The 57,671-nt window shown below is 43.5% G+C and carries 44 protein-coding genes and 1 pseudogene (2 of these 45 cut by a window edge); 24 read left to right on the top strand and 21 right to left on the bottom strand.

Features of this window, described 5'->3' with window-relative positions; translation table 11 throughout:
• Window positions 1-778: the 3' portion of a DUF2911 domain-containing protein gene (locus FRZ54_RS03975; protein WP_147030352.1), read on the top strand. The gene continues 68 nt to the left of window position 1, outside the view; the window shows 778 of its 846 coding nt (coding positions 69-846); the start codon falls outside the window, past its left edge; the stop codon is at window positions 776-778.
• Window positions 779-835: 57 nt separating this feature from the next.
• Here FRZ54_RS03975 and FRZ54_RS03970 read toward each other — a convergent pair whose 3' ends face one another.
• From FRZ54_RS03970 to FRZ54_RS03955, 4 genes are all read right to left on the bottom strand, one after another.
• Window positions 836-2,527, bottom strand: coding sequence for a sodium:solute symporter (locus FRZ54_RS03970; RefSeq protein ID WP_147030351.1), 1,692 nt, complete (start codon window positions 2,525-2,527; stop codon window positions 836-838).
• A gap of 194 nt (window positions 2,528-2,721) precedes the next feature.
• Window positions 2,722-2,916, bottom strand: coding sequence for a hypothetical protein (locus FRZ54_RS03965; protein WP_147030350.1), 195 nt, complete (start codon window positions 2,914-2,916; stop codon window positions 2,722-2,724).
• Window positions 2,917-2,997: 81 nt separating this feature from the next.
• Window positions 2,998-5,388 (bottom strand): ABC transporter permease, encoded by a 2,391-nt coding sequence (locus FRZ54_RS03960; RefSeq protein ID WP_147030349.1) that lies wholly within the window; start codon window positions 5,386-5,388, stop codon window positions 2,998-3,000.
• 209 nt (window positions 5,389-5,597) lie between these two features.
• Window positions 5,598-8,063 carry a PIG-L family deacetylase gene (locus tag FRZ54_RS03955; RefSeq protein ID WP_147030348.1) on the bottom strand — a complete coding sequence of 822 codons (2,466 nt, stop codon included), beginning with the start codon at window positions 8,061-8,063 and terminating at the stop codon, window positions 5,598-5,600.
• A 198-nt stretch (window positions 8,064-8,261) separates the two neighbouring features.
• On the opposite strand from FRZ54_RS03955, the gene FRZ54_RS03950 reads away from it, so the two are divergent.
• From FRZ54_RS03950 to FRZ54_RS03930, 5 genes are all read left to right on the top strand, one after another.
• Entirely contained in the window at window positions 8,262-8,912 is a 651-nt protein-coding gene (locus FRZ54_RS03950; RefSeq protein WP_147030347.1) for a TetR/AcrR family transcriptional regulator, read from the top strand.
• Window positions 8,893-10,263, top strand: a complete 1,371-nt coding sequence (locus FRZ54_RS03945; RefSeq protein WP_228462616.1) for a TolC family protein — start codon at window positions 8,893-8,895, stop codon at window positions 10,261-10,263. Before FRZ54_RS03950 ends, FRZ54_RS03945 begins: the two co-directional genes overlap by 20 nt.
• A 12-nt stretch (window positions 10,264-10,275) precedes the next feature.
• Window positions 10,276-11,328 carry an HlyD family secretion protein gene (locus tag FRZ54_RS03940; RefSeq protein WP_147030346.1) on the top strand — a complete coding sequence of 351 codons (1,053 nt, stop codon included), beginning with the start codon at window positions 10,276-10,278 and terminating at the stop codon, window positions 11,326-11,328.
• Between the two features lie 5 nt (window positions 11,329-11,333).
• Complete coding sequence (locus tag FRZ54_RS03935; RefSeq protein WP_147030345.1) at window positions 11,334-12,884, top strand: DHA2 family efflux MFS transporter permease subunit; 1,551 nt, start codon at window positions 11,334-11,336, stop codon at window positions 12,882-12,884.
• A gap of 316 nt (window positions 12,885-13,200) precedes the next feature.
• Window positions 13,201-14,196, top strand: a complete 996-nt coding sequence (locus tag FRZ54_RS03930) for a YihY/virulence factor BrkB family protein (RefSeq protein WP_147030344.1) — start codon at window positions 13,201-13,203, stop codon at window positions 14,194-14,196.
• Here FRZ54_RS03930 and FRZ54_RS03925 read toward each other — a convergent pair whose 3' ends face one another.
• Window positions 14,197-15,522, bottom strand: coding sequence for a D-alanyl-D-alanine carboxypeptidase/D-alanyl-D-alanine-endopeptidase (locus FRZ54_RS03925; protein WP_147030343.1), 1,326 nt, complete (start codon window positions 15,520-15,522; stop codon window positions 14,197-14,199). It lies immediately after the preceding gene.
• A gap of 55 nt (window positions 15,523-15,577) precedes the next feature.
• On the opposite strand from FRZ54_RS03925, the gene FRZ54_RS03920 reads away from it, so the two are divergent.
• Window positions 15,578-16,828, top strand: coding sequence for an aspartyl protease family protein (locus tag FRZ54_RS03920; RefSeq protein ID WP_228462615.1), 1,251 nt, complete (start codon window positions 15,578-15,580; stop codon window positions 16,826-16,828).
• A 57-nt stretch (window positions 16,829-16,885) separates the two neighbouring features.
• On the opposite strand, the gene FRZ54_RS03915 is transcribed toward FRZ54_RS03920, so the two are convergent.
• Window positions 16,886-17,158, bottom strand: coding sequence for a hypothetical protein (locus FRZ54_RS03915; RefSeq protein WP_147030341.1), 273 nt, complete (start codon window positions 17,156-17,158; stop codon window positions 16,886-16,888).
• 210 nt (window positions 17,159-17,368) lie between these two features.
• Between FRZ54_RS03915 and FRZ54_RS24325 the strand changes: the two genes are divergently transcribed.
• Together FRZ54_RS24325 and FRZ54_RS03905 are read left to right on the top strand one after the other, a co-directional pair.
• Entirely contained in the window at window positions 17,369-18,280 is a 912-nt protein-coding gene (locus tag FRZ54_RS24325) for a hypothetical protein (RefSeq protein WP_187359738.1), read from the top strand.
• Between the two features lie 167 nt (window positions 18,281-18,447).
• Window positions 18,448-21,369 (top strand): outer membrane beta-barrel protein, encoded by a 2,922-nt coding sequence (locus FRZ54_RS03905; RefSeq protein ID WP_147030340.1) that lies wholly within the window; start codon window positions 18,448-18,450, stop codon window positions 21,367-21,369.
• Window positions 21,370-21,423: 54 nt separating this feature from the next.
• On the opposite strand, the gene FRZ54_RS03900 is transcribed toward FRZ54_RS03905, so the two are convergent.
• Window positions 21,424-21,801 (bottom strand): response regulator, encoded by a 378-nt coding sequence (locus FRZ54_RS03900; RefSeq protein ID WP_147030339.1) that lies wholly within the window; start codon window positions 21,799-21,801, stop codon window positions 21,424-21,426.
• 252 nt (window positions 21,802-22,053) lie between these two features.
• Here FRZ54_RS03900 and FRZ54_RS03895 point away from each other — a divergent pair, with 252 nt between their 5' ends.
• The 3 genes from FRZ54_RS03895 (at window position 22,054) to FRZ54_RS03885 (ending at window position 26,269) form a co-directional block, all read left to right on the top strand.
• Window positions 22,054-23,952, top strand: coding sequence for a PAS domain-containing sensor histidine kinase (locus FRZ54_RS03895; protein WP_147030338.1), 1,899 nt, complete (start codon window positions 22,054-22,056; stop codon window positions 23,950-23,952).
• A gap of 135 nt (window positions 23,953-24,087) precedes the next feature.
• Window positions 24,088-24,918, top strand: a complete 831-nt coding sequence (locus FRZ54_RS03890; RefSeq protein WP_147030337.1) for a GH25 family lysozyme — start codon at window positions 24,088-24,090, stop codon at window positions 24,916-24,918.
• A 118-nt stretch (window positions 24,919-25,036) separates the two neighbouring features.
• Entirely contained in the window at window positions 25,037-26,269 is a 1,233-nt protein-coding gene (locus FRZ54_RS03885; RefSeq protein ID WP_147030336.1) for a metallophosphoesterase family protein, read from the top strand.
• A gap of 90 nt (window positions 26,270-26,359) precedes the next feature.
• On the opposite strand, the pseudogene FRZ54_RS03880 reads toward FRZ54_RS03885, so the two are convergent.
• Window positions 26,360-26,848: pseudogene (locus FRZ54_RS03880) on the bottom strand (magnesium chelatase subunit ChlI family protein); the annotation flags it as partial.
• Between the two features lie 4 nt (window positions 26,849-26,852).
• Between FRZ54_RS03880 and FRZ54_RS03875 the strand changes: the two are divergent.
• Entirely contained in the window at window positions 26,853-27,320 is a 468-nt protein-coding gene (locus FRZ54_RS03875; RefSeq protein ID WP_228462614.1) for a helix-turn-helix transcriptional regulator, read from the top strand.
• Between the two features lie 62 nt (window positions 27,321-27,382).
• Here the strand turns inward: FRZ54_RS03875 and FRZ54_RS03870 are convergent, their stop codons facing one another.
• The 3 genes from FRZ54_RS03870 to FRZ54_RS03860 are packed head-to-tail and all read right to left on the bottom strand — an operon-like array spanning window position 27,383 to window position 35,074.
• The gene (locus FRZ54_RS03870; RefSeq protein ID WP_147030334.1) at window positions 27,383-28,081 is read right to left on the bottom strand and encodes a hypothetical protein; all 699 of its coding nucleotides are present in this window, start codon (window positions 28,079-28,081) and stop codon (window positions 27,383-27,385) included.
• 28 nt (window positions 28,082-28,109) lie between these two features.
• Window positions 28,110-31,532, bottom strand: a complete 3,423-nt coding sequence (locus FRZ54_RS03865; protein WP_187359737.1) for a DUF6443 domain-containing protein — start codon at window positions 31,530-31,532, stop codon at window positions 28,110-28,112.
• A gap of 47 nt (window positions 31,533-31,579) precedes the next feature.
• Window positions 31,580-35,074, bottom strand: coding sequence for a DUF5977 domain-containing protein (locus FRZ54_RS03860; RefSeq protein ID WP_147030332.1), 3,495 nt, complete (start codon window positions 35,072-35,074; stop codon window positions 31,580-31,582).
• A gap of 543 nt (window positions 35,075-35,617) precedes the next feature.
• Between FRZ54_RS03860 and FRZ54_RS03855 the strand changes: the two genes are divergently transcribed.
• A complete protein-coding gene (locus FRZ54_RS03855; protein WP_147030331.1) occupies window positions 35,618-35,833 on the top strand; it encodes a hypothetical protein in 216 nt (71 codons plus the stop codon).
• A gap of 20 nt (window positions 35,834-35,853) precedes the next feature.
• On the opposite strand, the gene FRZ54_RS03850 is transcribed toward FRZ54_RS03855, so the two are convergent.
• Together FRZ54_RS03850 and FRZ54_RS03845 are read right to left on the bottom strand one after the other, a co-directional pair.
• Window positions 35,854-36,321 carry a hypothetical protein gene (locus FRZ54_RS03850; protein WP_147030330.1) on the bottom strand — a complete coding sequence of 156 codons (468 nt, stop codon included), beginning with the start codon at window positions 36,319-36,321 and terminating at the stop codon, window positions 35,854-35,856.
• Between the two features lie 24 nt (window positions 36,322-36,345).
• A complete protein-coding gene (locus FRZ54_RS03845) occupies window positions 36,346-36,819 on the bottom strand; it encodes an SHOCT domain-containing protein (RefSeq protein ID WP_228462613.1) in 474 nt (157 codons plus the stop codon).
• A gap of 146 nt (window positions 36,820-36,965) precedes the next feature.
• Here FRZ54_RS03845 and FRZ54_RS03840 point away from each other — a divergent pair, with 146 nt between their 5' ends.
• The gene (locus FRZ54_RS03840) at window positions 36,966-37,211 is read left to right on the top strand and encodes a helix-turn-helix domain-containing protein (protein ID WP_147030328.1); all 246 of its coding nucleotides are present in this window, start codon (window positions 36,966-36,968) and stop codon (window positions 37,209-37,211) included.
• Between the two features lie 17 nt (window positions 37,212-37,228).
• Here FRZ54_RS03840 and FRZ54_RS03835 read toward each other — a convergent pair whose 3' ends face one another.
• Both FRZ54_RS03835 and FRZ54_RS03830 read right to left on the bottom strand, forming a co-directional pair.
• Complete coding sequence (locus FRZ54_RS03835) at window positions 37,229-40,129, bottom strand: type IV secretion system DNA-binding domain-containing protein (protein ID WP_187359736.1); 2,901 nt, start codon at window positions 40,127-40,129, stop codon at window positions 37,229-37,231.
• 25 nt (window positions 40,130-40,154) lie between these two features.
• Window positions 40,155-40,616 carry a hypothetical protein gene (locus FRZ54_RS03830; protein WP_147030326.1) on the bottom strand — a complete coding sequence of 154 codons (462 nt, stop codon included), beginning with the start codon at window positions 40,614-40,616 and terminating at the stop codon, window positions 40,155-40,157.
• A gap of 512 nt (window positions 40,617-41,128) precedes the next feature.
• Between FRZ54_RS03830 and FRZ54_RS03825 the strand changes: the two genes are divergently transcribed.
• The 3 genes from FRZ54_RS03825 (at window position 41,129) to FRZ54_RS03815 (ending at window position 43,240) form a co-directional block, all read left to right on the top strand.
• Window positions 41,129-41,782, top strand: coding sequence for a DNA/RNA non-specific endonuclease (locus FRZ54_RS03825; RefSeq protein ID WP_147030325.1), 654 nt, complete (start codon window positions 41,129-41,131; stop codon window positions 41,780-41,782).
• A gap of 1 nt (window position 41,783) precedes the next feature.
• A complete protein-coding gene (locus FRZ54_RS03820) occupies window positions 41,784-42,026 on the top strand; it encodes a hypothetical protein (RefSeq protein ID WP_147030324.1) in 243 nt (80 codons plus the stop codon).
• A gap of 410 nt (window positions 42,027-42,436) precedes the next feature.
• The gene (locus FRZ54_RS03815) at window positions 42,437-43,240 is read left to right on the top strand and encodes a hypothetical protein (protein WP_147030323.1); all 804 of its coding nucleotides are present in this window, start codon (window positions 42,437-42,439) and stop codon (window positions 43,238-43,240) included.
• Window positions 43,241-43,601: 361 nt separating this feature from the next.
• On the opposite strand, the gene FRZ54_RS03810 is transcribed toward FRZ54_RS03815, so the two are convergent.
• The gene (locus FRZ54_RS03810; RefSeq protein WP_147030322.1) at window positions 43,602-44,507 is read right to left on the bottom strand and encodes an ArdC family protein; all 906 of its coding nucleotides are present in this window, start codon (window positions 44,505-44,507) and stop codon (window positions 43,602-43,604) included.
• Window positions 44,508-45,204: 697 nt separating this feature from the next.
• Between FRZ54_RS03810 and FRZ54_RS03805 the strand changes: the two genes are divergently transcribed.
• Genes FRZ54_RS03805 through FRZ54_RS03795 form a run of 3 tightly spaced genes read left to right on the top strand, consistent with a single transcriptional unit; the run spans window position 45,205 to window position 48,843 of the window.
• Complete coding sequence (locus FRZ54_RS03805) at window positions 45,205-46,581, top strand: ImmA/IrrE family metallo-endopeptidase (RefSeq protein WP_147030321.1); 1,377 nt, start codon at window positions 45,205-45,207, stop codon at window positions 46,579-46,581.
• The gene (locus FRZ54_RS03800) at window positions 46,563-48,206 is read left to right on the top strand and encodes an adenylosuccinate synthetase (RefSeq protein WP_147030320.1); all 1,644 of its coding nucleotides are present in this window, start codon (window positions 46,563-46,565) and stop codon (window positions 48,204-48,206) included. The genes FRZ54_RS03805 and FRZ54_RS03800 overlap by 19 nt, the downstream gene beginning before the upstream one ends.
• Window positions 48,207-48,210: 4 nt before the next feature.
• Complete coding sequence (locus FRZ54_RS03795) at window positions 48,211-48,843, top strand: DUF7002 family protein (protein ID WP_228462612.1); 633 nt, start codon at window positions 48,211-48,213, stop codon at window positions 48,841-48,843.
• A 336-nt stretch (window positions 48,844-49,179) separates the two neighbouring features.
• Here the strand turns inward: FRZ54_RS03795 and FRZ54_RS03790 are convergent, their stop codons facing one another.
• The 4 genes from FRZ54_RS03790 to FRZ54_RS03775 form a co-directional block, all read right to left on the bottom strand.
• Entirely contained in the window at window positions 49,180-49,515 is a 336-nt protein-coding gene (locus FRZ54_RS03790; protein ID WP_147030318.1) for a hypothetical protein, read from the bottom strand.
• 83 nt (window positions 49,516-49,598) lie between these two features.
• A complete protein-coding gene (locus tag FRZ54_RS03785; RefSeq protein WP_147030317.1) occupies window positions 49,599-49,871 on the bottom strand; it encodes a DUF3892 domain-containing protein in 273 nt (90 codons plus the stop codon).
• A gap of 262 nt (window positions 49,872-50,133) precedes the next feature.
• Window positions 50,134-50,520 carry a hypothetical protein gene (locus FRZ54_RS03780; RefSeq protein WP_147030316.1) on the bottom strand — a complete coding sequence of 129 codons (387 nt, stop codon included), beginning with the start codon at window positions 50,518-50,520 and terminating at the stop codon, window positions 50,134-50,136.
• Between the two features lie 720 nt (window positions 50,521-51,240).
• Window positions 51,241-52,419 carry a type IV secretory system conjugative DNA transfer family protein gene (locus FRZ54_RS03775; RefSeq protein ID WP_147030315.1) on the bottom strand — a complete coding sequence of 393 codons (1,179 nt, stop codon included), beginning with the start codon at window positions 52,417-52,419 and terminating at the stop codon, window positions 51,241-51,243.
• Between the two features lie 309 nt (window positions 52,420-52,728).
• On the opposite strand from FRZ54_RS03775, the gene FRZ54_RS03770 reads away from it, so the two are divergent.
• Both FRZ54_RS03770 and FRZ54_RS03765 read left to right on the top strand, forming a co-directional pair.
• Complete coding sequence (locus FRZ54_RS03770) at window positions 52,729-54,405, top strand: recombinase family protein (RefSeq protein ID WP_147030314.1); 1,677 nt, start codon at window positions 52,729-52,731, stop codon at window positions 54,403-54,405.
• 33 nt (window positions 54,406-54,438) lie between these two features.
• On the top strand, window positions 54,439-54,807 hold the full coding sequence (locus tag FRZ54_RS03765) for a helix-turn-helix domain-containing protein (protein WP_147030313.1): 369 nt from the start codon (window positions 54,439-54,441) through the stop codon (window positions 54,805-54,807).
• 4 nt (window positions 54,808-54,811) lie between these two features.
• Here the strand turns inward: FRZ54_RS03765 and FRZ54_RS03760 are convergent, their stop codons facing one another.
• Window positions 54,812-56,668 (bottom strand): ATP-binding protein, encoded by a 1,857-nt coding sequence (locus FRZ54_RS03760; protein ID WP_147030312.1) that lies wholly within the window; start codon window positions 56,666-56,668, stop codon window positions 54,812-54,814.
• Between the two features lie 395 nt (window positions 56,669-57,063).
• Here FRZ54_RS03760 and FRZ54_RS03755 point away from each other — a divergent pair, with 395 nt between their 5' ends.
• Window positions 57,064-57,671: the 5' portion of a hypothetical protein gene (locus FRZ54_RS03755; protein WP_147030311.1), read on the top strand. It continues 85 nt past the right edge of the window; the window shows 608 of its 693 coding nt (coding positions 1-608); it begins with the start codon at window positions 57,064-57,066; its stop codon lies off the right edge, out of view.

Below are 57,671 nucleotides of genomic sequence, written 5' to 3'. Positions count from 1 at the left end.
AGCGCTTAAAACCCCGCAATTAAGTTCGACCCAAACTATTGAACAGGATCTTGGATTAGGAAAAATTACCCTTATCTATTCGCGTCCGAATGTAAAAGGACGGAAGATATTCGGTGGAATGGAGCCCTATGGCGTTGTATGGCGCACCGGTGCAAACGCAGCTACTATTATTAAATTCAGCGACGATGTGATCATCAATGGCAACAAAATACCGGCCGGTGAGTATGGTCTGTTCTCTATTCCTGATCAAAATGAATGGACTGTCATCCTGAACAAAACGGCACACCAGTGGGGCGCCTACACCTATAAGCAAACAGATGATATTCTGCGCTTTAAGGTAAAAACCATGAAATATGCCGACCCGCTTGAAACACTGACGTTCCAGTTTAACAATGTCGACAGGACAAAGTGCGATCTCGAAATGCGCTGGGAAAATATTTCTTTTTCATTTCCTATCAGTACAGAGGTCGACTCGAAGATCATGGCGAACATCGATGACGTGATGAACAACGATAAGAAGCCATATTTTGATGCCGCCCTTTATTATTATGAGAACGGCAAAGACCTGACCAAAGCGCTGGAATGGATCAGCACCGCCGAAAAGGAACACCCTCAATCTGCTTTTTATAAAGTTTGGAAAGCACGCATCCAACTAAAAATGGGCGACAAGGCCGGGGCATTGAAAACTGCCCAGGAGGGTGTAAAGCTGGCAAAAGCTGATAATGATCCCGAATATGTGCGGCTGAACCAGGCTGTTGCCGACCAGGCAAGTAAATAATTTTGATATTACTGAAAAGAAAAGCTCCGGGGTTTCAAAAATTCCGGGGCTTTTCTTCTATGCCTGTAGCTTCTTCGGCATTATCACATTTATGACGAATGCTATAATAATCACCAGGAAACAGCCTATTGCGTTCAGCCACAGGTAGGCAATGGCATTGCTAAGGCCCAGGATGATTATGATAACTTCCGATACGACGGCCGCAATAAACACCGACGTTCCCCGTATTTTTTTCAGGTAAAAAGCCACTACAAATACGCCTAATATCGTCCCGTAAATGTAGGAGCCGAGTTGGTTCACGGCTTCCAGCAAATTACCCATTTTTCCTGCATATAGAGCCATCCCAATGCAAACCACTCCCCAAAAAACGGTTGCCAATCGCGAAGCATCCAGGTAGGCCTTATCAGGCGCTCCGGGGTTGATGATACGTTTGTAAATATCAACAACCGTTGTCGATGCAAGCGAGTTAAGTGCACTTGCCGTAGAGCCCATGGACGCCAGGAATACGATCGCAATAAGCAAACCTATAAGTCCCCTCGGTAAATAATGGGTCACAAAATTGAGGAATACGTAATTGGTATCTGTGTCGGCCTTCCCATTGTTCTTTTTTATCAGGGCTATCGCCTTATTTCTTATAGTTTTTTGTTGTGCATCGGCTTCTTTCAGCGCCATACCTGCTGCGCTTATTTTAGCCTCATCCTTATTCCCTGACGCCGTGGAAAAACTCTCCGCAGAGGCTTTTTTTTGTTCAAAAGCGGCCGAATATTGTTTTTCCAATCCGTTATATTCAGCGCCGTATTTGCTGGCCTTAACCTGTTTAACCTCGTATTGATTAAAGAACATGGGCGGCTGATGGAACTGATAAAACGCAAAAACCAGCACACCGATCAGTAATATCAAAAATTGCATAGGTATTTTGATGAGGCCGTTCATGATCAAACCCAACCTGCTTTGCCCTATTGAGCTTCCTGTTAAATAACGGCCGACCTGGCTTTGGTCGGTACCGAAATAAGAGAGTTGTAAAAAGAATCCGCCTATTATCCCGCTCCAAACGGTATACCGGTTATTGAGGTCGAATTTCCAGTCGATGACATTCATCCGGCCAAGTTTGCCTGCCAGGTGTAACGCCTTTGTAAAGCCTACGCCGTGCGGTAACAGGGTAACTACCAGCGCCCCCGCCGCGAACATCCCCAAAAATATGATGCTCATTTGCAATAGTTGTGTATATGATACGGCCTTGGTACCGCCGTAAACGGTATAAAATATCACCAGTCCGCCTATAAAAAGCGTGGTATAAACCGTATTGATATTCAGTATGGTCGACAGGATTATAGATGGCGCGTAAATGGTTATACCTGTCGACAGCCCCCGTTGTATAAGAAAAAGAAAAGCAGTAAGCGCGCGGGTTTTCAGGTCGAAGCGCTGTTCAAGGAATTCATAGGCCGTGTAAACTTTCAGCCGGCTGAAGATAGGTACAAAGGTGATACAAAGGACGATCATAGCCAGTGGCAGGCCGAAATAGAACTGCACAAAACGCATTCCGTCTGAATATGCCTGACCTGGTGCCGATAAAAAGGTGATTGCGCTGGCCTGTGTGGCCATTACTGATAATCCTACCGTATACCAGGGCATCGACCGGCTACCCATCAGGTACTGGTCAATGTTTTGATTTTTGCCGCTTTTCCAAATACCGTAAACCACGATACCCAATATCGTAACCCCCAGTACTATCCAGTCGGTTAAACTCATTTAATTCAGGCAAAAAGGTTGAAATGACTGACGGTGAATATCAGCAGTTTTTTGGCAATTTAACGGAAATTTGGAATAATGTCTATTTAAATGACACAGTGATGAGCCAAAATACCAAAATCAAAAAAACCAGCCATACGATAACAATACCGTAAAACTGGTTCCATGTTTTTATGAATGAGGGAAGATCAGGATCAGCGTTGCTCACGGCCGCGTACAAATACCTGCAGGAACAAAGCAGCAAACAACAGGAACAGAACTCCGAATGTGATGATCCATCCAATGCCGTTATCAATAACTACGCCTGTGAACAGGCCGCAAACCACTGCTACCAGGTAGTACAGCGAATCAATATTTTTTTCTTTCTCTGCGGGTTGATGATGTGCCATGATATGTTTATTACAACTGTGCAAAAGTAATTGTTTCTGTAATGCGTAGCAAGAGGTTATTTTTTAAAATTAAGCTTGCTCTCATTCCATCCTCAGCGTCTTTATCGGGTTGGCAAAAGCCGCCTTTACCGACTGAAAGCTTACCGTAATAAACACGATCAGTATAACAGCTGCGCCCGCAGCAACGAACATCCACCATTCGATATTGATGTGATAGTTAAAACCTTGCAGCCATTCACTCATGGCATACCAGGTAAAAGGGAACGCGATAACAATAGCAATAAGCGAGAGCCATAAAAAGTTTTTGGACAACACAAAAGTTAAATTTGATACTGATGCCCCTAAAACTTTCCGAATAGTCACTTCCTTCATGCGTTGCTGGATGGAATACGATGATAAGCCAAACAGCCCAAGACAGGCAAGCACGATAGCAATAGCCGAAAATACATCCATCACTTTTCCCAAACGCAGTTCAGAACCATATAGCTTGTCGTAGTCATCATCCAGGAAACGGTAAGTAAAGGGTATCGATGGCACCAGGCTTCCCCATTTGGATCGTATACCGGCGATGGTCTTTTTCAGATCAGCGCCATTTATCTTTACCAGCAAACTCCTGCCGTAGTTGTCAGGGAAAAGCACCAGCGGTTTGATCGCATAGTGCATCGACTGAAAATTGAAGTCCTTAACTACCCCTCTTACATACCCGGGTCGTGTTGCATCCAGGAACATCTTTTTGCCGACTGCCTGTTGCGGCGTCCATCCAAGTGCTTTTGCGGCGGATTCATTAAGTATAAAATGGAAGATATTGTCTTCACTCTTTTCATGGGATACATCTTTAACGTCTTGCCGCGTAAGGTCGGAGCCTGCAACAATATCCATCCCCATTGTTTTTATATAATCTTCATCAATACGTTCGGCATTCACAGCCAGCTGCGAATTTTCAGGCATAGCTGCTGAACGCATATTGAACCCGGACAATATATTTACCGGCGTCCAAAAGCAGTGGGATATGCTTACTACGGACGGATCGGTTTTGAATTCCTGCTTGATAATATCAAGCTTATCTGCAACACTCTGATTCATTGGCAAAACCAGAACGTGGTCGCGATCGAATCCTAATTTTTTATGCTGAATGTAGTACAACTGATTCTGCATAATGAAGGTAGAAACAATTAGGAAAACCGAAATAACGAACTGGAACACAATGAGCGAATTACGCATCAGCTGGCCGGAGGCGGAATTTTTGAACTTGCCTTTAAGTCCTTTTATCGGGTCGAAACCGGAAATGATCAATGCGGGGTAACTTCCTGCCAGTAACGTTACAAGTGCAACAATAAGTAAACTACCCCCAATAAATTGCACAGAAAAAAAGGTGCTGCTTTCCAGCTGCCGCTGGGTAAGATTGTTAAAATAAGGCAGCGCTAAAATCGAAAATATATAGCTAAGTACCACCGCAAATGAACATAAAAGAGCCGATTCGCCTATAAACTGCCAGAAAAGCTGTTTTTTGCCGGCTCCAATTACCTTACGGACGCTTACTTCCTTAGCGCGTTCAATTGACCGCGCTGTGCTCAGGTTAATATAGGTAAAGCAGGCAATAACCAATATAAGCACGCCTACAATGCCTATGATATAAATATAGGTGATACTGTTGTTCGGTTCGAAACTATCATATTCAGAGTGCAGGTGTATCCATTTAAATGGTTCGAGATAGAAATTGATGGTGGCGCCTTTACCATCCATTTCCTTTTTCATAAAGGCCGGCAGTTTGGCCTGGAGGTTTTTTATGGCCGCTTCGTTTTTGAGCAACAAATAGGTGGTATAGTTGGCATCCCAATAGGTCTCTTCCTGGTCGGCGTGCAGCGACGAAAATGAGACCAGGAAATCATACTTGATCTGCGAGTTTGACGGGCAGTCGGCTATCAGGCCCGTCACCTTATACACACCCGTATCGCTGCCCACTTTAACCAATTTGCCGATCGGATCCTCATCGCCAAAATATCGTTTTGCCGCTGTTTGCGTAAATACTATCTCATTCGGCTCAGAAATTGCCGTTTTAGCATCACCCTTTAACAGTTTAAAGCTGAACATTTTAAAGAAAGAAGGATCAGCATATATGATACTTTTTTCGTTGAAAAACTTATCCTTATACAGTATGGGCTGGTTATATAAAGTCATTCTAACTGCATTCTCCACTTCGGGAAAAACCCTTTTGAAAGTAGGGGCCACCTTCGTGCTTGTAAAATTACCGGCCTTCGATTCGAAGGCTCCATCAAATTTATACTCCATTATTACGCGCGCAATGCGGTCGCCTTTTTGCTGAAACTGGTCATAACTTAATTCGTGCCGGATATACAATCCTATCAGCAGGCAGCTGCTAAGGCCTATAGATAGGCCGAAAATATTGATGAAGGAAGAGAATTTGTTTTTCCACAACCCGCGAAAGGCTACTTTGAAATAGTTTTTTAACATGGCTGTTATTTTGAGTTTTTAAGATCGCACTGTAACCGTTTCGTTCCTGCGCAGCATTGAAGCGTCGGCGCATTGATATCGTATACGAAGACGTTCGCAAGCTATACTTCGTTGCAAGGCACGATAGAATTCAATGCGATTATCGTATTATGGGGAGTGAACAGGGTTTTTGGATTCCTTTTTGTTAAAAGGTCCAAAAACCCTGCAGTTTAAGGATTGATCCTGGGTTTACTTAGCATATTGATGAACAGCCGGTACGCACCCGGTACACCCGCAGGCAGTTGCCTGAAAAATGCAAGCGAGGTGTAAATAAACCGCCCCTTGCCGTATTGCGTGGTTATCAACGCGCCGTCCTTAGGCCCTTCACCCGGGTCAGCCATTCGCAAAACCTTTTGATATTGCGGGTCGGCATCCTTCGTAAAATATAGACCGCGTTCCTGTATCCATCCGTCAAAATCCGACCGGCTGATCTTGTTTGGATAGTTTAAAACCGCGTTATTGGGATCGAGGATAGTTATTTTCGCATTCTCATCGGTAACACGCTCATTTACCACTTTGAACGGATATGGCCCAATTTCTTTGGTCACAAGTCCGCTGCTGTTATTATATTGCACAAGCAGGTTGCCGCCATTTTTAACATATTCCAATAGCTTAGGCTGATCGATGGCCAGCCGTTTATCCACATTATAAGCACGAACGCCAACTACTATGGCATCATAAACAGAAAGGTCGCCGTTAAGTATTTCGTTCTCATTAAGCTCACTCACATCGTAGCCCACCTGCTTCAAAGCATCCGGCACCAGATCGCCGGCGCCGTTAATGTAGCCTATCTTTTTTCCGGCGATCTTAAGATCCAGTTGCAATAGTTTGGCTTGTGCGGGAGGGAATAGGGTAATATTAGGAATATGGCTATAATTAATAGAAAGGATGCTGTTATTGTAAACTTTTCTATCGTTGCCCACACTTACTTCAGCTTCGAGCACACCTGTTTGTGATCTGTTTGCCGATGGGGTTATTGTAAAATTCTGCTCCCATTCATCGCCCTTGTTTTTATTGGTGAAGCCAACGCTTTCCGGGCTTATTTTCCATCCCACCGGGGCGCTTAGTTTTATCATTCCCGATGCTGCATTTTTAAAGCTTTTCAGCTTCAATTCTACCGTTTGCGGTTGTTGAGAATTAAAAATGTATGCCCTGTTTTCAATATTGGCGGTTACCGGTGGTGTAATTTCGACAGGCTGATATATTTCGCCTTTTGCCGGATCAACATATTTGTAAACCAATTGGCGGTCGTACTCGAAAACCTTTCCTTCAATTGTAAAAGTGTATTTAATAGCAGGCAGGTCGGGGTTTTCCGGGCTCCCAACCATCTGGTCGTCGTCAATGGTATATGAACCAACCCCATGTGTTTGTCGCAGCCAGTAAGGTTGGGTGATCTTCGCTGCCAGCACTTTGCTGTTAAAGGTTTGCACTTCATTCACCGGGATAGATTTCCCTCCGCCTCCGAAATTCATTCCGTCAACTACATTCACTTTTGAACGGTCATTATAGCGGCACAATACCTGCGACCGCACATCAATGCTATCGCCCAGGCTATAAGCCTGTTCATTAGCATAACTCTCAAACCAAAGCCCTGCAGATGCCGCTATCAGGTCAGCCAGGCCTCTCGTCTTCTGTTCGCGCCAATAAGTGTCGCCAAGCTTTTCCACCTCGCTGTAAACCTTTACCATATCCGCAACCGATCTGTCAGGATGGTCAGGGTCAAAATTCTTTTGTATAGCCTCAACATCTTTTCCTATAGCTTCGCCGCCTTTTACACGGCTCCATGTAGTGTTCACACCGTCCATCAGGTCATCTTTCGGAGCATCGCCCAAAATGGTTTTGAAATATTCAAAAGCATCGCCACGCTGCCTGGCCGAGCCAAAGCCCTGCGTTTTATGGTTTGAGCGGCTCTCCGCTGCAAGTTCGCCATAACCTTTACCAAGCAAAGGATTGTACACGCCTACATTTATTTTAAACTGGTCGGGAGAGATGGTATTGGTATTGCCGAAGTTGAAAGTGTTCCATAGCAAACGTTTGGCCTGCCATACCTGTACATATTTTAGCTGTTCGGGATAGCGTTTGGGGTCGGCGGCCGCCGCGAAAGCTTCCTGTGCCAGTATAGCAGATGCGGTGTGGTTGCCATGCCCGCCTTCTCCCGTCGTGGGAAAGCGGCAGATAATCACGTCCGGTCTAAACTTGCGTATCACCCAAACCACATCCCCTAACACCTTTTCCTTGTTCCAGAAATCAAGCGTTTCCTGCGGACCTTTAGAAAAACCAAAGTCTATTGCACGCGTAAAAAACTGCTCCGCCCCGTCCACTTTGCGCGCTGCCAATAGTTCCTGCGTGCGCACAAGGCCCAGCAATTCACCCTGTTCATTGCCGATCAGGTTCTGACCGCCGTCGCCGCGTGTCATCGATAAATAGCCGGCGCGGTAGTGCTTTTCCTGCGCCAGGTAACCCAGTAATCTCGTGTTCTCATCGTCGGGGTGTGCGGCAACATACAACACGCTTCCGAGCACGTCCAGCTTTTTAAGGTTTTGCTCAATGGTAACCATATCCGCGGGCGGGTTGGTTTGTGCTGTCGCTTCGAAAATGATAAACAGGCTTATAAAAAGCAGCACGATACGCTTCATAGTCAGTAAAATAGGCCGAAAGATAGGCAGATGAATTTAGTACTTCAAATCTAAAACAAAACTGTTACATCGGTAATTATACTGAAAACCAATCATTTGATTGAATTGCGGCTGGTGATAATCAAATGATTACATTAATATAACAAAAGTATTATTGACATAATCAATCGATTGATTAATTTTGTCGCCATTAAAGCAATGGATAAAGACAAGATAGATAAGAAGGATCATATCCTCGACGTAGCTGAAAGGGTATTTTCAGAGCTTGGATTTGATGGCGCGTCTACCCGTACCATATCGGGCGAGGCAGGCGTAAACATGGCGATGCTGAATTACTATTTCGGCTCGAAAGAAGGTTTATTCCTGGCGGTGTTCAACCGTAAGATCATTTCATTCCAGGACCTGCTCAAAAATATCGGCAGCGACGATAGTATCAGCGCCTGGAATAAGATCGAAAGATATATCGAGCTGTATACACAGCGCGTGGTTACCAATAATTGCTTTCAAAAACTACTTTACCAGGAATTGGCCAGGCAACGCAAAGGCGAGCTATCCGACCAGATCACCGAGATATTGATGAAGAACGTAGGCGAAGTGCGCAAAATATTAAATGAAGGCATTGCGACCGGGGAGTTCAAAAAAGAAATTGATATAGACATGGTTATTGCAACCATCTACGGCACCAAAAATTTTATCGTCAATTCACCTGCCCTTACGTCCAAAGTGCTTGGGTACGATATACAAAAGGAAAAGGTGATAGAGGAAAGATTAAGGCCGCGTATTGAAGCTTATTTAAAGACACTGTTAAAATCCTACTTGTTGAACGAACATGACAACTCACATAAATAAACCCCTTAACACGCGATCATTCAAAACAATGATCGACTACGCCATCCGCCTGGCAATTGCAGCCATATTAGCGGCGATGGTGGCCCTGCCGGCCGTTGCACAGGATAAAACCCTGACGCTTGACGAAGCTATAAAACTTGGCATACAGAACAGCAAGGTACTTAAACTGTCGCAGTCAAAGATCGACGAGGCAATTTCGCAATACAACCAGGCAAAGGACCAGGTATTGCCGACAGGCAAAGCAAGCTTTGGCTACAGCCGCGCCGAAATACCTGCCAATCATTTACAACTCGGGCCCGATAACGCTTTCAACCTGCCAAAGGATGCTAATGCTTATCTCGGCACCGTGTCGTTGAATGAGGCGATCTTCGCCGGAGGCAAGTACAAATACGCCCAGCAATCTACTGAATTGCTTACGCAGGTGGCTCGTCTGGATGCTGACAAGGACAAGGACGAGATCACTTACGATGTGATCAACTCCTACTACAATCTTTACAAGGTGTTGCAAAGCCTTAAAGTGGTTCAGCAAAACCTGACCTCCATCGATCAGCAGATACACCAATCGCAGCGCTTTTTTGACCAGGGGCTGGTGACCAAGAACGATGTATTGCGTTTCCAGCTACAGCGCGCAAACATCCAGTCGACACAGATCGATCTTGAAAGCAACCGAAAGGTGATCAATTACGACCTGAACATTATGCTGGGCCTGCCCGAAAGTACAATAATCAATATTGACCAGATCAAGGAAGCCGATCACCAGGTGGGAGCGCTTAGCGCTTATGTAGATTCAGCCATGGCAAACCGCCAGGAAGTACGGCAACTGCAACTTAGGTCGAAAGTGGCCGAAACAAACATTAAAAGCATAAAAGCTAACCAGCTTCCTACGCTTGCAGCTTCCTTTAGCGGCTATTATGTTGATATTAATGCCAATCCTATCCCAAAATCAGGCAGCTACATAACGCCGGTGACTTTAGGGTTGACACTTTCGTGGAACTTCTCCTCTCTATGGACCAACAAGAATAAAATTGCGGAGGCGAAGATACAGAGCGATGAAGTTGTGATCAACCAGGGCATTACCGCCGATAACATCCGCAACGATGTGAACAGAAGTTATCAAAATTACACCCGTTCACTCGATAAAATAAAACTGCTGCAAACGTCTATAGACCAGGCGGGTGAAAATGACAAAATATTGGAATCTAAATATAAAAGCAATATAGCATCGGCAACGGACCGGGTGGATGCCGAAACGCTGCTATACCAGGCTCAAATAAACCTGGAACTGGCTAAAGCCGATGCAGGGCTTGCTTACTATACTCTATTAAAATCAACCGGAAAACTTAGCAAATAACAACGACACAAAATGGCACAAGAACAAGAAACCCCAGCAAAAAAACCCAATAGGGTATTGCCTATAATATTAGGAGTAATACTGATAGGCGGTATCATATTCGGGATAAAAGAATACATATATTATAGTAAACATATTGATACTGACGATGCCCAGGTTGACGGCGACATCAGCCCCGTGGTGGCACGCGTAGGCGGCTATGTAGACAGCATCTTTTTTGAAGAGAATGGCCATGTTGAAAAGGGCCAGGTACTGGTAAAATTGGATGACCGCGATTACAAAGTGAAACTGGAGCAGGCATTGGCTGCAAAACAAAGTGCAAGTGCAGGCGTAAATGTTGGCCAGTCACAGATCAGCTCGACAGCAGCCAACTCATCGAGTGCCCGCGCGCAGGTAGAATCAGCCGCTGCAAAACTGGAAAAAGCCAACAAGGACTATGCGCGTTACGCCAATCTTGTAAAAGACGGCTCAGTTACCCAGCAACAATTTGACCAGGTGAAATCGGACCGCGATGTAGCTGAAGCTACATACAGGGCTGCACAGGATCAATACAAAGCAGCCCTTGAACAGGTTGGCACAACACAGAGCCAATTGAAGGTAACCAATGTTGGGGTAACCCAGCGCCAGGCCGATGTGGATTATGCAAAACTGCAGCTATCCTACGCAACCATTACTGCCCCTGCAAGCGGCATTGCATCAAAAAAGAACATACAGGTTGGCCAGCTGGTACAGCCGGGTCAAACTTTATTCTCCATTGTAAACGACAACAGCGTATACATCACTGCCAACTTTAAGGAAACCCAGCTGACCAACATGAAGGACGGCCAAAACGTGGATATCGAAGTGGATGCTTATCCCGATATGAAGCTGCATGGTAAGGTTTATAATTTTTCGGGTGCAACAGGCGCCAAATTTTCGCTGCTGCCTCCCGATAATGCTACCGGCAACTACGTAAAAGTGGTTCAGCGCGTGCCTGTAAAAATAAAGCTTAATGCAAGCAAGGATACATTGGCAATGCTCCGTCCGGGCATGAGCGTAAATGTTTCTGTTATCTATAAAGACTAATTGTAATGGCTGAAAAGGGTTTTAGAAAATGGATTATTACCGTAACGGTAATAACAGCCGCTTTGCTTGAGTTGATCGATACAACGATAGTAAACGTTGCGCTGCCAAAGATCCAGGGGAACCTGGGCGCGACCCTGGAGGACGTTGCCTGGGTGGTGACCGGCTATGCGGTAGCTAACGTGATCATACTCCCGATGTCGGGATGGTTGGGGGCATATTTCGGTAGGAAGAATTATTTTATAGCTTCCATCGTAATTTTTACGATAGCCTCGTTCCTGTGTGGTAATTCAACCTCATTAAACGAACTGGTAATTTTCCGTATCCTCCAGGGATTTGCCGGTGGAGGTCTTATATCAACCGGGCAGGCAATTTTGCTGGAGACCTGGCCACGTGAGCAAATAGGTACTGCAACTGCCTTGTTCGGACTGGGCGCTGTCGTGGGGCCAACGGTTGGCCCTACAATTGGCGGGTATATTACCGACCATACTACCTGGAAATGGATATTTTATGTGAATATACCTGTAGGCGCCATAGCAGCTTTCTTTGCGCTCACCTTTGTACGCGAAACGCCGAGAGATGCCAAAGGAAAGCCGATAGATTGGTGGGGCATAGCGTTATTGGCAATAGCCGTTGGTAGCTTGCAAACAATATTGGAAAAAGGAGAATCGGAAGACTGGTTTGCGAAACCGTACATCCTGGTATTAACTATCGCTGCCGTATTAGGGACATTATTGTTTATCTGGCGCGAATTAAGCACCGATCACCCGATTGTGAATTTCAGCATCATGCGGCATCGGAGTTTCGCTGTGGGTATGTTTACATCCTTTATATTGGGCTTTGGGCTTTACGGTTCGGTGTTCGTCTTCCCTGTATTTTGCCAGAACCTGCTTGGCTTTACAGCGCAGCAAACCGGCGAGCTTTTGTTCCCGGGCGGTCTGTGTACCATTGTGATGATGCCTTTTATTGGGAAAATGCTCAATAAAGGCGTACCTGCTCAATTTATGGCAACAATAGGTATGGCGCTGTTCTTTGTATTTACATTTATGCTGAGTCATTCTACTTTGGACACAGGCGAAGTCCAGGTGCTGATCCCGCTGCTGATAAGGGGTGTGGGTATGGCCCTGCTGTTTGTACCCCTGACTACCCTGGCAATAGCCGATCTGAAAGGGCCGGAAGTAGGACAGGGTACCGGCTTAAATAATATGATGAGACAGCTTGGCGGTTCGTTTGGTATTGCAGCATTAACCACCCTGATCCACGTACGCCAGGGCTTGCACAGAAGCAACCTGCTGAGCAATGTTAACATTTATAACAATGCGTTTGTGCAACGGATGCATATGTTGGAACAAGGATTTATGGCTAAAGGGAAGGGCGCCCTTGAAGCCACTCAAATGGCCTACCGCGCTATAGAAGGCGCCGTAGTACGGCAAACCTTGTTACTTACCTACAATGATGCTTATTTAATATCCGGCCTGGTTATGCTTTTTTCCATCCCGCTGCTTTATCTGCAGCCGTTCAAAAAGTCTAATGCCAAAATGCCGGTGGACGCACACTAAAAGAATAAAGCCGTTCTGTTTACACAGGACGGCTTTCCCCAAAAAAAAATTTAACAATTAAAAGTTAGTTTTATCATCTTCGAAAGCCATTCTCTGCAAAAAGTCTGTACCCCCGAAGTTGTTTCTCTTAAAGCCTAAAATTAGGTTTTTTTTGAACAAATTCCCAAATTTTTAGGTGAAAATATTGATATTCCATCGATCAAAAGCATTAAGCCAGGCATGTCAGTTTTTTAACATACTTTAAATCAAATATTTATATTTAGTGGTCTGGAGCGTTTTGAAACAAAAGCGATAAAAAACACTTTATTAGCTTGATATGAAAGTATTAAGTAAAGTCTATTTTAAACACCTGTGGAAAGTGATCGTTGCTACTTTTATGGGTTTCATTAACGATAACGGGCTTAAGCTAAGTGCTTCGCTGGCTTATTACACGGTTTTTTCAATTGCCCCGCTTATAATACTGGTTATTTCGATAACCAGCCTCGTACTTGGCCATTATAATTTCAACGATACCGTTTACGCCCAGATACAACATTTTATGGGTAAGGACGCAGCTCTTCAGCTGCAGGAAATTGTAAAGCATCTTGCTCTTTCCGGAAAGACCGGAGTTGCGCTTATTGCTGGGATTGTTATCCTGCTGATTGGAGCCAGTAGCATGTTCGTTGAAATACAAGACTCTTTGAATATCATCTGGCGGGTAAAAGCAAAACCCAAAAAGGGCTGGCTCAAGTTTCTAAAAAATCGTTTCCTGTCTTTTTCATTGATCATAAGCCTCGGGTTCTTGTTGCTTGTATCCCTTATCATTAATATCGCCATTAATGCTTTAAGTGAACGGCTTACCCATTTTCTTCCTGCCATTACAGTTACACTTTTCGATCTTATAAATCTCGCGATCACCTTAGTTGTGATAGCCGTATTATTTGGTATCATTTTCAAATTCCTGCCCGATGCAAAAATTAAGTGGCGCGATGTACGATCGGGGGCAATATTTACCGCGCTCCTGTTTATGCTCGGTCAATATCTTATCGGCTTGTATTTGAAATACACCGCACAAGGTTCGGCATACGGCGCTGCGGGCTCGCTTATTATTATCCTGGTTTGGATCTATTACACATCGGCCATATTGTATATCGGCGCAGAATTTACACAGGTATATGCTGAGGCCATAGGCAGCAGTATTGAACCTGCCGAATACGCCGTACATATTGAGCAAACCGAAGTAGAGCTCGAGGTCGAAGAATTGCCGCCACAAAACCCCGACTTGCAGGGCAATCTTCAAAAACCGGCACCACAGGGCAACAAAAAAACCTGATCAGTAATTTTCGTGGATATAGGTCATTACCCTAACCATCTCTTCGCGTATATCGCGGCTTGGCCGTGTAAAATTATTGTTCATGAAAGAAAAGGCAAGGCGCTTTCCTTTTCGCGTTATCAAATAACCGCTTTGGTTATGGTTGTTTGACAGCGAACCTGTTTTGGCCCAAACAAAGGGAACGCCGTTATCGGTTTGATACGCTTTTCTTATTGTACCCGCCACTCCTCCGGCCGGCATCAGGCTATGCAGCAAACTATCGTTCTTCATCTGGTCAGATATTTTACAAAGCAAGGCAACAATACTTCTTGGTGTAAATAAATTGAATCTCGATAAGCCGGAACCATCAACCCATTGCGGTACATCTGGCAGGTCGTTAAGATAATGTTCTTTCGAATACCGTATCACGGAATCTGCATTCAGCGCATTGAACTTCACCGACGAGCACACCAGCAATAACTGCTCGGCAATAAAATTGTCGCTTGGCTGCAGCATGTGCCTGTAAACCGTATCCGCGTTGGCATCGCAGATAGTTTTTGCATTTTCCGGCATTGGAACATGAACTTCATATACCGGCTTTTTCAAAGTGTCCTGCAGCAACGAAATGGTCAAATCGGTACTTGTTTTCCACGGTATCTCCTGGTGAAAGTCAGCGGGTACCGGCATCGCCGGGTAAACGAATGTGTTGCTCAAAAAATCGCGCCGCACCTTGAAAGATGCTGGTTTATAGTTGCTATCACATTTAAGGTAAATACTTAGCCCGGCGGGACTTATCTGTAGCCTGCCTGTTTTATCCGATGACAAAACCGCAACATTGTCCTCTATTGGGAACTCCGTTATTTCTGCCTGGTAATAATCGTTATAGTCGTCCCATGCCCACCCGGAGCCATAAAAATCGTTTTTATAAAAGCCCGACGAGAAGAAGAGTTTCTTATTCGAGTTTTTAAGAAAATTGTACCCGTTTATAGCCCTGAGCCCCGTTTGAAGGAAGGATGGATCGCCGGTACCCCAAAAGATTAGCGAGTCTCCCCTCTCCGAATATCTGAATGCGGGGATAGAATCGCCAAGTATTCGCAGGCAGGTGTAAAATGTAAAAAGCTTTGTGTTGGATGCAGGTGTAAAATATTTATCATCATTCAACTCATAGATCATCTTTTTGGTATCCATGTCATACAAGGCAAAACCGGTAAAGTGGTCATTACTTATCGCTGACTGCTTAAACAGTTTTTCTATTTTTCGTTTCCTGATGGTTCCCCGATAAGCACATGAACACACAAGTAACGAAAAACATGCTATTAACACTATTCTGGCTGTCGTTGGGCGCATTATTTCTATAACTAAAGTTTTTGTTATAAATTTATATTATCCAATTATAAGCAAATTGTTATTCAAAATACTTCATAGGGCTTCTATCCTGCCTGCTTTAACGTTGATAACATGGATATGCTTTACTGGTGTGCCAGCAGAGGCGCAATATTTCGATCTGAATAACGGCGTCAAGTCCTCTACCTTACATTTCAGGCTTATCAGGAACCTCGTTGTTATCAAGCTAAAGATAAATGACAAGGGGCCATTTAATTTTATATTGGACACCGGGGTTGGGATGATGGTAATAACCGACCCGAAAATGGTAGACTCGATAAATCTGCAAAGTAAGCGAACGATAAGAATAGCCGGCTTGGGTGAGGGTGATGACTTTGAGGCCTATGTCACTCCCCCTCTAAAGATAGATATACCCGATTTGACCAGCTATGATGTAGCAGCCACCATGCTAAGGACCGAACATTTTAACTTATCGGGCTTTGTAGGTATCCCAATACACGGGTTGTTGGGGTATGAGTTTTTCAACAACCTGGCGGTAAAAATGAATTTTGTTGACAGCACGCTTACTGTTTACAGACCGAAAGATGTCCGCCTGTTCCGAAGGGGTGAAAAAATACCCATTACTGTAGAAGCGCGTAAACCCTATATGCAGGCAGTTGTCCTTTTACCAAATGGCTTAATGCAGCAGTGCAAACTGATCATCGACCTTGGAGCAGGGCACCCTGTCTCGCTCGAAAACATGATCAAGAAACATGGCCTTCCTCAAAAATTCATCGCAGCAAATTTAGGTGTCGGGCTTGCCGGTCCTATTTTTGGCTTTCTTAGCAGGATAGATGAAATCGACGTCGGAAAATATAAAATAAAAAAGGTTATCACTTCTTTCCCGAACGACTACGATTCCACCACGTTAAAATATATGTCCGTATCAAGGGACGGAAACCTGGGAATTGGCTTGCTTAAGCGTTTTAATGTCATATTTGATTACCCGGACAATGCCATGTACCTGAAACCTAATGCAGCATTTCACAACCCCTTTGAACATGATATGAGCGGAATAGAATATTACGCGGGAGGCGAAGATTTTAAACACATTATCGTAAGCAGGGTTGAACCAGGCTCGTCGGCTGATGAAGTTGGATTAGTTAAGGACGATGAAATTACGGCGATAAATTTTAAACCTGTGGCGGAAATGTCTCTGGAGGAAATAGATAATATTTTCAGATCAAAAGACGGTCGAAACCTGCTCATCGAAGTCTTCCACGACCATAAATATGACAGGGTAATACTTACCCTGAAACGAAGGATCTGAAGCTTTGCAGATTTGCTTCCGTTTGCCTAATAAGCAAATAACGTGTTAGTATCCCTTTTACTTTAATTGACTGATGTTTTCGAAGAAGGCGGCCTGCAGATCGAGCAGGGAATTAACATTCATTTTTTGTCCATAGACATCGAAACACATAAATTTTGATCTTTCAGGGTGTTTTTTATCCCATCTCTCCAGGAAATTGAACGTTTCAAAAAAGTAATGCTTTACCGTAATGCCCCTGCGGGGCGTGGTTTGCGATGAGTTGAGCCTGAAGCCGATGGCGTCTATCCAATTGTGAATACGCCCGTGCAACGAATTAGCTATATTTTTCATGAGGTAGATGATTTATTAAAGGTAACGAAAATATTACCCCATTGTTTTTACTGCAGATAATCATTTTATAAACAAAGGTTAATGCAGCTTATTTGAAGCAGGCCGAGCTAAGGAATAAAATAGTAAGAAAATATATTTCCCAATATGCAACTGTAACCTATTCGATTTCTTAACGTAGAAAGCGTAATTAATTTATTTAACGTACCCTATATGAGACAAATTAGACACATACTACCGCTGATACTTTTAGCATGTTTGATAAGTATTAACGGTTGTAAAAAAGACAAAACACCCGGCCCTGTAGGTGCTACAGGGGCTACGGGTTCTACTGGTAACACCGGTGCTACCGGCGCTACCGGTCCACAGGGGCCGCAAGGTCCGCAGGGGCCCGCAGGAGGTCCGACAGGCCCAACCGGCGCTACCGGTGCAACGGGTGCTACAGGAAATGATGGAACCAACGGGACCAATGGTACGAACGGAGCAACAGGCGCTACCGGTGCCAATGGTGCAACGGGGGCTACAGGTGCTACCGGTGCCAACGGAGCAACGGGAGCTACAGGTGCCAATGGAGCAACGGGGGCTACAGGTGCTAACGGAGCGACGGGTGCTACAGGTGCCAACGGAGCTACCGGAGCAACGGGTGCTAATGGAGCAACGGGTGCTACCGGCGCAACTGGGGCTAATGGAGCTACTGGCGCCACCGGTGCAACAGGCTCTGCAGGTGCAACCGGAGCAACGGGAGCAACAGGTGCCGACGGTAACGCACAGGTAAATACTTACCTGAAAAGCAACATTTCGGTTATCGTTACGGGTACTGATATTGCAGTGCCGGCAATCGACCAATCGGTACTTGACCAGGGCACAGTGCTTGTATATTTCAGGCCTAACGGCACTACCGGCATTTGGTACCCGCTTCCTTACTCCGACGCAGGTACGCAGATCAGCATACTTTCTATTGCTGTAGGTAAGATTACGGTTAAAGCAAGCCCGTCACAGGTAAATCTTGACTTCAAGATCGTGGTCATACCGGGAACATCTCTTACTCAGTTGAACGTAAGTCACCCACATCTTAACTTTAAGAATTATAGCCAGGTAGCCTCGGCCCTGAACCTGAGAAACTAAGATCAATCATTAGCTTTTATAAGTCAAGCCCCCCGGTAATGCCGGGGGGCTTTTATATTTTGTAACAATACTATGATTTAGAAGATTTTGCATGTAACAATGCTATGATTATTAATTAATTGAAGGTTTTATGTCGAAACTTTGTAACGGAAAATTGTAGTACCCTTATGTATTTTGACATTAATAAAGTATCGAAACAAATTCTACTTGCCCTTTTTTTTGCTTTTATACTTTCCTTATCATCCTATGCCCAAAGCGGGCGCGAAGTAGATGGAACAGTTATCGATTCCACGAGGCTGGGCATACCAGGGGCAACCATAAAATTAATATCCGACAGAGGTGATAGCACTGTAGCGGTTGCCGACGGTAACGGGAAATTTGTTTTTCCATCGGTTAACGGAACTAAGTTTACAATCACATTATCCTCCCTCGGGTATCAAAACCTGATAAGGCACTACGCGCTCGACAACGACACCAAACCTGCAGTGCTCGATCCTATTATTCTAAAGTCGGACTCTCACACGCTGGCCGGAGTAACCATAGTTGGGGTTAACCCTATAGTTTTAAAAGAAGACACCGTAGAATATAAAGCCAGCGCCTATAAAGTACGCGACAACGCCCCGGTGGAAGACCTTGTTAAAAAACTACCCGGCGTAGATGTGGACGTAAACGGAAACGTCTCGTCTCAGGGCAAACAAATAACCAAAGTTCGTATCAACGGCAAAGATTTTATGGGTGGCGATGTACAAAGCGCAACTAAAAACCTTCCTGCAGATATAGTTGAAAATATACAGATAATTGATGACTATGGCGACCAGGCTAATCTAACCGGTATTAAGACAGGAGAGCCTGATAAGATAATGAATATCACCATTCGCAAGGACAGGAACTACGGTTATTCCCTGCAAGCAACCGGCGGTGATGGAGAGGATGCGCTGCCAGCCAGCCAGGGGATACCTAATCAGAATCGTTACCTGGGCACATTGAATTCCTTTCGTTTCAACGGCGATCAGCAAATAGCGCTGTTGGGCAGCATTAATAACACAAACGTCAATACATTTTCGTTTGGCTCTCCGGGAGGGGGTGGTGGCTTTGGCGGAGGGGGCGGCAGGGGGAACGCCGGACGCGGAGGCGGAGCCAGCGGCAGCCTGATAACAACCCGAAATGGCATAACCGATGCGCATTCTATCGGTGCAAACTTCCGCGATCAATGGGGAAAACATCTATCCGTTTACGGCAGTTATAGCTTCGCCGACAATACCACCTCAACTACCAGCACCAATCTCCAGCAAAATTTTTCACAGGCAAATCCAAGTAATACAAACCAGGTTGCCAATGAAGTAGACCAGAATATCAATCACCGGCTTACCTGGAACATGGAATATAAACCCGACACGGTCAATTATTTGAAAATAACACCCACATTTTCTTATGCCAAAACGAACACGACAGATAACGAAAATGTGAGCATTATAAGAGGTGATACCACGGCTTATAATTCATTGTCAGGCGGCAATTCCACCTCGCCAAATTTTGGTATTAATGCCTTATATAACCGCAGGCTCGGGCATCGGCGTAATCTAAGTATAAACATTAATTTCAGTTCGTCTCATAACGATCAGTTTCAAAATCCGACTTACAATTATATAAGCGGGCTGCCGAACGTACCGACCTATCAAATCATTAATGTGCACAGCCGCACCAATACCATAGGCACCACGCTTTCCTATATCGAACCGCTTGGTAAAACCACCTACCTTGAATTGAGTTATAATTTTAATCATTCCTTAACCATAAACACAAAGGAAACCGATACAACTGAGCTGGATGATCCGTCATTACCATTATTGCCGGATAGTGCGCTTAGTACCAACTACAATTATACTTTTACTACCAACCGTGTGGGTCTTAACTTTAGAAAAGTCGAAAAGAAATATAACTTCACCATCGGGGTCGCGGCTTTGCCTTCCGTGCTTGACGGTTATTCTCCGCTAACCGGTGCATCTACCCACGTTAGTACGTTCAACTTTATACCTACAGCAAGATATGTGTACAACTTCTCACGCGGACAGATGTTTACAGTAAATTACAATGGATCATCCAGTCAGCCAAGCTTCACCCAGTTACAGCCTACGCTGGACCTGTCCAATGCAACGTATCTTGTCGCAGGTAATCCGAACCTAAAGCCGCAGTTTACCAACAACTTTACGATCAGGTATAACAAATTCAGTTTTGCCACCGGCGACATATTTTTCAGCAACCTGTCATTCCAGCAGATCAATAACCAGGTAGTAACCAATACAATTACCTACCCGGGCAATTACACGCCAAATCCGAGGCTTTCAAATACGTTCCTTACCAGGTATTTAAATGCCGACGGCTATTATACCATCAACGGCACGGTGCTATATGGCAAGCCCTGGGATAAAAGGAAATTCACACTTTATTTGGGCGCGAACGTCGGTTATAGCAACAATGTTGGTTACCTAACCGATATAACTCCGGCAACCTTCGATTCGACCACGGTAAAAAACGTGGCTAAAAACTTACAATTTACCCCGCAGGCACGCATACGGATTGATATTACCGACGTAATGGATATGCAGGCGCTCACCAGTTACGCCATCAATCACACCAGCAATTCGGTTGACAATTCCATCACCAATGGCACTGGCAACATACGAACCTGGAACATCGGTTTAAATGGCAAACAATATATTCTGAAGGACTGGACCTTTAGTTATGACTACGCAAAGGCGATCAATTATGGTTACAGCTCAGCAGTAAAAGTCACCAACCCGAATATCCTTAACCTGTATCTCGAACGCCGGTTCCTGAAACATAACCAGGCGACGATACGCATTGCCGCGTTCGACCTTTTCAATCAAAATACCGGCTTTTCTTCATCAACAACTGCCAGTTCATTTACCGAATCACATGTTAACAGGCTATCACGTTATTACCTGGCAACATTTACCCTGCGACTCCAAAAATTCGCCGGCAAGGCTCCGACTCAAAATTTTGAAAGGGGATTTAGAAATGGCGGCGGGCGCAGGGGCAACGGAGAAGGGGGACCAGGTACAGATTAAAGATGTTTTAAACCTGATATGAAAGCCTTTTCTGAATTAAGAAAGGCTTTTGTCTTAGTGACCGTTTATCGTCCTGTCTATGACTTTTTCCATATCATATAAGTCAAACGGTTTGGCCAGGAATGCTTCGGCTCCGGCGTGGGCAGCCAGCGATTGTATATCACTATCGGCCGAAAAATAAATTACCGGTATATTTTTTAAAGAATCGTTACTTTTTAGCTTTTGGGTGGCCTCAATACCGCCGGCATCGGGTATCCGGTTATCCATCAAAATAACATCCGGGCCTATTTGGGCCACTTTTTGGGTAACCGCATTACAATTGGTAAACGTGTGGACCTCCCATCCGCGTTCTTCCAATACGTAAGTGCATATAGATAAAATATCCTCGTCATCATCAAAAATGATAACTTTTTTGTTGGGTTTTATACTCATTAAAGAAAGGGCCTGAACGTAGTTTATACACTTATTAACTGCAAATGTTTCATTTTTTTTAAATAAATCAAATATGTATATTTATAAAACCTGAATGACCCTATAAGAAGCTTAATAATAACGTTTTACAGAAAATTGATATTTATCACGGGCATATCCCCGCTGACCTGTCGTTTTATAAACTTTATAATCTTTCTGCATTCTGCAAAAGTGTATTAGTTATTTTTAACAAATAATAACTGTTCAAACCCGGTGGATAATAGGACGAAAGACGATAATTATGATGCAGCCATGGCGCCCCAGGCTTTGCGGGGTAGCTTGTATCACGAAATGATCTCGTTCTTTAATGCCCTGGACGAGGTTTTCTTCACAGTGGATATGGTTGATATGAGGGTAATGCAGATATCTAACGCATGCGAGAAACTGTTCGGCTATAAACAAGCAGATTTTCTTGCTGACCCTTTGTTCTGGTTCGGCCTTGTTCATCCCGATGACAGGCACATTATTGACAGTGAAGACCAAATACTGCGGCGCGGCGAAAAGGTAAGCAATGAATACCGGATAATACGCAAAGATAAAAGCATCTGCTGGGTTGAGAACAAGGTCGTACCTACCCTCGATGATACAGGCAGACTGGTCCGGATCGATGGTGTGACGAGGGATATCACGCCGCGCCGGGATGCTGAAGAAAAACACAGGCAAAGCGAAAGCCGTTACCGGCAAATAGTGGAAACCGCCCAGGAAGGAATATGGACCATCGATGAAAATGAACGGACCAATTTCGTTAATAAAAAAATGGCTGATATTTTAGGTTATAAGCCGGAAGAAATGATGGGAAAGGGACTTTATGATTTTATGGACGATGAAGGCCGGGAATATGCCATAGCCTGCATGGAACGGAGACGAAAGGGATCAAAAGAAAACCTCGATATACGATATAAGACCAGCGGGGGCCATGATGTTTGGGCCAATATTTCGGCCAACCCAATATTTGACGAAAACGGCGTTTACAAAGGCGCGTTGGCAATGGTTACAGACATTACTCAGCGAAAAGCGGATGAAGAAGCTCTGAAAAAGTCGGCAGCCAACCTGCGGACAATTTTTGACAACACAGATACCGCATATGTATTGTTTAATACTGACCTGGTCATTATGTCATTTAATGCGCTGGCTCAGAAGTATTCGGCCAGCCAAAACAGGAAGCCTCTGGTTATAAACGAGTCTGTAAAAGCATATTTTTCAGATGAAAGATGGCCGTTCATTGCGGAAATACTGGATAGAGTAAGTACGGGTGAAACCATAAGCTATGAATTGAATTATACCAGGGACGATGGATCGGTACAATGGAACGATGTACGATGGCTGAATGTTAAAGATGAACATGGTAAAAACTGGGGATTCATATTGGCCAACAAGGACATTACAGAGGCAAAGCAAGCTACTTTAGAGCGCGAACGGATAACTACGGACCTTATACAGCATAATAAAGATCTTGAACAATTCACTTATATCATTTCACACAATTTGCGGGCACCTGTAGCCAACATTATTGCGCTTGCCGACATGTTGAAAGAAAATGAACAGGACCCCGGCATTAGAAAAGAAGTGATCGATAAAGTATCCCATTCTATAAAAAACATGGATGCGGTAATAAAAGATCTTAACCAGATTTTACAAGCCCGGGAACTGGTAAATGAAAAAAAGGAAGTGATCTATTTCCGCGAACTGATGGATACGATAAGGACGAGCATCTACAATGTCATCGTAAATGAACACGTTCAATTTCGCTGCTTTTTTGACGAGGTTGAATCTATTTTTAGTGTCCGCAGCTACCTGTACAGCATATTTTATAACCTGGCATCCAATAGCATCAAATATCACAGGCCCGGCATCGCCCCAATGATAACCATCAAAAGTCACCGGTTGAAGAGCCGGATCGAACTGCGTTTCAAAGACAACGGAAAGGGCATTGATCTCGAAAAATACACATCGCAGCTTTTCGGGCTCTATAAACGTTTTGATAACACCGTAGAGGGAAAAGGTATGGGGCTTTTTATGGTGAAAACGCAGGTTGAAGCGCTTGGCGGCACCATACGCATTAAAAGCAAGCCAGGCGAAGGATGTGAATTTATTGTACAATTGCCGGCGTAACCCGCAGACGGTCTTCTAAAAATTCCCGTGTTTTCACGGCTGAAATACCGTGATTACACGGCATTCATTTATCTGTTTTAAGCTTAATTTTATTAAGACAAATAAGGCTATATCCGAAATTTAATCCCCTATAGCATGAGCACACTTTCCGTAGGTTCAGTAGGAGCCGAAGTACAATTACTGCAGCGTGATCTTTCTTTTTTAGGCTACAATGTTACCATTGATGGCGATTTTGGTAACGGCACCAAAGCCATTGTAACACAGTTCCAAACTGATCACGAGCTGAGCGCCGACGGCGTGGTGGGGCCAAACACATGGACCGCTCTCGACAACCTCGTACCACAGGGACTAGATATATCCCACCATAACGGCAGCATCAATTGGGCCGGCCTGTCGCCGCATATACAATTTGTATATTGCAAGGCAAGCCAGGGCGCCACTTTTACCGACCCAATGTTTCAAAGCTATATCGGCGCCCTTAAACAAAAACAGCTTATTTATGGCGCCTATCATTTCCTTACGTTCCAGGACTCAGCCGAATCACAAGTGGACAATTTCCTCAATTGCGGCCTGGATTTTTCAGCCCCCGGCACGCTGCCTCCGGCCTTAGATATCGAGGAACAGGTGCCCGATAGCCTGAACCCATATATACTTCAAAACCGTGGCGCCTGCGTCCAACTCATCAGCGATTGGCTGCAGCTTGTGCAAACGCGAACGGGCCGTACCCCGGTTATCTATAGCTACAAAAGTTTCTGGAAAGAGTACCTTGGCAACCCGGCAACATTTGGTAACAACCCCTTGTGGATAGCGTCTTATCAAGTCAATCAACCCGGGCTGCCGCCCGGCTGGAACGACTATGCCATTTGGCAATACTATGGTGCTGAAGATGAATCAGCCGGTCAACGCGATCAAAACCTTATTAAAGGCGGTATGGGCGCTTTAAAAAAGCTGGCGTTGATAGGTTGAACGGTCTAAATAAGCCATCAAATAAGCTAAAATAAACCACCTAAAACAATCATTAATCACTAAACCAAATCTTGCTATCGAATTGACAATCCATTTAACCCTTTAAACCTATCCCATCATGAACGCTAAGAAAACCAAGACTCGGGCGGGCGCCAATCAACCACCCCGCTTCGGCGAAACGCAAGTAACCCCCGATCCGACAAAATTCAGGCTGAAACACCTGTCAGATCAAGAGGCTTATAACCTGGTACAGAAAAAATTACTTCAGCCTATTCCTAAACCCAAAAATCCTGACAATCTGGTTCTGAAATTAGAAACCGTTCTCGGAAGGTCCGAAGGGAATAAAATCATAAAGGACATACAGAAAGAAGGAAAGATTGTATTTCACATGGTTGGCGATACCGGCCCAACCGGGGGCCCAAAGAATATCGATAAAGTGACGGACAAACTTCAAAACGATTTTTTAGGCGAGCCTGACGGAGAAGCGCCCCGTTTTTTATTTCATTTAGGAGACATTGTTTATAGCTTCGGCGAAGGGAAATATTATTATGACCAATTTTATGAACCTTTTCGAAATTATCAAGCTCCTATATTGGCAATACCCGGTAATCATGACGGGCTGGTTTATGAGACCGATCCTACGCCTACGCTTGACGCTTTTCTCAGGAATTTTGTAACTGAAAAACCGGTCACCTCTACTGACGCTGGCGGGCTTAGCCGAACAACAATGATACAGCCAGCGGTTTATTTTGCTTTTGATGCCCCATTCGTTACCATAATAGGCCTTTATAGCAATGTTCTTGAGGACCCGGGTGTGATATCAAGCGAAGGGCATGCCGATTCGCCTGTATCTGATGAGCAACTCGCCTTTTTAACTTCACAATTAAAACGTGTAAAAAATTCGGGCAATGCTGTAATTGTAGCGGTACATCACCCGCCTTTTGCATGGGGCGGCGATCATGGAGGCAGCCCAAAAATGTTGAAAGAAATAGACGATGCCTGCAAAGAAGCTGATTTTTGGCCGCACGCCGTTATATCGGGTCATGCACATAATCAACAGCGCTTTACCCGCACAGTCGGCGATTTTGATATCCCCTATATTATCATTGGCAACAGCGGTCATAACTGCTTGTCTTTGAAAAGCACAAAAACCACGGCTTTAAGAGCGCCCATCAACCTCACAAAAGATTTAATATTTGAAAGTTACGATGATAAAAACTACGGGTACTTACGGTTAGTTTGTGATAGCAAACAATTAAGAATAGAATATCATGACGACGATCCAGATCAAAAAAGCTACAGCGATGCTGTAACTGTTGATCTGAAGACGCACACAATGATCTCTAACTAACCATCACACCGATACCCGGCATATTATTGGCACCTGTTGAACCTTAGCTTACATCAGGTTTTCAACAGGTGCTCTGCTAGTCACCCAAAATCACCCCGCCCAGCCTTCCCTGTCCAAGCTTCTGAAATGTATCGCCTCGGCCAAATGCTCCAGTTTGATCTCGTCGCTGCCGGATAGGTCGGCTATGGTACGCGACACTTTCAAAATACGGTCATAAGCCCGCGCGCTTAAACCCAATTTTTCCATCGCCTTTTTAAGCAGGGTTTGCCCGGCAGTATTGATCTTGCAAATGTCTCTCACCATCTGCGGGCTCATCTGGGCATTGGCATGCAGCTCTGGCTTATTACCAAAACGTTCCGTTTGTATTTCGCGTGCTTTGATCACCCGGTCACGGATATCCTCGCTTTTCTCCGCCAACCTTTCCGATGAAAGTTCAGAAAAATTAACGGGCGTTACTTCCACATGCAGGTCGATGCGGTCAAGCAACGGGCCTGATATTTTACTTAAATATTTCTGAACCGTTCCAGGCGGACAGGTACATTCCTTCTCTGGGTGGTTGTAGTAGCCACAGGGGCATGGTGGCGTGAACTTTTCTACAATCCTCACAAAGACAAAAATAGTTGAAAATCCTAATGTTGTACGCATTCCCGACAACCCTCAAACACTTGGCAAACATATTCGGAAAGTGCGAATGGAACGTGGCTTACTACAAAAAGCCGTGGCCGAAATTCTCAATGTTGACGAAGATAGCATCACGGCTTGGGAAAATGGACGAAGCAAGCCACAAGTGCGCTTTTACCCGAAGATTCTGGCGTTCCTACAATATAATCCGTTTAATCATGATATTGAAACGGTCTCTGGCAGGCTACGGCATGTGCGGTTATGCAACGGATATTCGATTAAGCGATTTGCACAGTTAGTTCATGTCGATCCAGTCACCTTTGCAAAATTGGAATGCGGTAAAAGAGTGATGTCAACATTGGCACAATTAACTATTTTAAATTTATTGGCTAAGTTGCCAACTTATTTAAGAACCAACCACTTTTTGTAGAAGTGGTTTTTTAACATTAACCACAAAAAAATTGACGTTCATATTTAAAGAGAGCTATTGGGCTATTTAGTAATCAAATCAAAAAGAGCATTATGTTCCAAGTGTAAAGAAAAATTTCTATTAGCTAGTAAAATAAAATAAATGCACTCTTTTCTTTTAAGAAACATTATCTCAATAGGTATCTCACGGTTTTTGTTCCCCACTTTTCCATAAATATCAATTACATTTCCTTCCTTGAATCTTATTGAAAAATTAGAAAAATTAGAAAAGTAATACGCGATACTGTCATTTGTTCTAATAAGTTGAGTTTGGCTGCCAAATAGACTGAAATACAATGAAGAAATAGGTTGTGTAGAGTCTAGTTTATATTTTACCTTAAATTGTGAAATAGTAGTGGCGTCAACATAATAAGTATTCCGAGACATCTCAGAAGTATTATTTGTTTTGTATATAATATTACTTTTTGTAGAAAATTTAGCTGATGAAGGTATTCTATATACTTGTATATAATATTTTTCCGTGTGGAATTCCGTAACAGGGCTTCTGTGTTTACTAATAAGGCTGCTGTCGATAACAATATTTTTTTTATCTAAAAACAAGTTCAGGTAATCTGCTGGAAAAGACTTGGAATATGTATTCGAATCGAGCCTAGATATTTCCTTGTTCACTTTTAAAGCGTTGGATGAGGTCCAAATTTGGCAACTTTTAATTAAAACTATGATAGAAAACACAGAAATAACTACTACTACTACTCTTTTCATAATATTTTTTACTTATATATTTTACTTATTAAGGTTCTGGTATTGGAAATGGAATCTTTTGTCCAGGTAATGGGAGAAAAGGATTCTTTTTATTGTCCTGGGGGGGGAATATCGTTCTTAACCCTTGTTCGATAAGTCCTTCAAAACTCTTTGAAAATGAAACAAACCCCCTTCTAACTCTTGGATAAGTTGTTGTAATAGTCCCTGTTGATATTCCATTTACAGTGGTTGAAATTTCAACTGCAACACTTGCGTGTTGTAGGATATAAGTCGTTGTAACATTTCCCACTGTTTTTGTGTATAATACGTCACCACCTGAAGTAATTCCCACACCATGTTTTGTAAAATCGGACCCTTCAAATTTGTTTCCCACATAAGTGAGATTCGTTGTACTTTCGGAACCTTCTTCTCCAACTACAGTTTGTGTAAAAGGTTGAATTGTTTGATAATAATAGTCCGTCAATTTACTAACTAAAGGTCCTAAAGTTCTATGAGTAACTGTAATACCATTACGTGGTTTATCTTCTTCTTTAGTACTTGACTCATTATTTGTACCTTGATTCTGTTCAGGCGTATTATCATCGGTAGATGTTTCCGAATTTGAATAATTGGCTGTTATTGAATTTGAACTCATACCAAACGAAGCTCTTAAAGTTGCCCAATTATTCTCATCCATCGCGATACTATCTTTAGAACGCATTCCGTCCGGGTCAATCATTCTTGGTGGATTATTAAGAGCATAACTATACGGCGTTAATCTCCTAGACTTCTCTGTCAACGGATCGATTGTTATCCATCGCGCAATTACCGGATCATAATACCGTGCACCGTAATCGTACTCTTGTGTTTCCTCTTGTAACTCCTTTTTATTGTAAAGATATTCATTTCTACCGACGGCAACACTGTCCTTAGCCAGCATCCCAAATGGATAGTAGTCGTTCTTTTGGTAAACAATAGCCGTACCTGTCTTGGTTCCAAAAGTAATACGCGTATTACCCAGGTTATCGCCTAAGTAATAAGTGTAATCATAGCTTGCCCCAAGCTTTGCCACCTTGCCTTCCTCAGTTTGAATAAAGTTTAAGGTATCGGTTGTGCCGCCATCGTATTCTATGCCGCTTATATAATCCGTCGTATGGGTAACGCCGCTTATAACCGAAACCTTTCGCAGTTTGTTGCCAGCAGCGTCGTACGTATAGGTTAACTGTCCATGCGCAACCTTTACCGTTTGCGGCAGGTTTAGCAGGTTATACGTAAACGTTTTATTCTGCGCTGTGTTAACCGAATTGGTATCGGTCAGCATATTGCCGTTACCGTCGTACGTATAGTACGTTAACCCGGCAGGCATTCCCGTATTGCTGCTGGTCACATCGTTCACACGGGTCAGCTGGTTGCCGGTATATAGGTAGCCCAAATTATCGATAACGACGCTGTTCTGGAAACGCTTCAGGCTGGTGATATTCCCGTGCAAGTCATACGTTACCGGATTCTCACTGGCACCTGTTGTGGCACCACCTGATAGCAGCCGGTTCAAACGATCATAAATGTAATTATAATGATTGTTGAGGTTCCCGGAAACACCCCAGTATTGTTGCGCAATATTGCCGTTATACTGTGGGGTGATGCTGGTATTGTAATACAAGCGCATAGAAAATAAGGCCGCGCCACTGGTGAGCAGCCAACCCCGTTCATTGTAGGTATAGGGTATATTCTGTAAAAAAGTGGTACTATCTAAACTATGCAAATGCTTGTTTGATACCTGGCCGATCTCGTTGTAATCGATCTTGGAAACCAATGTCTTGGTTGTGGGCGTGCTGTTCCCGTTTTGTATCTGTTCCCATGTCTTTAGCTTGCGGCCCATGTGGTCGTATAAATAGGTGTTGGCAATAGTCACTAATGGATTTAAGGTGCTTGCGGTATTCCAATGCTGTCTGGAAGTAGTGGTTTGCTGATTGGTAAAATTGTAAGTAATGCTGGTCAGGTCATAATTATTAGTGTCCAGGGTACCCCCTAAATAATGCTGAGCATACGTTTTGATACTTCTTCCGAGGTCGTCATAGTACATCACATCCCAAAGCTGGTTTGTTGGCGTGTTTAGCACGGCGGTCTTTTTCGCTGTCGGCTGGCCTCGCGTCAGCTTGCTTACGCCACTTGCTAAGATGTATTTAGTTGGTGTACCCGGTACGCTGTACCCGTCGTAATAATCCAGGGTGAGTGTAGCGGTCACATTTGTTGTGGGCCATGCCACATTGGTGTAACCATTGCCGCTGCTACCGGTGGCTTCGTAGAGATTGCTGCTTATCCCGTTCAGTGTGGTTTGCAGACTTGCCCGGGATATGGCCGTGCCGCCATTGTTCCATATACCCGTCCAGATAGGCCGGTTCAGTGCGTCATATTTGGTAAATATCCATTGCTTGTTCGCGCGTTGCAGGCTGTCCTGTGTAGCTACCGGGATGTCCATCGTGTTATACACGGTATATTCCCAGCCCTTACCTGGGATCTTTTTGGCAATGGGCCTCTCGCGTTCATCGTACCCGTATTGATAGCATAGGTTATTTAGTGTAGTGTCGGATATGGCAACCGCACCATCCGCTCCCGAAAGGGGCGGCAGCACAAAAGCCAGTTTGCCCAGGTCATCGTACACGTAATACGTGGACAGCATCTCAACCGCGCCGCTCTTATAATTATACGCTCTTTTCAGGATCACCTGTCCATCAATGTCTTTGTATTCCTCTACCGTCCCTGCACGCCCGCTTACCCAATTCTCATCTTTACTAATAGTAACCGTTAACGTGTTGGCGGCATAGTAGCTGTTGTTATGCAGGGTTCGTTTATTGGTGGAGTCAATGGTTACGTAATAATTGGCGACACGCCGGCCTTTGATGGAGTCTGCGGAAAATAACGTATCGTTATTGGTTTTGTACACCATTTTTACCGTGTGCCCGCTGTCAGCCACGGTGGCAGCAGGTTGCCAGGGCACTCCCGGTGCGCCCTGTTCTAGGGTGCGGCTCAACGGCGAATTGTCGAAAATGGTTTGTGCATACGGATCGGTAATGGCCGTCACCCCCGACCCTGACGGCGGTGTGGCGTAAAAAGTTCGCTGGTCGGAACTGACCGCGTTGGGGCGGTAGCTGCCCGCTGTTCCTGTTTGCGGCGTGTAGGTCAGGTATTTCTTCACTTCCCGGCCATATGCATCATAGGCCTGCGGGCTGATCATATCGTAGCCTAAAGGCGAGCCTTGCTTTTGTATCGTTTGAATCGGCCTGCCCAAACCGTCAACATATTGTATGGCTATCTGTACCTTGGTTTTGTCGGTATTGTTAACGGCCATCAGGCTGTCGTTGGTAATTCCGCTGATGCGCGGCGTTTGGGTGCGGATATAGTTATTAGTTTGCGTTTGCGCATAGGTATGAAAGGCTGCGACCACCAACACCGTAGCCAATGTAATTTTCATCTTTATATTTCCAGCTTTCAACTTAAAAATCGACACCTTTTTCATGGCTACTGTACCGTTAAAGTTAAGCTTGAACCAGAAGTGACGGAGACCGTTGACCAACTTGCGGAATGCCCCGTCTGGTCAGTAAAGCCCGTTAGCTTGAACGTATGTGTTGCCGAACCGACCGCGTTAATGGAAACCGTGGCATAGGTACCCTGTTGTACTTGTATGATCGTACTCCCGGTAGACGGGAAATTATACGGAGCAACCCCGTTAAATGTCGCCTGGAAACCGGATATGCCGGTTGAATTGGTGAGCGTCACATTGACCATAATGGGTGGGCATCCGCAATTCTGATTAGCTTTAGCCTGGCCGTTCGTAGCCATTTCAAAACCGGCCTCAGCGTTGGCCGAGGCCTTGGTGGACGAATAATATTTATTGACCGGTACTGCATAAGTTAATGAACCGGGCGTAGTGTTCGGCGGGCAGGTAGTCCGCGTATAACTATGGCTCATCGCATCGTTGCCGATAGTCTGGTCATAGGTGTGGTAATAATAGTTATTGACGATGTTGCCGTAAAAGTCTTTGATGTTCTTCAGCCTGGCAAAATAGTCGTACTCAAAATGATTGATACCGCCTTTGGTATCGGCCATGGCGGTAAGGCCGTCAGGCGAATACGTAAAGGTGGTCATCTGAGCGTCTTTTGGGTACAGGCGCAGTTCATCTATGGATACGCTTCCGCTGATGGTAATACTAAATGGGCCGGCCGGTGTAACATGTTCATAATAGGTCCAGCCACCGATTGTAGTCATAGCTGTCCCGGTGACTGTAGTTCCACTACAGACGACCGTAGCTGCGCCTCCATTGCTCCAGTAGGAAATAATGCCCGCTTTGCCTGAAACAGAAAACGTGCTGGTTATGTTACCTGTACCAAGCGGATATACTTTGCTGCCGGTTGGCGCTGTAAGGTCGGTTACCGGCGTACCGGTAAATATCCAGTTACCTTGCCCGTCTGCTTCAAAACTGGTGTAGGCATATCCGGTGCCGCCGCTGATGTAAGGTCCGTTCTTTACCTGGGCGACGGGATTTTCATACAAATAATCCCACAATATTGCTGTTGATGTCGCGTTTCTCGGCGTGTAGCTTGCGAGATTGTTTTTATTGTCATAATGATCAAAGCTGATCATTTGCACGTAACGCGAGTCTTTAATAATCGCTCCGGTTCCTGAATTTATGGTCATTGGTGCAAAATTGGTAACCGGGCTGCTAACACTTAGGGTGCTGATGGTGCCGGGAACAATTGTGCCGGTAATAGAACCAAGTTGATACGTATTTAATTGCGCGCCTGTAATTGAATTAACGGAGGTTGTCACGTTTTTCAGGCTGTCCCATTTTTCAACAACGCTGGCATACATGTGGCGGTTCACCATAGAATCCAACACCTGGTTGTGCGTGGTACTGCCGCTTAAATAGTCGAAGGGATATTTATTTATTGTGACATGGGTATTGCCTTTACTATCGACATGTTTGGTTTTAGCGATCTGTAAATGGGTTGTGTCGCTGTAAGTATAGCTGACTATTGACGTTGTATATTTGGTGGGATCATTGATGTCATATATGTAGCTATTTGTTTGGGTTAATAAATTGATTTCGGAATTGATAAAGTAATTTGAATAGATATAGGCGCCAGAGGTGTAATCATTGGGAAAGAAAAGTGTTTCGGGATAAAGCGGAACGTTTGTTACAGCCGCTCCTTCGTTTGTAAACCTCTTTCTACTCACGAATCCGACATCGTTGTATTGTTGTTCCGGAAATGTTGCATAAAAATTGCTGTCTTTTTTAGCGATTTGATAACTACCGTCACTTTTCCGGATATACTGCGATTTGGATAACAACAGACCACGGTTATAAAAATGGGTGGTTACCACCGGCGTACCTGCAATGGTCGCGCTTTGTAAGTTATCAGGGTCGAATGAATATATGTACCGGATTCTTCCAACATTCGCCGCCGGGGTACCGATGTACTCGGAAACATCCGGATAAACGACGGTTGCGGCGTCAAATGGCTCTAAATCAATATTTGGGTTAGAGACGTAATTGGAAACGTTGCATTGATATTCCGATTCATAATGTTGTTGTTGCAAAACATAATACCTGTGTGTTTGTACCGGGGCGGCGTAGAAAGAATATTGAAGGAAATAGTTCGAATCTGCAATATTATATCTGTACGTTCTTACTATGGGGGTTGCATTGACGTTATCATAGCTCTTGATCGAAGTGACCCGCAATCCGCCTGCTACTCTCAGTTGCCCCGATGGATTGGTGAATTGGTTGCTTTGGTAGGTAAAGGTGGTGTACCCACCGGTGGGGTAGTAAATCGTATCTAATACACTTGCCTGCATATAATTGGAATCGCAGTCTCGATTATGAGGCACGGTCCCCCCTATTGTCGTTGTTCCGCCGTCGTAAGGCACCGTCATATACGGTATAAGGGAAGTTAACGTATTGCTTATCTCTTTTCCATTGTAATAGCCCCAGTAGTCGCGCGCGAAACACTGGTAAAAGGGCAACTCCGTCCGGTTGTATTTAAACCGGTAATGCTCGATGATACTTCCGGCTTTATCTAATATCTGTATGGAATCTAATCGTAAACGGAAATTATTTGCTGCTGCCGTGCCGAAGTAACTTTTGTAAAACACGATAGTCTTCTGCACTTCCATCATTTTGGAGTTGTAGTTATATTCGTATACGACAATTCGGTTCAATGCATGAACGTTATTGCCCACTCCCTGGTTAATGTCTTTTCGTACCGTGTCTTCCTTTTCAAAAACGACCTTTCCATTTTTGAAATCAATCTCGGTCAGTGGCTTTTCCGCGACCTGGGTAGAAATGCTTGTTGTAGGTCCTGGTACGTTGCTGGCATGGTACGGATTTGGTGGGGTGCCACCTGTATACGCCACATAATCGGTTATAACTTGCATTTGAGAAGTGGCATCGGGGTAAAAAACCAGGTCGGAACCGTAGGCGAAGGAGACCGTATCCCGTCTGTTTTGTGATATCATACGTTCTAGCAACCAGGACGAATTGATTGGCGTATGAATCGCCCCTGCACCGGCTGTCTGCGTGGTTTCTGTGGCTGTATCCCCAAAAAATGCGATATTTCCTTGCTCGTCGGTGAGTGTAAAATTGGTAAGGGCTGTAGACCCTAAGGTATATTTGATGCCTACGGGTGCACTGGGTAGTAAGACCGGTTTGAAAGCGTTCTTGCCATTAAAAAAGAACTTTCCGCTATGACCGGGGTAATCAAAGGAGTAAATATCAGGTCGGCCATCATAAAGACCATAGGCTATTCTGTCTGCGTAGTCCATATCGGTATCTACCGTCATGTCAAGGCTTGGGGCATAACGTAAATAACCGCGCAGATAACCGTACGTATCATCATCTGGGCCACCCATGACATGCCGGGTAACGGCCCCGCCCGCCTGAACGGACCAGCCAAGCCCTACCCAACTGGCCACATCGGTCACTTTGTTTCCGGAGGCATGGTAGGATAGGTTCACGGGAACTTTTAAACCGCCGGCATCAATCGTATATAGTGGTATGGATATTTGTGGGACCCCGGTATACAGGCTAACGTCATAATCTCCGTATTTAGTAAAAGATGCAACATTCGGGGATTTTGGGAATACTGAAGGTACAAAATACTGGGCGTCGGAGGTCGGAACTGATTGGGCATAAACTATATTAAGACCTAAGCTCAACAGGGATGCAAAAATGCAATAAAACAATCGTTTCATGAAAAGAAAAGGACAAGGTAATTAAACAGTTAACTTCACTTCAAACCACGACTAATGATGGTTTAATACTTATATATATCTGATTACGTTTTGAATGACGTGTGTATTCGACTAAGGTTAATTATACGAAGGTGGTTTCCTGTGGGTAAATTAATAAATACTTTCCACATATAAAATTCCAAATTACTTTTAATTTTATTTTTAATCCTACCATTATAAAACGGATAAAATACCGTGAAAACACGGGTTGACACCGATGCCGGCGGCACGTATCTTCATTCATCGTTAACCTAAACACCCGCTATCATGAATGAATTTGACAAATCAATGCTCATCTACGCCGCTTGGTACTTTGCCGGCCTTTTTATCTTTGTCCTTATCGTCCGTTGGATATTCAGCATCCGACGCCTGTTAAGTTACCATCGCAAACAAATCAGGCTTTTGGAGCAGATCGCAAAAAAGCACGGTGTCGAAGATGGCACTATCAATGAGATCATGAGTGAACAGTTCTACGACAATTAAGCCTAATTCCAACATCAAACTCAATGAACAAACGTCTGCCGCATGCCGTAGTAAGTTGTCGTATTGCCTGAGATCGGATCGGTATAAGGTATCTGTGCGGGAAGCGTTAATTGCATAGTTGAGTCGTTCAGGATAGAAAAATCATAGGTAATGCTTTTATTGAGCGCCAATTGCGTATTGTCACCAATAATGTCATAGATGCCTGAAAAGTTGATCGTCCCGTTTTGGTTATAGACAATATAGGTTCCGTCCGATTTAAAGACATTGGTCAGTACGGCGACTTCAGTTGCTAATGGCTTTTCAATCCACACGCCCGACTGATCTTGATATTCCAGTTTGGTCTCTTTCCAGGGCTTTTGCGTTAAATACCGCAGCGTCCTGGTGGCAATCGGGTCATTATCAAACGGTGCCGGATTTTCTTTCTTGCTGCAAGATGAAATGGTGACGCTTAACAGAAGCAATATCGCAACGAATAATCGGTGATTCATGATCGTGATGGTTAGGTATATGGATTATTGGTTCAACAGCTTCTTCTTTTGGGCATCGTACTCTGCCTGGGTGATGGCCCCGCTATCAAGCAACGCCTTTAATTTTTTGAGTTTGTCGAATTGATCATCGGACTGTGTCACCACTGTGGCCTGAACTTGTTTGCCTTTGCAGTCCACGATTTCGCAGGAGGCAATGGCATCCTCAATCCACAGATCGAAATTGCTTCCGCCGCCGATATCGACGGCAAACACCACTTTTTGAATGCCGTGTGCCTTAAAGCTGTGTATTTTCTTAACGATGGCACCATAGCCGGAATAGGTCTTCTCAATATTATGGTCGTCTGCCTGATTGCCGTTTATCATGAATACCAGCCAGCCGCCATACTGCACGTAGCGGAAGGTACCGTTGGGGGCCGAGCCCTGGCCAAGCTTGATGGTGTCCCCGACATGGTATGTTCTGCCATTGGATGCGCTGTATTCGGCCAGTCGTTTTCCCAAACCGAGGACTTGCGCAAAGGTCATGGTAGGGACAAGGAGAAAGAGAAGGAATAATGATTTCATATTGTTTGCACGTTGGTTTATATAAACAATAATAGGGATTTAAATCCCTATATCAAAATAAAATCATTCTCTATTTATGGTGAATGATTAAGGGAGGAACAAACCGGCGCAACGACGTGGCGATACAAACGGTTGCACGCAATATGAGGAAGTATCGGCTGCAAAAGAACCTGACCATGACAGCGTTGGCCAATATCATCGGCGTCGATTACTCGCAAATCAGCCGCATGGAACGCGGCAAGGTCAATGCGAATATTTCCATTATTTTCGACATTGCGGCTGTATTGGAAATCTCTCCCATGCTGTTAGTTGAACAAGAGCACCCATGATGTAGTGAAGTTGGATGTCATGAGCTTTTTTTGCCACCAGCGGCAATGCGCTTGAGCAACGCCTGTTTATCTACGCCACCAGGCTCATATTGCACTTTTACCCGATACCCTTTCATCACCGTCTCCGCGGGTGCCGACACGTGCGTTGGTGCGACAATAGCGGCAATGTCCTGCGGGTTAATATAGCGCACGCAGCCGCAAATATCCGGTGCTAGATTCTTTTTAACCATATCCTGAATCCGGGTCAATTTCTTCGCGTCGGTGCAGCACACGACGATGTCGTCGAACCCGTCGCTAAGGCACTTCTCGATATTGTGCACCTCCCACGCCGGGTCTGTGGAAACGGTAATTTCAATGGCGATTTTCTTCTCTTCCTTTTGCAAGACCAGATCAATGAAGCCCTTGCCGTCGGTGGTGGGGTATTCCAGGGTAGCGATGTAGCCATATTCTTCAGCCATCTTTTTGATAAAGGTTTGGGTGTAGCGATGCTCTCTGACCTGTCCCCCCGTTTCAACGTCTTTTGAAGGTTCTTCCGCGATCTCACTGTTGCTCACGGCTAGCGCAACGGTAGTTGGGCGAACCGGCTCTAATATTTCTGCGTTCTCATGCAGCTGTATGGCAATACCAAACTGCTTCTGTGAGTGCGCCCTGATCGCTTCTGCCAAATTGGGCAGCGCTTCCTGGCTGAACGGGTATACACTGACAGAAAAATCAGTATCCATCCCACCGACGCGTGCAATCGCCTCACCCACTGCCAGACGCTGAAAATCCTCAGCATTGAAGCCACTAAACCCTTCCTGGAAACGCTTGGCATCCGTGTCCCCCAGCCGGAAACAGATACGCGTCCCGGCGTTGGCCATGAGACTTGCGGCTAGGTCGGCGTCGGCATGTACGACCTGCTGCATGTCCTGATGTGCCAGCACCAACCCAACCCCGTATTTCCGTGCCCCGGAGAGGATCAAAGCCATCGACGGCGTAATAAAGTGAGGAAATTCGTCAATATAAATAAAGAAGGGCTCGCGTGAGGTGCTGGCCTGGGCCTGTCGTGCCATAGCGCACTGTTGGAGCTTTGAAACGATCAGCGCGCCTAATAGATAGCTATTATCCAGGCCAATCAATCCCTGCGGCAATTTCACCAGGATGATCTTCGAGCTATCCATGCACCCGGCCACGTCAATGCTTTTGGTTTGACAGAGCATGTTCCTGATGCTTTTGGGCCGCAGGAAACTATCCAGCCTGGTCACCAAGGGGCCGATGGACCCGCCTTTGAGCAGTGGGAACTGGTGCAGCCAATAGTACATCAGGTCGGGGTCGGTCACGCTGTCTAAGACTGTTTTCCGGAAGGCCGTTTCAATGAGAAAGCGTTTCAAATCGCCCACATGCCAGGGTTTGGTGTTATAAAGCAGTGTGAGTATGGCATTCGCAAGCACGCTGTGCATTTGGTCGCCCCAGGACGTGCTGAACCGTTTAAACAAGCCCACCAAATCAGAGGCCAGCATTTCCCGCTCACTATCAGAATGGGCGGACAGGATATTGAAGGGGATGACAAAGTCCGGGTCTGTCGGGTCAATGAGCAATACATCGTCGATGCGGGATGCCGGAATATGATTGAGCACGTTGTCAATAAGATCACCGTGTGGGTCAAGAACGCAACAGCCCGTACCACTGTATATGTCCTGAAGAATGAGGCTATGCAAAAGGGTTGATTTACCGGTGCCGGTGGCGCCAAGGATATGAAGGTGCCGGAGTCGTGTTTCTCGTGAAAGGCTGGCGAGTGCAGTGCTGCCCTGGTGCACGTTGACACCGATGACATATTCGTCCCCGATATACCATCCGGGTGCCGCTTTAGTAGTGCGGGTGTGATAGTGGAGTTTGGCGTTGCTGACCGTCGGGAAATGGGCAAGGGCCGACAGCTCTGCGGTATTGAGGAGCATCCCCACGCGATGGCTGCGGCGAAACGCAATGTCAACCACTCGCTCGATGGCAGTGTATACGGTGTCTGACAGAGGCAACAGGCTGTTGTGGGCGCTTTTGGTGGCCTGCATTATTGCAATGGCAGCGTATTGCAGCAATTCACTGGCCCGATCTGATTGCGGTGCCAGTGTCACCAGTCGCACTGACACCGCGCACAGTGGTGCGGAAAGCTTTTGCTTTGCCAGCTGCGGCATCTCCGGCGCATCCAGGAAAAACGATTGCCTGCCGGAATCGTCGCACACTGCCAGCAGGGTGCTTTCTGCCCAGGCGTTGACCGTGCCATTAAAAAGAATTTGTAGCGCGATAGTTTCGTCCCTTTGCAAATGGTCGACCAAACCAAACAGCGACAGGTACGGATCAGGGTCGGTGGCGTGGGTGAGTAATGGCAGCATGAATTCCTCGGCCAAGCCAAAATCAACTACCGACAGTGCCCGGTCTGTGTCAAGCGCCTCCACTAAGAGGTCTTCGTCAGGCTCGGTGATGATGCAATCAGGAAAGAACGCTTTACATTGGCTAAAGAGAAAGTTAGCATCGCCCTCCCGGGAAGTAACCTGCACCACAATAGCCTCGGCCGTGCCGATCACTTCAAAACTCATCGGCAGGTTCTTGTATGAGAGCATCACCAACAGTTGTTCCATGCGCGACATAGTGGGTTTGGCGGCGCGGGGGAAGTGCACCACAAACAATGACAATGGTGATTCATCCTGAAAAGGATACGCCTGAAGTATCGGGAGCTCTGATTTCTTTGGAGGCAACGGTGGTTTGGGGGCAACGAGTTCCGCTATCGTTGCGAAAAAAGACGGCGTCCTGCCATCATCGATGATCTCATCATGTTCGATAAAATGCCCTCGAAATGGCTCAAATGGCGGCTCAAGGTCTGCTGCGCTGTCAGCCTTATACCATCCCCTGCCCCGGCGTTCCCAGGCGTAAAATTGCTCAACCAAGACTTGTGCTAAGCGAGCCGACATATTATTGCGCGTTCTCCCGCGTGAAGCCGTGCGTGGCCTTTACCTTTTCGATAGCCATTTTGATGATCATATTGATGCTATTGGTGAACATCAACTCTGAATCCAGCTGGAAATAGGTTTTGCTCTCCATTCCTTTAGCCATCGATTGGCCCACAAGCGGGATTTTGGCCGTGATATTGGCGGTTGTATTGGCATCCTCCATATGATACCAGCTAATGAAAAAGCTTTTGCCGAACGGAGCGGCACAGACATAGAAGTTATGCCGCTTGCGGCTAATGACGAGATATTCCCGGCTAGCGGAAAGGATATTGCCCTCTTTCATATTGACGCGGCTAAACGTCACATCCGGGTATTGATATTCTTTTACCATGTCCTCGAGCATGGTATAGATTTCCTTTGCAGAGAGTTGCAAATCTTCGAAGTGCTGGTATTGGTGCGAATGGAGGGTGTCAACGGTTGCCATGAAAAGGGTGCAGGTTAAAAAATAAAGAAATGATAAAGAATACCTAAAGATACTTTCAAGATGTCTTCAAATCCAGCGTGTTTTAACGGATTTTTTTCCGTTTTTTCACCCCCCTGTAGCATCATTATTTTCAAAAAACAAAAAGGAAAAAGAAAAATGGGTAGCCGGCGTGGCGCGCGGCGCAAGAAGCAACGGAATAAAAGGGTATGAAATGGCCTGCGGGTTTATGCCGGAAGTTCTTGCGCCGCGCTACTGTAGGCCAGGTGTAAGCCGGCTAGCTTGCCTTTTTCCTTATTGTTTATCCCCAAAAAAGTCCCCGGCACTCGTCGCAAGGAGACTTCAATCCTAAACTTATCAGCAGCGTTGACAAGACTATCGACATTGCTAATGAATGGGACAGCTATTTGGCTCTTTTATGCATCAAAAAAGAAAGTGAAAATACCGTGAAAACACGGGGTGCAATTGTCATTCCCTCTTTATAACTTTAATGAAACCAAACACTTAGCCACATCATGAAAAGACTGATCACCATTTTGCTGTGCTTTTGGATAAGTACGGCAATTGGTCAAGACACGGTGACTATCGTCCATCATCGCTATACGACCACCTTTGACACGGTGCTGCACTATCCGGTGAAAGTTCACTGGTTGGTTAACGCGGCCGATGTGTGCCCGAAGGGCAAGCCTCATCATATCGAGCGCACCAATGACTTCAGGCCGGATTCACTGTTGCTGTCTCATACGGATCTGCAACCGTTCTACCATCTCATCGTGAAGAAGTACGACCGGGGCCACAACATGGATGCTGCGGATAATTCCTGCAACCTGGCTGATATGCATGAGTGTTTTTTCTTTTCGAATATGACTGCGCAAACCAAGCATTTGAATCAGATTACCTGGGAGCAACTGGAAGAACACACGCGCGCGATGGCGCTTAGTTTCGGGAGTGCCGAGGTCTGGTGTGGCAGTTACGGCAGGAAAGCCAAAAGTGGCCCAATGACCATACCGTCGAAGTGCTGGAAGATTATCCGGTACAATCAAACTATCGAAGCTTATGTCTTTCCAAATACATCAACGGTGAGTAAGAAGAAATATACGCAATATAAAACTACGGTAGCCGCCATACGTGCAGCTTCTCATTTACCATTAGCTGAAATCCCGCAATAAGATGAAGAAAGTAATAATTATCCTGTCGGTATTCATTGGTATAGCTGTCGGTAGTGCAACACCAGTAAAGTATCAGACTGTTAACAAAATTGATTCGGTGTACATCTGTCAGAGCAAATCTGCGTATGCCTATCACCGTTATGAATGCCGGGGATTACAACGCTGTACCCATAGCATCCTGAAAATACCAAAAGCATCAGCCATTAAATTGGGCTACAAGGCTTGTAAGATATGCTATCGGTGAGCGAGCCGTCAAAGACAGCGCAGAGCAACGAAGCTGGCTGCGAGTTGAGCAAGCGGTCCAGGCAGGGGGAGCACAGCGGGTGCCTGGTATGTCTGGACACGAGCAAGGTGCGCCAGTGTGCAATAGAGTGTGCTGACAATGAAAGGGCTATTGCACGCGGTGCCCTTGTGAAGCCGGTTGCGATTCGCAGGCGAGCAGAACACGGAAAGCGGCTGGCATTATATGGATTGAGCAAAGTGAAATGCATATAATGCCAGAAGGAGCTTTCATGAACGAATGACTTGCGCTCACAAAAATGCTGACAGGTTCAGCATTCGCGGTAGCGAATAATAGCTGGTCAATGTCTCATGTGCTTGAAAAGCTTATGAGGCATTGACGGAAACCTGGCGGTATTTTATGTAGCGCTTGGAATGAGTGAATACCGAATTTCTGATAATAAAAATAATGCTATGAGTGATATTGAAAAGAATGGTATAAGTATAGGGGGTCTAGTAACTTCCGGAATTGTTGCTTTGATGACAGTCGTTTCGTTTTTGTCTACCAGATCATTATTTATGGCTTCAAACATAAAAGTAAATCTTCATGACGAAATTTTTATCGATCAAAGCTATGGGGTACTTTCCTTCTCGCAACTGATAAGTACAAAAAATGTTGGCAGTAAATTGGGCTCAATAACAAGGATTGAAAGTCAATTAAAATTCAAAGAAGATTCGTCAGTTTGTAATAAAAAATTCATTGCGAAATATTATTCCTCTTCTGGTTGTAGTCAATGCAATGGTGATTTATTTAATTTTGATGAGCTATACGTAGCACCAGGAAGTTTTTTTGCTACAAACATTCGGTCTTATGAAATAGTAAATACAAATACCAGTGATACTATTGATTACCTACAAAAAACTTTTGCGAAGGAAATTATAGATAAAGATCTCAAAGATTCCATGAGTAGAACGAAAGTTTTCAATGCAACCGACTCTACCAAAAAGAAGATAGGCGCCTTTATTAATAATAGACTAAGTGTATTAAAACAAGGTTGGTATACGTTTAAAGTCGCGATTGAATTTGACGATAATCCCAGTTATGTAAAAACTTATACTTTCTACTTACGAAAAGAAGATATAGCACTCTTGTACGATTCTATTTTAGATAATGAACAATTGTACTGGCAGCCTATAGTGAACACAGGAAATTTTATTAAAATCCGACTCGATAACTAAATTATTAGTTGACTTATTTTTGTGAATATGCCAATATTGGTTCCAAATCAAAATCGATTAAGAAGTGATAATAAGTCGGCGTTAACTGCCTTATTATCACTTCTTAATCTTCGAAAAATGTTAAAAAAGCTTAATGATTCAGTAATCAACATAATGTTTTTAGCGTCAATGTTACTGTTGATGACGCTATCATTTTTTTTAAGCGGCAAGGCTGCTGCAAACCCGAAAATTTATCCTTTAATTAATTATGCTCTGATATCAGTTGCTTGCCTTTATGTTATTTGGCTTTGCATAACTGTTGTAAACAGAAAAATAAAGAACCCGTAAAGGGGTTCTTTTTATTATAACTTAAATTAGTCCATCATTTTTTCCTTAGTACTTCGTCATTCACCGACTCTTTCTTCTGTTTTGAAGAAGCATTCAGAATATAATCCACACCTCGCTGCGCTTGGCCGCTAGCAAAGATTATTAAGCGCTTGTCATTACGCAATGCTTCAATCCAGCCTTTGATGTAGGCAACGCTGTTGTCAAACTCCTTGTCAATGATCCCTGCTACCGAATTCAAATAGCAGGCCCCGATCTCGGCAATCAATTCTTCCATACTATAGGGTATGGAAGCGTAGTTAGCCTCTTCCGTAATGCCTTTACGGTTGAGCCGGCTTTGGTGCCCGGTGCTGTGGATGAGTTCATGGAAGAGGGTACAGTAGTAGCTTTCAGGAGTGGAAAAACTTCCTTGTTTTGGCATGTTAATGACGTCCTTGCCCGGGTCATAATAGGCTTTTTGCTTAACATGCTTAATGCTTGGACAATTAGGCATGCGCTCAATGATCTCGTCGCAGGCACCGATACGGCCGATGTCGTACTGGTCAAAGGGGATTGTAAGTACTTCCGGTAAGTTATCACACTGGGCAATGTTGAAAACATAGTAGTACCGTAGCAAGGCTTTGGTCCTTGGTTCACCTTGCCCTTCATGCTGTTGCTCCTCTAAATACTTCCAGAAGATAACTATGTGACCCTTTTCTCCCTTTTTGACACTTGCTCCTAATTCATGAATTTGCTTCCAGGTCAGGAAATAGTTTTGTGGATAGCCCATTGAAGCCAATAACCAAGTATTGATCCCGGTGTAGGGGCGTTTAGAAATGAGGTTTTGCGGATGGCCAGCTTCGGTCCAGGGCTTCCTCCAGGGAATAACTTGCTGGGCTAATTGTTCAATGATTCGGTTTGTGATGATCTGATAGACATCAATAGATGGCGTTTGATTATTCATGACGTACAGTTTTGATTTGAAAGAATTTTCTTTCAGTGTACGCGAGAAGGAAAAAGGAAAATAGGGGGTATATGTCCACTAACGTTATGAAGGAATACTTTGTTAAAATCCCATAGTATTAATAAATTCTCGCTAAATTTTCGTTCACCTCATAAAAGATCCTTATGAAAATTTCAATTACGAGTCAGTCATTTCATAACCTAATTTGCGGGCTACTAAATAATCAGTGCTTGGTCATTGACAAGGTTGTCAAGCCTGCATTGGACGGAATAAACTTTTATTCTGAAGAAGAAGTATCTTCTGCGCAAGACTGGCATTAGGTGCAAGAACCACAAGCAATCGGTTTTATCACTCCAGAAGATTTACAAAAAGTGTCTTTAAAGACAACATCAAATGATTCAATCTTTAACCCAAGATTCCGAATAGTTATCGGAGACGAGTTTAGCAGAGGTCAATTGCTACGAATGGAATTATTAGTTATGATGACGAAAGCTTCGTCAAAAATGCCTTACCGTTCAGATGGGGGTTAATAAAATACCGTTAAAACACGGGTTGTAATTGTTGAAAGTAATAGCCAAATTTACTGAGGATTGACCTCGAGTACTTTATCATAGGCCGAAACGCAAATCACTTATTTGAAACTTTAAAATTGGATTGTATTGATACAAGCGATATTTGCAAGACTATTGTAAATGAAATGAAGGCTTGGCGACATAAATCAGTGATACGGTTAATTGAAGAGTCCAATAATAACGATCCTATAGATGAAATTCGAAACAGGGCGAGGAATTTGGTACTAACGGCGCTTGAAAAAGGATGGTCCGGTCCTCCATTCAATGCAACACAATTGTCAGCATATTTGGGAATCGATATCCTTCCTAATGATAGCGTGTTAGATGCCAGGCTACTTTCAAACACTGGAAAGAAAACAGTTATAGAATATAACCCATTTCAAAAACCGACCAGGATAAATTTTTCAGTCGCTCACGAGATCGCACATACATTTTTTTCTGATTTCAAAGATGAGATGAGAAATCGCGAGGAAGAACCAACAGAAAATAAAGAATTGGAGCAATTATGTAATATAGGGGCATCGGAAATTCAACTTCCGTACGCCATTTTTTCTAATGATGCAAACAGTATCGAAGAAATTACGATTGAAAACCTTATCGCACTCGCAACCAAATATAAAGCTTCATTAGAGTCAGTATTTATACGGTTTGTCGAAGTCATCAATCAGCCTTGCGCAACCATGATTTGTACTTTTAAGGGTAATAAGATTGTTATTGACTATAGTAAAGGCTCTCGCTCATTTGATGAAATAATACCGAAAAACTTCGTAATACCGAAAGACTCTAAAGCATATGAGTGCTCAGTTCCGGGCTGGTCGGCCAGAGAGACTGTTCACTGGGATTTTTTGAATAAGAAGTATGACGTTTACTGTATCGGGATATCACCCCTGCGCAGAGATAACCAACCGCGAGTTGGAATATTGATGACACATAAACTACACAGTACTGCGCTACAAGATAAAAAAATAAAGATCGAGTTTGGTGACGCGACGAAGCCCCGCGGTAATGGAATTAAAGTCATAGCTCAAGTAGTGAACACGAGCGGTGGCCTGGGACTAGGCTTCGGCAAATCGCTTTCTAAAAATTTCCCCGATGTCAAATCATCGCTTCAGCAATGGCATGAAGATAAAAAGCGCTTTCAATTAGGCTCTTCTCAACTGGTTAAGATTTCGGAGGATTTGTATGTATTTCAAATGCTAGCTCAAAAAGGTTTATTTGAGAAAAATGGAGAAATACCATTAAAGTATTCCTATTTAAGAACATGTTTGATCAGCTTGCAAAATGCATGTGAAAAGTTACATGCCAGTGTTCACATGCCGATGATTGGCGCCGGTCAGGCAAAGGGTGATTGGAACGTGATCCAAGGGATAATTTTCGATGAATTGGTGAATAAAGATATTGATGTAAATATTTACGTTTTTCCAGGAAAGGTTCCTGCTATAAAAAACAAATCAAGCCTAACCTTATTTGACGAACAATCTACATGGCGCAAAGAAAAGTAATCCTGCTTTTAAGTGGAGAAATTGCCTCTGGAAAATCCACGCTGTCAAAGCGATTAGAAGAAAAATTTGGCTTTAAAGTTTTGAAGACGCGCGAGGTTCTGAGAGAGCTCGCCACAAAAAAACTGGCCGGAAAAATACCTAATAGAGATTTTTTGCAGAAATATGGGGAAGAGTTGGATAAAACAGACGATGGGAAATGGGTGTTAGAAGCCTTTAAAGGGGCCTTTTCTGCGGTAACAACTGAAGGTAATTTGTACCTGGTCGACTCCGTAAGAATTTCTAAACAAATTGAGCACTTCAGAGCAGCATATAGCTACTCCGTTTACCATATTCACCTTCTTGCATCCCCAAAAAGTCTGGAAAGTAGGTTTTTACATCGCGACGAATTTAGCAGCGTAAACGAAAGTGAGGTTAAGCAATTATATTACCAGGCAAAAAGTGATTATACAGAATCTAGGGTTTCTCTGTTAAAGGAAGACGCCGACCTTGCAATTGACACTGATCTTTGCACCAAAGACGATGTGCTAATTCGAGTAGCGAGCTTTTTCAAATTACTAGCACCCACAAATAATCAGCTAGTAGATGTAATCGTTGGCGGGCAATTTGGATCCGAAGGGAAAGGGCAAATAGCGGCACATATTGCACCAGAGTACGATTGTTTGATTCGGGTTGGTGGTCCCAATGCCGGTCACACGGTCTTCGAAGAACCAGAAAAGCATGTATTCCACTTACTTCCCTCCGGTTCTTACAGAAATCAAAATGCAAGGATAATTTTAGGCCCAGGAACTATCATCAATGTCGACAAGCTGCTTGAAGAAATCGTTAAATATAAAATTGAGGATGAGTTTTCCCGTAGAGTTACCATCGATGAGAATGCCACAGTTATTCGCACAAGCGACATCACAAAAGAGCAAAAGATTAAAAAGACGATAGGCTCCACTGGACAGGGGGTTGGTTTTGCAACTGCCAATAACATTCTCGCAAGATTGAAAGCGGACGATCAACATAAAGCGAAGCACCATCCAAAGCTGAGAGCTTATGTTGGGGATACATTAGAAATATTGGAGCAAATGTACCAAAGTAACAGGAGAATATTGCTCGAGGGAACTCAAGGAACGGGCTTAAGCCTCTATCATGGTCTTTATCCTCATGTTACCTCTCGAGATACAACTGTTTCTGGCTGTTTATCCGAAGCCGGTATTTCTCCTAAACGGGTGAAAAACATCGTCATGGTAACCAGGACTTATCCTATTCGGGTAGGTGGGACATCCGGACCGTTTAATAGTATTGAAATTGATTTCGACATTATAGCAAAGCGCGCTGGATTAAATGGGGGTGAGTTAAAAGCAAAGGAAAAAACTACTACCACACACATAGATAGAAGAGTTGCCGAGTTCAGTTGGACAATGTTTCGAAAAGCATGCGAGTTGAATTCTCCAACTGATATCGCATTAACTTTCGCTGACTACTTTTCTGTAAAAAATAGATCCGCTCGCGGCTATGACAAATTAACAACTGAGACGCGGCAATTCATCGAGGAGCTTGAAAGGTGTTCAGGTGTAAAAGTCTCATTAATAGGAATTGGGTTTGATTATAGAGCGGTCATTGACCGACGAAACTGGTAAAAAAATGAATATAGATAGATTTATTACTTTAAGGCCGTATCTGTATCATTTGACTGATAGAGATAATCTACCATTGATTCTCGAATATGGCAAATTATTAAGCACCAAAAAGATTATTGAATTATCGGGTAATGCAGCTTATGTGCATATAAACACTGCTAGGCGTAGTACGCATAAAAAAATTGTTATTGGCGACCGTGTATTTTCAATTCGTGATCAAAAGCCAATCTCTGAAAAGAATCTTGTAAAATGCTTAACTGATGGGTGGGACTGTGCAAGATTCTACGATCACCTAAATGATAGAGTGTTTATGTGGTCGAAGCCCGAGTACTTAAATAATCATTACAAAACTTACGAACATGAAGGTCCTATAATATTGCGTTTCAACACGGATTCGATTTTAGCAGCTAATCCGCATGTCAAATTCTGCCGTTTAAACTCTGGGGCAACCAGGTCTTCATCGCATCATAACGGTGCTCCTCCTCCAAGGGGTATCGACACATTTCAACCGGCCGAAACATTTGACTTCCTCCCGAGTCAAGTAAAAGAGGTGACATTTGAAAATGAATGTATTTTGACCGGTGATATTTACGTGTCGGATTCACCTTACGGTATCTATCATATTTTAGATGCTTAATTAATAGAGCAACGGCATTATATTAACCACTTTATCAAAAATTATTTGACAAGTGCGACAGCGTGATTAGGCCATTGAATATGGGCTACCGAAAGGTAATCTTTAAATGTCTGTGTTATTCAACTAGCCTTTTAGTAGAATATGCCAACCAATATTTCCCCGAGCCTACTAAACACCCTCATTGCCCAATCGGTGTTGGTATTTGACTCAGTGGCGGGTGCTAGGGAGCTTGGATAGACTAATATCTCGAAATAAGAATCAAGTTAAAAGGCCCCCAAGCTGTGTGCTTTTAGGCCTTGGTTTTCATTTGCGGAATAGTACCCTCAACAGGTTTATCTATTCGAAATTGTCCAAATCAGTCTTTTTAGCTGTTGCCGAAGCTATAGAGAATTTACTATCAAAATGCACCAGTAGCATTTCTATGAATCGACCATGATATACACCATAAATTTCTTTAGAAAGCTTAGTCCCTTTGATACCTAAAATTCCGAATTGCAATTCTCCCGGAGCAACTTTGGGGCGTAAATATGCTTTCTTATACCATTGCGGTGGAGTATGGGTAAAATCTCCGTCGGAATCATACTCCCATGTTTCTACTGTTTTTTTATCAATCGCCGCCTTTATTTCACTTAAAAGACCGGCAGGATTGGTTGTTCTAATAATAAGTGACATGCTGTACGTTTTTTAAATTTCGAAAATGGTAATGGATGTGATCATCCATTACCATTTAATTAACTACATGGTAAAACGGCACTTTAAAACCTCTGGAGGCTTAAAAGATTGTCTACTGTTGTACCATCAGGCTTCGTTCTGATATACTCTCTGCCTGAACTGCTTTTTTGAGAGATCACGTCGATGGTATTCCCTTTAATTGACACGTAGTATCTCATGGTTTTTAAATACCCGACAACTTGTGCAACCGTTTCGGTAAAATTAGTTCCACCATCACTTACTCCCTTTACATCGGTAATATGTTCTTCTGTATAACCACCCGATGATAGTCGTACATGCGTTATTTTATACGGCATTGCTTTAAAATTAGTATTGATAATGCTATCTGATAAGTATCTGGAACAGACAACGTATTCCAGGGTGAATAGGGCGGGTACGTGACTATCAAAGTAACTTTAAATTTACTTGCTAATTCCAGTTACTTTGATAACTTTGTATCAATCTAAAAGAAAAGCTGCATGGTGGTATAGCCTGCAGAAAATTATCCTCACCAGATAGTTTATTGAATAGGCTGTTATTGGTAGTAACAGTCTATTCTTGTCTTATACCTTTCCCTCCTTATTTTTCATCTTGTTTAACCTTTCGTTTGATTGCTCGTCTTTGAGTAAAGACATAGAGATCTTTCCCTTCATAAGAATCTTTAGTTATGTCAAACATAATGGTGAACTCTTTATAATTATATCCCAACATCTCAAAAGCATCTCCAACATTTAGATAGTAGTATTCCCCCGCCTTGGCAACTTTAGCTGCATTCTTACCTTCATCAGTCTCCAAAAGGAAAAAAACATTCTTCTTTTCATCGTCAGTGCCCAACAAGTATGATCTTTTATTTTCCAATTTCATAAATGAAATAGCCTCCATATTAAACCCCAGCTTACCACTGTAATGAATTGTGGCCTTAGGTTTGCCCTTGTTTATATCTATTTCTAAAAATTTTAATCCCATATGTTACCCAAATGTAAGTATTTTTATTGGTTTATGCAAGTCAAAATTTTGCACCCTATTTCGCATGCTCCCATAATAATCACCATTAACCCCTATATTTTAAATAAACAACGTGGCATAACCCTAAAAAGTTAGGCCGCTTGCCATTAAAACACGGCTGTTTCGGTCTCAATCTTTTAATTTGTGTGCTAATTTGTGTTATTTGAATTCCTGTTTCACTTTTTAGATAATCAAATGGTTTACTCTTGTTCAGCAGGAAAAAACAGATTGAAATACAAAATTCTGAAATCTTAAAAACGGGGGAAAACACCCGTGGAATACCGTGAAAACACCTATTTAAAAAACGGGGAATAATCATAAATTAATATCCTGTTAATCAGGATATTGCATTTAAACCAACCCATCATGAAAAATCTTATTCTTTCCTCCATTTTAATGTGCTCATTTGCGTTTGCTCATTCACAAACGATTGATGCAAGCTTTAGTACGAGCACAGATACGATAAGGTCCGCATAACCCCATTATTTAAAATCTTGACTCTGAGCATAAAGTATTGTTAAGATAGTTTAAATTCCCGATAGGAATCTAAACATTTTATTACCTAGTTGCGATGGCCTTTATTATACCTGTTGGTAGTGGCCACGGACATTCTCATTCACCGTCAAAATGCACTCTTAGGTCCAGATAGATGGGGCTGATCGCAGTAGAAAAGAAAGCTAATTAACTAATGAATAGTTGAGCACTAAAAGGCCTGCTTGTCGCTCCGTCTATAAGCAAGTTGAGATATATATGGAATTGAGGCAGGTCAATTAAATCACTTTGCCTGAAGACGGGTTTGAACTCTTCAGCCATTATCTTTGCATCTGCGTTTCCTAATCGAAAGCATATTATCGTTCCTACATTGCCGATAATTGCCTTTTGTACAAATTCCGGCAATTGTTCCGTGTACTGATGTGTTAGGAACAATCCTACTTTGTATTTCCGCACCTCGGAAAGCATCGTCACAAATGATGCTGTTAAAAATGTGTGACATTCATCTACGAACACCATAAAAGGTTTACGGTTATCCTCCCGGAGATTCGCTCTCCGCATGGCTGCGGCTTGAATAGTTGTAGTGAGGAGACTTCCTAAGACGACTGAGATATATTCGCCGATAATACCCTTACTTAAATTGCAGACAAGGACTTTGTTATTATTCATGATGTCTGCAATGGAAATGCCTTGTTGTTGTCCGACAATATTTTTAAGCACTGCGTTGGCGTTAAAAACTCCTGCTTTGTTTAGTAGGGGCATTATAACCTCATTTTTAAATGTTGGTGTGTACTTATCAAACTCATTAAGCCAAAATGAAAGAATTGAATCGTTGTTAGTATAGTGCAGTACCAGGTTGCGAAAGCCCTCGTCTAACAACAAAGGTTTTATATCCAATAGGGTTGCGGTTGGGTATTCCAACAGCGTCAAAATTGAATAATTTAAAATATACTCTAATCGTGGTCCCCAACTGTCCGCCCATATTTTTTTAAACGCTAATACAATTTCAGATGCTACCAAATGCCGTTGCTCTTTTGGCACATCATGCAAAGGATTAAATCCTACGGGGTTGGCAAGATTAGTAGCATCGAAATAAATTACATCTTCCCTGCGATGTTCGGGAATACCTTGCAAAAGCTTAAGGCAAGCATCTCCATGAGGCTCAATGAGGCACACACCATAGCCTTTATAAACGTCATCAATAGCCATGTTTAAGAGTAATGTGGTTTTGCCGGTACCGGTCTTGCCCAACACATAAATGTGCGAAAAACGATCCTGTAGCTTTATGCCAAATAGCTGATTAGCATTTCGAAAGTTAGTGTAGCCAATGGGGGTGAAAGGTTTTGAATGGTCATAATTATTGTTCATAGTGCCCATTAATCCTATGAAATATATTCCTTCAATAACAGTAGGATGGAATAGTTGCAATGACCAAATATTCCTGACTTTTTTATTTCTAAGCGATTGTCATACTATCCTTATACAACCCTAATTAATATGTTATGATACAACCGCAAGGCAAAAGAGAAATTAACGTACCTAAAGCGGAGTCACGTAGTCTTTTGCCTTGCAGCACTGACGTTAGACGTGACTCCGCTTTGGGCTTAACAGATAAGGAGCCGCCTATTGAGGTATTGCTCGACCAACTGGCCGAAATACTCGTGGAGGCATATTTTTATGAAAAACGAAATAACAAGTGACATACAAGCTAAGGCAGTAATTTATTGCCGTGTATCGACAAAAGAACAAGTAACTGATGGAAACAGCCTAATAACACAAGAGCGACTTTGCCGTGAGTATGCTAGTAAAGAAGGTTTTGAAGTTACCGAACTATTTATTGAGAAGGGTGAAAGTGCTAAGACGGCAGATCGAAAGGAGTTGAACCGATTATTAGATTTCTGTACAAAAAAGAGCAATGCTATCCGAGCCGTAATTGCTTATAAAATAGATCGCATTAGCCGCAATCTTGCTGACTACAGTTATATCAAGGTTAAATTAAATAAAGCAGATGTAGAAATTCGTTCTGTGACTGAATACTTTGAGGACACACCGGCTGGTAGATTTATGGAAAATATTATTGCTAACGTAAGCCAGTTTGACAATGAAGTGCGCACAGAAAGGAGCGTTGGTGGAATGAGAGAAGCCGTAAATGAAGGACGATATGTTTGGAATGCGCCACTCGGGTATGACAATGTGCGCATGGATAAATCAACTATTGCACCTAATCACCTGGCACCACTTATAAAGGAAACGTTTCAATTAATTGCACAGAGGACATATCCAACTGAAGTAATCCGTTTGATGATGCACCAAAAGGGCTTAACTGATAAAAACGGCAATCCAGTGAACCGAGCTTACTTTTTCCGAATCGTAAGAAACCCGTTATATAAGGGCATTATAAAAACATTCGGAATGACCGTACAAGGCTCTTTTGAGCCTATTGTAGAGCCTGACTTATTTGATGAAGTTCAAGCGGTATTAAATGATCGCAAGAACACGGTAAAGCATTACCTCAAAGAAAATCCAGACTTTCCATTGCGCCGGTTCGTGACAAACGAAGGCGGCAAGTTACTGCGAGGTTATTGGGCAAAAGGCAAAACCAAGAAATACCCTTACTACTCCTTTCAGCAAGTAGGGACAACAATTCGCAAAGAAACACTGGAAAGCATATTTCTAAATTATTTACAATCCCTAAGCTATGATTCCGTCCAGTTGAAGCAACTCAAACGATACCTAGATAATCATTTCACTAAACGAGTAAACAATGAAGAAAAAGCCGCCGTAGCCATTCAAGAACGAATAAAGGAATTAGATAAGCAAATTGATAAGTTAATAGAATTGCATACGGCTGAAAAGATTAGTTCTACGATTTTTACAAGCCGAATTAAGAAAATTGAAGATGAGCGTGACGACTTATTAGAATTACAGAAATCAAAAATCACTGAAAATGTTGACGTAAATGGGCTGTTGCGAAGCGCTGCAAAGGCGTTAAAACAACCTCATTCGATTTGGCAAAATGGGAATCTCGAATTGAAAAGAGCATGGCAAAAGTTCGTCTTTCCAAAAGGGTTAGTGTTCGATGGAACAAATTTACGAACACCGAAAATATGTAGACTTTTCAACCTGAAAGCCATATTTGATGAGCAAAAATTCTCTAAAGTGACCTTAAGAGACACAGGAAAAAACACCCTCTCGGGAACTAATTTGCCTCTCTCTGACAATATAGCTTTAGAATCAAAGGAGTGTGCAGCGTCAGTGATGACTGATTTGCTTGTACTTCGGGAGATTCGCCGGGGAAATTCCAAAGAATTGAAAGATTTGTATGAAGAATACCAGTATAGTGCAGCCGCTTAACAGCTGACCGTTGGGCGAGTATGGTGGAGGGATATGACACAACAAAAATACCCCAACAATCTCCGCAGGTTCCGTTTAAGAAGAAAGCTGACTCAGCAGGAAGTCATTGTTGAACTTGGCCATAAGACCGCCAGGCGGCTCTCTGCCTGGGAGCAAGGAATATCAGTGCCGTCAATGGAGCATCTATTTGCGCTTGCGCATTTATATAAAGTTAAAGTGGAAGAGCTCTATGGCCCATACAAAAGAAAGCTGGACTATGCGCGGAGGAAGCGAAAGCAGACAGAAGCCAAAATACCGGCTACTATTACCCCTGACCAAGAAGATGAGAGTATTGAAGTGTTGTTGGACAGGTTGGCGGAGATACTGGTAGAGGCGTATTTTTATGAGAAATCTTTAACGTAAATGTTTAATTAATCCTGTCTCTAATTAATTCCAACCAACCTATAATATTACTGTTAGGATCAGCTGCTTGTATTTGTGCGAATGTCATAGTCGAAGCAACCTCTCTGTTAAGGCGGCGCTTTGCTTTGCTTGCTTTCTTTGCTTGATCTTCTGGAGACAAAGAAGCCCACGGATTAGGACTTGCCGCATCATGGACGGCTTGAGCGATCATCAACGGCACATCATCCATATCGCCAAAGACAATTTGATGGCCAAATATTGTATTAATTGAGTCCGGGTGTAGATAGTTTTCCGTCTCTCTCTTTACTGTTAACTCAGCCCAATTATTCCCGCCACGAGCACGTACATTATCGCGTTGTTGCTGGTATGGAGGATTTGCATCATCGTCCAAATCATAAATATGAAACTGTGCCGTGCCTAACCCTTTTAAATAATCATGTGTTACCCAATCTTTTAAAGTTCCGCCTCCCAATGGGAAAATCGCTGTTCTAGTATCAGCACCTAGATCTGGAAGATCAGCCCTGTTTTGACTGATCGTTCTGCTAATATGCTTGAAAAATTCCACGTCATTCGGTCCTTCGACGCAGATCAATAATCTTGGCTTCAACGGCTCCGGCAGCATTCCAAGCGTATCAGCAATATCTCTAAGGATAGACGCATGTTTGCTTTTCACAACTACTTCTCCGTTATCCTCCGTGACAAAGAATAATTTATCTTCATTCACCAAGCCTGCAAGTGCTGGATTATGGGTGGTGATCAGCACCTGGGTATTGTCTGCTTCTGACAGCTCTCGGAACGCTTTTATTAGCAGTTCCTGATGGTCTGGATGTTGAGAGTTTTCAGGCTCTTCGAATCCATATATTATCGCATGGGAATTGTTTTCAGAACGGCGACGTTCAGCTTCTGCGCGAAAAAAATTCAATATAATCAATCGGCGAACCCCGCTACCTCGCTTGTTAATTGGAATATTGTTATCACTTGCTAACGTCAAGCTAAATAATCCCGCCCATTTCGGTTCCGCCTTAAATTCCGGGGTTAATTCGTTAGCAAGAGTCGGATTCATTTCACGTAGCTTATCAAGTGTTCGATCTGCAACCTCAACGGCTTTTTCCATTACTCGCTGTTGTATAATATCGAGTTCTGCCTGAAGTTCTGCAATTGCGTTACTTACAGCGATTTTCATAGGATTTGTTACCTCCTTGTCGCCGTCGGTGCTTTCTCTATCTGACTTGAACAAGGCGTACTGTGGCATCCATTTTGAAATATAGTCCCATGCCTTTTTAGCATCTTCCTTATCTACCTGAATCTCTTTTTGCGCCAATGCTAAATTACCTAAGAAGGCCCATATTGCTGAGCGTAATGAGGAGTTAATATTTCCGTTGTAGTTTCCAGCCGGAACGGCTAGCTCATTAGCCCGTTGTCGTAACTCGTTTCTTTTTAATAGTAAAAGATCATTTCCATGTGCACAGGTAGGATGATGGGCAACTATAAAAACTTCTTCCTTGGGCGCAGCAGCTCCACACGTGTAAACCTTTTTTATTTCCAAATCTCCGCCCGTGTTAACCAGATATTCTGCCTGGAGCGTTGTCGGGTTAGCTGCATCAATTACTAGTTCAGCTGGTAAATCAGAGAATATGCAACTAATCTCGATTTTATTTTCACCGCCGGCTTTCGCTCTAACGTTTAAGTCGTCCTTCTCAATTTTTACTATCGAGTTATTAAAGAATATTTCCAGAGCCTCGAGAATCGTCGACTTGCCGGCATCGTTTTTTCCAATAAATACGGAAAGGTCTTCAATATCAATAATTGTTTCAGGTTTAAAACCACGAAAGTTTTTGACTTTAATTGTTTTGAGTCGCATGTGACTAAGGTTTAATTGGATTACTAAATAAAGGCAGCTATTTACCAATTAATTATAAATCAATTAATTATTTAATTAAAAGGACTTCTCAGATGCAGGAAGTACTAAACAGGCAAAATGTATTGGAATAAAAGGATTTTTTACCAGTGGGGTAAAATAGTTCTGTAGAACTAATGGTGAACTTAAGGGTCACGACTAAAAACACATTAATAGATGCCGGGATTTTTTATTTAACAAAGGAATTTCTTATACTTTGGAAGTCTTCGAAATGAAAAAGAGGTTGTGAATGAATAGTTTTTATGAGATTAGGACGTCAAGTTAGCCTAAGAGACTAAACGCCCAACTGCGGAAAATGCGAGAACTACTACGTATTTTTAGGGGTGCATATTAATCAATTGAAATTATTAGAATACCTAGAATCAGAGGGGATTTTTGGCGCCACTGACATTTCACGTTTTGTTGAACGTCTTTATCCAATCACAGCTCAGGCTGACGAAAATGAAAAAAGTGTAGAACGCCAAAAAATACTGGCATTCTTGAGCATACTAAAACATACTGGCTATATTGAATATGACCCGAGTGGCTTAAATAAGATTGGGACATTTAAAAATACTTTCGAACATTTATATGATGAAGTCGAGTTGTTTGCAGCAATTACAGACAAAGGTATTGAAGCATTAGAAAAGGAAAGACAGCGACAAAAACAAGATGCTCTTAGTCAGTCTTTACTTGATACCAATGAATCTACATTGAAAACAAATGAGTCGGTTCGAAAAATCAATGATTTAATGGAGCGCGTTTCCAAGGAACAGTTAGTATTGAATCGTTCGATTGTTATAAATTCTACTGGTCAGACAAACATCTTAAATCGGCAAACAATGATTTTCTTGATAACCGCTGTTTTGGGTTTAGGCACTTTAATTGTGTCCTTTGTGGCGCTTAGGTCAAGTCGCGAAAAAGACAAGCAAGAGCAGCAGTTAACTGAGCAATTGAAACAGATTCA

The sequence above is a fragment of the Mucilaginibacter ginsenosidivorans genome (genome assembly GCF_007971025.1).
In the GTDB taxonomy this organism is placed as follows: Bacteria; Bacteroidota; Bacteroidia; order Sphingobacteriales; family Sphingobacteriaceae; genus Mucilaginibacter; species Mucilaginibacter ginsenosidivorans.
This window is presented reverse-complemented; position numbering and strand designations above follow the sequence as displayed.

Coding starts and splice junctions, on each gene's coding strand:
- FRZ54_RS03870 (WP_147030334.1), bottom strand. CDS start 28,081: ATGAAAAGAGTAGTAGTAGTAGTTATTTCTGTGTTTTCTATCATAGTT.
- FRZ54_RS03960 (WP_147030349.1), bottom strand. CDS start 5,388: ATGTTAAAAAACTATTTCAAAGTAGCCTTTCGCGGGTTGTGGAAAAAC.
- FRZ54_RS24325 (WP_187359738.1), top strand. CDS start 17,369: ATGAGACAAATTAGACACATACTACCGCTGATACTTTTAGCATGTTTG.
- FRZ54_RS03885 (WP_147030336.1), top strand. CDS start 25,037: ATGAACGCTAAGAAAACCAAGACTCGGGCGGGCGCCAATCAACCACCC.
- FRZ54_RS03840 (WP_147030328.1), top strand. CDS start 36,966: ATGATTAAGGGAGGAACAAACCGGCGCAACGACGTGGCGATACAAACG.
- FRZ54_RS03810 (WP_147030322.1), bottom strand. CDS start 44,507: ATGAATAATCAAACGCCATCTATTGATGTCTATCAGATCATCACAAAC.
- FRZ54_RS03970 (WP_147030351.1), bottom strand. CDS start 2,527: ATGAGTTTAACCGACTGGATAGTACTGGGGGTTACGATATTGGGTATC.
- FRZ54_RS03800 (WP_147030320.1), top strand. CDS start 46,563: ATGGCGCAAAGAAAAGTAATCCTGCTTTTAAGTGGAGAAATTGCCTCT.
- FRZ54_RS03830 (WP_147030326.1), bottom strand. CDS start 40,616: ATGGCAACCGTTGACACCCTCCATTCGCACCAATACCAGCACTTCGAA.
- FRZ54_RS03825 (WP_147030325.1), top strand. CDS start 41,129: ATGAAAAGACTGATCACCATTTTGCTGTGCTTTTGGATAAGTACGGCA.
- FRZ54_RS03935 (WP_147030345.1), top strand. CDS start 11,334: ATGGCTGAAAAGGGTTTTAGAAAATGGATTATTACCGTAACGGTAATA.
- FRZ54_RS03890 (WP_147030337.1), top strand. CDS start 24,088: ATGAGCACACTTTCCGTAGGTTCAGTAGGAGCCGAAGTACAATTACTG.
- FRZ54_RS03865 (WP_187359737.1), bottom strand. CDS start 31,532: ATGAAAATTACATTGGCTACGGTGTTGGTGGTCGCAGCCTTTCATACC.
- FRZ54_RS03850 (WP_147030330.1), bottom strand. CDS start 36,321: ATGAATCACCGATTATTCGTTGCGATATTGCTTCTGTTAAGCGTCACC.
- FRZ54_RS03765 (WP_147030313.1), top strand. CDS start 54,439: ATGACACAACAAAAATACCCCAACAATCTCCGCAGGTTCCGTTTAAGA.
- FRZ54_RS03780 (WP_147030316.1), bottom strand. CDS start 50,520: ATGGGATTAAAATTTTTAGAAATAGATATAAACAAGGGCAAACCTAAG.
- FRZ54_RS03915 (WP_147030341.1), bottom strand. CDS start 17,158: ATGAAAAATATAGCTAATTCGTTGCACGGGCGTATTCACAATTGGATA.
- FRZ54_RS03940 (WP_147030346.1), top strand. CDS start 10,276: ATGGCACAAGAACAAGAAACCCCAGCAAAAAAACCCAATAGGGTATTG.
- FRZ54_RS03925 (WP_147030343.1), bottom strand. CDS start 15,522: ATGCGCCCAACGACAGCCAGAATAGTGTTAATAGCATGTTTTTCGTTA.
- FRZ54_RS03950 (WP_147030347.1), top strand. CDS start 8,262: ATGGATAAAGACAAGATAGATAAGAAGGATCATATCCTCGACGTAGCT.
- FRZ54_RS03905 (WP_147030340.1), top strand. CDS start 18,448: ATGTATTTTGACATTAATAAAGTATCGAAACAAATTCTACTTGCCCTT.
- FRZ54_RS03815 (WP_147030323.1), top strand. CDS start 42,437: ATGAGTGAATACCGAATTTCTGATAATAAAAATAATGCTATGAGTGAT.
- FRZ54_RS03855 (WP_147030331.1), top strand. CDS start 35,618: ATGAATGAATTTGACAAATCAATGCTCATCTACGCCGCTTGGTACTTT.
- FRZ54_RS03930 (WP_147030344.1), top strand. CDS start 13,201: ATGAAAGTATTAAGTAAAGTCTATTTTAAACACCTGTGGAAAGTGATC.
- FRZ54_RS03790 (WP_147030318.1), bottom strand. CDS start 49,515: ATGTCACTTATTATTAGAACAACCAATCCTGCCGGTCTTTTAAGTGAA.
- FRZ54_RS03775 (WP_147030315.1), bottom strand. CDS start 52,419: ATGAACAATAATTATGACCATTCAAAACCTTTCACCCCCATTGGCTAC.
- FRZ54_RS03965 (WP_147030350.1), bottom strand. CDS start 2,916: ATGGCACATCATCAACCCGCAGAGAAAGAAAAAAATATTGATTCGCTG.
- FRZ54_RS03805 (WP_147030321.1), top strand. CDS start 45,205: ATGAAGGCTTGGCGACATAAATCAGTGATACGGTTAATTGAAGAGTCC.
- FRZ54_RS03945 (WP_228462616.1), top strand. CDS start 8,893: ATGACAACTCACATAAATAAACCCCTTAACACGCGATCATTCAAAACA.
- FRZ54_RS03785 (WP_147030317.1), bottom strand. CDS start 49,871: ATGCCGTATAAAATAACGCATGTACGACTATCATCGGGTGGTTATACA.
- FRZ54_RS03820 (WP_147030324.1), top strand. CDS start 41,784: ATGAAGAAAGTAATAATTATCCTGTCGGTATTCATTGGTATAGCTGTC.
- FRZ54_RS03955 (WP_147030348.1), bottom strand. CDS start 8,063: ATGAAGCGTATCGTGCTGCTTTTTATAAGCCTGTTTATCATTTTCGAA.
- FRZ54_RS03900 (WP_147030339.1), bottom strand. CDS start 21,801: ATGAGTATAAAACCCAACAAAAAAGTTATCATTTTTGATGATGACGAG.
- FRZ54_RS03795 (WP_228462612.1), top strand. CDS start 48,211: ATGAATATAGATAGATTTATTACTTTAAGGCCGTATCTGTATCATTTG.
- FRZ54_RS03760 (WP_147030312.1), bottom strand. CDS start 56,668: ATGCGACTCAAAACAATTAAAGTCAAAAACTTTCGTGGTTTTAAACCT.
- FRZ54_RS03770 (WP_147030314.1), top strand. CDS start 52,729: ATGAAAAACGAAATAACAAGTGACATACAAGCTAAGGCAGTAATTTAT.